The sequence below is a fragment of the Paraburkholderia sp. GW821-FHT02A12 genome, from assembly GCF_059422005.1.
On the sequence record NZ_JBWKWA010000001.1, the window covers coordinates 4082537 to 4139333 of the forward strand.

Genomic DNA, 56797 nt, shown 5'->3' on the forward strand with positions numbered 1-56797 from the left:
CGCCTGGCAGCTTCGCCACCACATCCTCGATTTCGTTCGGATAAACATTGAAGCCGGACACCAGGATCATGTCCTTCTTGCGATCGACGATCTTGACGAAGCCGCCTTCGTTCATCAAGCCGACGTCGCCCGATTTGAAGAAGCCATCCAGCGTCATGACCTTGGCCGTTTCGTCCGGCCGGTTCCAGTATCCCGCCATCACCTGGGGACCGCGGATGCAGATTTCACCCGGCTGGCCGAGCGGCACTTCGTTGCCTTCGTCGTCGCGAATCGAGATTTCGGTCGACGGCAGCGGCAAACCGATCGTGCCGCTGTATTCGGTGACGGTGACCGGATTGCAGGTCACGCATGGCGACGTCTCCGACAAACCGTACCCTTCGATGATCGGCGTATGCGTATGCTCGTACCAGCGCTTGGCGACCGCTTCCTGCACCGCCATACCGCCGCCATTTGCGGCGATCAGCTTCGAAAAGTCGAGCTTGTGAAAGTCCGGACTGTTCAGAAGCGCGTTATACAGCGTGTTGACGGCAGGAATCGTCGTGATCGGATAGCCTTGCAGCGACTTGATCATGCCGGGGATGTCGCGCGGATTCGGAATCAGCACGCCAAGACCGCCGGTGCGAATCGTCAGCAGACCGCAAACCGTCAGCGCGAACACGTGATAGAGCGGCAACGCGACGACGGTGATGAATTGATCGATGTCAGTGCGGTTCGCTCGGACCGGATCGAGCCAGATTTCCGACTGCAGCACGTTGGCAATCAGGTTCCGATGCAGCAGCGTTGCGCCCTTGGCCACGCCGGTCGTGCCGCCCGTGTATTGCAGGAACGCAACATCGTCCGGACCTTGCTTGACCGGCTTGAAGCTCTGACGGCCGCCCTCGGCGATTGCCGCGTTGAATTTGACATGCCCCGGCAGACTCCACGCCGGCACCATCTTCTTCACGCGCCGCACGACGAAGTTCACAACGGCGCCCTTCACGCCCATTAGATCGCCCATCGCGGCGACAACGACGTGCTTGACCGACGTATTGCGGACAATCGCCTCCAGCGTGACGGCGAAGTTTTCGAGCAGGATAATCGCTTCCGCGCCGCTGTCCTTGAGCTGATGCTCGAGTTCGCGCGGGGTATAGAGCGGATTCACGTTCACGACCACGTAGCCCGCGCGCAAGATCGCGGCAATCGCGACCGGATATTGCAGCACGTTCGGCATCATGATCGCGATGCGCGCGCCGCGGGCCATACCCTTCAACTGAAACCACGCACCCAGCTTGCTCGAGAGCGTGTCGAGCTCGCCGTAACTGATCTCTTTGCCCATGCAGACGAACGCCGGTTTGGCGCGATGCTCGCGGAAAGCTTCTTCGAGTAGTTCAGCGACGGACGAATAACGGGTCGGATCGATCTCTGCCGGAATGCCGGGCGGATAAGATTTCAGCCAGATTTTTTCCATGCAGTGTCTCCTCCTTTATTTTCGAATGGTCGTGCTAAAAACGCATCGTAGCATGCGGACCCCTTTGCTATTCGCGAAAAACGGCCGGGTTAGACTCCGGCCTCGAACCGGTTGTGGGCGGCAGCGGCGTGATTCTTCGAGCCTTTTCAGGCACGTTCGACCTCGACGAGGCAATCGTAGAACGTGGCCGACCCGCCGAGATCGGTGAGCGCCTGGCTGGTGACCTGGTTGGCGTTGCGGCCGTCGGGCGCGAGTTTCTTCCACCAGATCGACAGCCCGACGACGAGGCCTTCGCGCGCTTTGTCGGTGACACGGGCGCGCGCCTGCATCGAGCCGCGGTCATTGAAAATGCGCACCTGATCGCCGTCGACTATGTTTCGCTGCTGTGCGTCGGCCGGGTGAATGTCCAGGTGCGGCTCGCCTTCCGTCGAGCGCAGGCTTTCGATGTTCACGAAGGTGCTGTTCAGGAAGTTGCGCGCGGGCGGCGAGATCATCGCCAGCGGATAACGCGCGGCAAGTTCCGGCGCACCGTCAGCGGACTCGTAGGGTGGCAAATAATCGGGCAGCGGATCCAGTCCCTGTTGCGCGAGGCGCTCACTGAAAAACTCGCATTTACCAGACGGCGTTCGAAAGCCGCCTTCGGCAAACGGCGCGTCGGGCAGATTCAGCTTCGCCCAGCCCGTCTTCTTCAGCGAATCCCAGTCGACGCCTTCGAGCGCCGCATCGTCCCAGCGGAACGCCGCCTGCGCGACCGTTTCGTCGCTGTCATACAGCGCCGGCTCGTTCAGGCCCATGTGACGCGCGAAGCCGCGGAAAATCTCCGTGTTCGGGCGTGCGTCGCCGACCGGCGCGATCGCCGGCAGATTGACCATTACGTGTGTGTGCCCGTAGGACTTGTGCACGTCGAGATGCTCGAGTTGCGTCGTCGCAGGCAGGAGCAGATCGGCGTAGTCCGCGGTGTCAGTCTGAAAATGCTCCAGCACGATCGTGAACAGATCTTCGCGCGCGAAGCCTGCCGCGACCCGCTCCGAATCCGGCGCCACCGCCACCGGGTTCGAGTTGTAGACGATGATCGCTTCAATCTTGGGGCCGAACGCGGCGTCGCCGGGATGCAGCAATGCGTCGCCGATCGCGTTCATATTGATGACGCGCGATACTTTGGCGGGCCAGCCTGGCATCAGGTCCGGGCGCTGTAACGCGTGCGAATTGACCGGCGCCCATCCCGCCGACGACAGCAACACACCGCCCGCCCGCTCGCGCCACGCGCCCGTTAGCGACGGCAGGCAAACGATGGCGCGCACCGCGTTACCGCCGCCACGCACCCTTTGCAAGCCATAGTTCATCCGGATCGCGGCCTTCTTCGTGCTGCCGTAGAGGCGCGCAAGCTCGACGATCACCTGCTCGTCGACGCTGCAAATTTCAGCGACGCGAGACGGCGGATAGCTGAGCGCGCGGGCCTTCAGTTCCGAAAAACCCAAGGTGTGATCCGCGATGTAGGCATGATCGAGCAGATCCTCCGTGATGAGCACGTTCATCATGCCGAGCGCGAAAGCGCCGTCGGTGCCCGGCTTTATCGCGATGTGCTGATGGCACTTTTCCGCCGTCGACGAGCGGTACGGATCGATCGCGATCAGACGCGCGCCGCGGCGCTTGGCTTCCTGTGCGCGCGTCCAGAAATGCAGGTTCGACGCGATCGGATTCGAGCCCCAGATAAGGATGAGATCACTCTCCGCGAAAAACTCGGTGAGCATGCCGAGGCTCGCCCCAAAAGTGTATTTCAGCCCCGCCGCGCCGGCGGCCGCGCAAATCGTACGGTCCAACTGCGACGCGCCGAGCTTGTGGAAAAACCGTTGCGCAATGCTGTCACCCTGGACCAGACCCATCGTGCCCGCGTAGCTGTACGGCAGGATAGCTTCGGGTGCGCGGCTAGCGATCCGCGACAGACGCATCGCAGCCAGCTCGAACGCCTGGTCCCAACTGATCGGCTCGAAGCGGCCTTCACCCTTGCGGCCGACGCGCTTCATCGCTGTCGTCAGTCGACGCGGATGATGCACGCGCTCGGCATAGCGGCTGACTTTGGTGCACAGCGCGCCTTGGGTCGGCGGATGATCGGGATCGCCGGTGACCTTGATCGCCCGACCGCCTTCGACGGTCACACGCATCGCGCAAGTATCAGGGCAGTCGTGCGGACACACCGCGCGGGCGAATTCGGTCGGAGCATTCATTGGCGATTGATTCACTAGAGCGGTGTGGAAGTAGTCTCGAATTTTACGGCCGCGGCCGCCTGGCCGGTGCGGTGCCGCCAAAAATGCTTCGGCGTAGAATCGGTTATCACCGTGCCCGGGCGAAGGCGCCCCGAGCGATCCCACGCAAAGCAGAGCACAAGCGCATCATCACTCCATCATGAAACTGATTCCCGAAATCCAGGCCGCTCGCGGCGAAATTCAGACCCTCCGACGAACGATTCATGCCCACCCGGAACTTCGTTACGAAGAGACCGCAACGGCGGATCTGGTTGCCAAAAGCCTTGAATCCTGGGGCATCGAAACTCACCGCGGGCTGGGCAAAACAGGCGTAGTCGGCATATTGAAACGCGGCAATGGTTCGCGCGGAATTGGTCTGCGAGCTGACATGGATGCTCTGCCGATTCAGGAACTGAACAGCTTCGATCACCGCTCGCAGAACGACGGCAAAATGCACGCGTGCGGTCATGACGGACATACGGCAATGCTGCTCGGCGCGGCGCGGTATCTGGCAAAGCACGGCGAATTCGACGGCACGATCGTATTCATTTTCCAACCCGCCGAGGAAGGCGGCGCCGGCGCACAGGCGATGATCGACGATGGCCTGTTCACCAGGTTTCCAGTCGACGCTGTGTTCGGCATTCATAACTGGCCGGGTATGCCGGCGGGCCACTTCGGCGTGACTGAAGGTCCGATCATGGCGTCGAGCAACGAATTTCGCATTGAAATCAAAGGCATAGGGTCACACGCGGCGCTACCGCACAATGGCCGCGACCCGGTATTTACGGCTGTACAGATCGCGAACGGTTTGCAGAGCATCATCACGCGCAACAAGAAGCCGCTCGATACTGCGGTGCTGTCGATCACCCAGATTCACGCCGGCGACGCCGTCAATGTCGTCCCGAACGACGCGTGGATCGCTGGCACTGTGCGAACTTTCACGACTGAAACACTCGATTTGATCGAAGCACGCATGCGCAAGATCGCCGAAAGCACCGCCGATGCCTATGAGTGCTCCGTCGACATCCATTTTCACCGTAACTATCCGCCGACCATCAACAGTAGCGAGGAGGCGCGCTTTGCAGCAGCTGTCATGAAGGAGATTGTCGGACCAGAAAACGTCGACGACGCAGTTGAACCGACGATGGGCGCGGAAGATTTCTCTTTCATGCTGCTGGCGAAACCGGGCTGTTATGCATTTCTGGGCAATGGCGACGGCGGCCATCGAGATTCCGGCCACGGAGCCGGGCCGTGCATGCTGCATAACGCGAGCTACGACTTCAACGATGAGTTGCTACCAATCGGGTCGACGTACTGGGTCAAGCTGGCGCAACGGTTTTTGTCGCAAGAATAGCGACAGTTGGGTTGATATTAGGCGACGATGTATGTATCGCCTCGTGCCGCTCTGCCAATTCGAGTGTTACTGAAACGCGCTGTTTGGCCGGTTGGATAGCAACGGCTGCGATGGTTTCCGGAGCCGTAAACGCAGAAACCCCACCGTTCCGGGTGGGGTTTCTGGTGCTGCTGGGGAGCCTGACGATGACCTACTTTCACACGGGAATCCGCACTATCATCGGCGTGGAGTCGTTTCACGGTCCTGTTCGGGATGGGAAGGGGTGGGACCGACTCGCTATGGTCATCAGGCATGACTTGTTGCCGTACTGCGGGGTTTGGGGCCCTGGGCAATACCGCCAATCGGGAAGAAGTAGTGTCTGGTGAGGCTCACCAGCGGGAGTTGTGTTGTTCGAGGCACAACATCGATCTCTCAACCTGTGTGTTCTGCTACCCCATCTGGGGTTCACACGCATCCCCTTCGGGGATCGGACCAGAGTAAGGGCTTTGCATGGGCCCGGAGTAAGTGCTAAAGCACTAACTCCGGCCGACAGCTAAAGCGCTAACTCTGGTCGAGACACACCTGTTATAGGATCAAGCCTTACGGGCAATTAGTATCAGTTAGCTTAACGCATTACTGCGCTTGCACACCTGACCTATCAACGTCCTGGTCTTGAACGACCCTTCAAGGGGCTCGAAGCCCCGGGGATATCTCATCTTAAGGCGAGTTTCCCGCTTAGATGCTTTCAGCGGTTATCTCTTCCGAACATAGCTACCCGGCGATGCCACTGGCGTGACAACCGGTACACCAGAGGTTCGTCCACTCCGGTCCTCTCGTACTAGGAGCAGCCCCCTTCAAATATCCAGCGCCCACGGCAGATAGGGACCAAACTGTCTCACGACGTTTTAAACCCAGCTCACGTACCTCTTTAAATGGCGAACAGCCATACCCTTGGGACCGGCTACAGCCCCAGGATGAGATGAGCCGACATCGAGGTGCCAAACACCGCCGTCGATATGAACTCTTGGGCGGTATCAGCCTGTTATCCCCAGAGTACCTTTTATCCGTTGAGCGATGGCCCTTCCATACAGAACCACCGGATCACTATGACCTGCTTTCGCACCTGCTCGACTTGTCGGTCTCGCAGTTAAGCACGCTTATGCCATTGCACTATCAGCACGATTTCCGACCGTACCTAGCGTACCTTCGTACTCCTCCGTTACACTTTGGGAGGAGACCGCCCCAGTCAAACTGCCTACCATGCACTGTCCCCAGTCCGGATCACGGACCAAGGTTAGAACCTCAAACAGACCAGGGTGGTATTTCAAGGACGGCTCCACGCAAACTGGCGTTCACGCTTCATAGCCTCCCACCTATCCTACACAGATCGGTTCAAAGTCCAATGCAAAGCTACAGTAAAGGTTCATGGGGTCTTTCCGTCTAGCCGCGGGGAGATTGCATCATCACAAACACTTCAACTTCGCTGAGTCTCGGGAGGAGACAGTGTGGCCATCGTTACGCCATTCGTGCAGGTCGGAACTTACCCGACAAGGAATTTCGCTACCTTAGGACCGTTATAGTTACGGCCGCCGTTTACCGGGACTTCAATCAAGAGCTTGCACCCCATCATTTAATCTTCCGGCACCGGGCAGGCGTCACACCCTATACGTCCACTTTCGTGTTTGCAGAGTGCTGTGTTTTTATTAAACAGTCGCAGCCACCAGTTTATTGCAACCCCTTCACCCTTCTGGCGCAGGCCAGTCAAGCTACAGGGGCGTACCTTATCCCGAAGTTACGGTACCAATTTGCCGAGTTCCTTCTCCCGAGTTCTCTCAAGCGCCTTAGAATACTCATCTCGCCCACCTGTGTCGGTTTGCGGTACGGTCTTGTTAAACTGAAGCTTAGAGGCTTTTCTTGGAACCACTTCCAGTTGCTTCATGGCCTAAGCCACTCGTCCCATGCCCTTGAATTGCGCGCCCGGATTTGCCAAAGCGCCTTCTCCAACACAGGAACCGGGACTTCCAACACCCGGACAACCTTCCGCGATCCGTCCCCCCATCGCATTTAACAATGGTGCAGGAATATTAACCTGCTTCCCATCAGCTACGCATTTCTGCCTCGCCTTAGGGGCCGACTCACCCTACGCCGATGAACGTTGCGTAGGAAACCTTGGGCTTACGGCGAGGGGGCCTTTCACCCCCTTTATCGCTACTCATGTCAGCATTCGCACTTCCGATACCTCCAGCACACTTTCCAGTGCACCTTCGCAGGCTTACGGAACGCTCTCCTACCATGCACATTACTGTGCATCCGCAGCTTCGGTATATGGCTTAGCCCCGTTACATCTTCCGCGCAGGACGACTCGATCAGTGAGCTATTACGCTTTCTTTAAAGGATGGCTGCTTCTAAGCCAACCTCCTGACTGTTTTAGCCTTCCCACTTCGTTTCCCACTTAGCCATATTTCGGGACCTTAGCTGGCGGTCTGGGTTGTTTCCCTCTTGACACCGGACGTTAGCACCCGATGTCTGTCTCCCGTGATTGCACTCTTCGGTATTCGGAGTTTGCTATGGCGTAGTAATCCGCAATGGACCCCACAACCATGACAGTGCTCTACCCCCGAAGGTGATACACGAGGCACTACCTAAATAGTTTTCGGAGAGAACCAGCTATTTCCAGGTTTGTTTAGCCTTTCACCCCTATCCACAGCTCATCCCCTAACTTTTCAACGTTAGTGGGTTCGGACCTCCAGTACGTGTTACCGCACCTTCATCCTGGCCATGGATAGATCACCTGGTTTCGGGTCTACACCCAGCGACTGAACGCCCTGTTCGGACTCGCTTTCGCTACGCCTGCCCTAATCGGTTAAGCTTGCCACTGAATGTAAGTCGCTGACCCATTATACAAAAGGTACGCCGTCACCCTCTTTCAAAGGCTCCGACTGTTTGTATGCATGCGGTTTCAGGATCTGTTTCACTCCCCTCCCGGGGTTCTTTTCGCCTTTCCCTCACGGTACTGGTTCACTATCGGTCGATCACGAGTATTTAGCCTTGGAGGATGGTCCCCCCATCTTCAGACAGGATTTCACGTGTCCCGCCCTACTTGTCGTACACCCAGTTCTTCCTCGCTGTTTTCGTCTACAGGGCTATCACCTGCTATGGCCGCACTTTCCAGAGCGTTCGACTAACAGCAAAGATAAAGAGTACAGGCTGGTCCCATTTCGCTCGCCACTACTCTGGGAATCTCGGTTGATTTCTTTTCCTGCGGTTACTTAGATGTTTCAGTTCACCGCGTTCGCTTCTCATGGCCTATGTATTCAGCCATGGATACCTCAAAAGAGGTGGGTTTCCCCATTCGGACATCTTCGGATCAAAGCTCGTTTGCCAGCTCCCCGAAGCTTTTCGCAGGCTACCGCGTCCTTCATCGCCTGTGATCGCCAAGGCATCCACCACATGCACTTGTTCGCTTGACCCTATAACGGGTGTGTCTCACACCTCACCCACTGGGGATGAAGCGTTGCTCACAATCGCTACAGGTTGAGTATTCGTGTTGCGCCGTATTCCAAAGCGATCTTTCGATCACCTTTTCATACATTGATACAATCACAACCCTGATTCACCTACTCAATCACCCATCTCTAAGTGATCTTTCGTGAATCTCTTTACTACTTCTTCCTGATTGTTAAAGAACGACAGCCGATATAAAGCGCCTTGCTTCATACCACTCTGACTGGCTCAATCGCCAATGCCTGTTTCACTACACCGCCAGCATCTTGCGACGCCTGCTGCAGTAAAACCGGCATTGAGGATTGGTGGAGGATGACGGGATCGAACCGACGACCCCCTGCTTGCAAAGCAGGTGCTCTCCCAGCTGAGCTAATCCCCCAGTCATACAGATAACGCAATCTGATAGTCCCGGGGTCTTCACCGGTTAGCTGCAGCCACCGCAGAAACAGTGGTGGGTCTGGATGGATTCGAACCATCGACCCCCGCCTTATCAAGACGGTGCTCTAACCGACTGAGCTACAGACCCCTGAGTCTGTCTGCGTATCTGTCTTAATTTCACAGCCGATAAGCGTGAGCGCTCAACGCGTTGACACGTTAGCTCGAGAAAGGAGGTGATCCAGCCGCACCTTCCGATACGGCTACCTTGTTACGACTTCACCCCAGTCATGAATCCTACCGTGGTGACCGTCCTCCTTGCGGTTAGACTAGCCACTTCTGGTAAAACCCACTCCCATGGTGTGACGGGCGGTGTGTACAAGACCCGGGAACGTATTCACCGCGGCATGCTGATCCGCGATTACTAGCGATTCCAGCTTCACGCACTCGAGTTGCAGAGTGCGATCCGGACTACGATCGGTTTTCTGGGATTGGCTCCACCTCGCGGCTTGGCAACCCTCTGTTCCGACCATTGTATGACGTGTGAAGCCCTACCCATAAGGGCCATGAGGACTTGACGTCATCCCCACCTTCCTCCGGTTTGTCACCGGCAGTCTCCCTAGAGTGCTCTTGCGTAGCAACTAGGGACAAGGGTTGCGCTCGTTGCGGGACTTAACCCAACATCTCACGACACGAGCTGACGACAGCCATGCAGCACCTGTGTTATGGCTCCCTTTCGGGCACCCCCACCTCTCGGCAGGGTTCCATACATGTCAAGGGTAGGTAAGGTTTTTCGCGTTGCATCGAATTAATCCACATCATCCACCGCTTGTGCGGGTCCCCGTCAATTCCTTTGAGTTTTAATCTTGCGACCGTACTCCCCAGGCGGTCAACTTCACGCGTTAGCTACGTTACCAAGTCAATGAAGACCCGACAACTAGTTGACATCGTTTAGGGCGTGGACTACCAGGGTATCTAATCCTGTTTGCTCCCCACGCTTTCGTGCATGAGCGTCAGTATTGGCCCAGGGGGCTGCCTTCGCCATCGGTATTCCTCCACATCTCTACGCATTTCACTGCTACACGTGGAATTCTACCCCCCTCTGCCATACTCTAGCCCGCCAGTCACCAATGCAGTTCCCAGGTTAAGCCCGGGGATTTCACATCGGTCTTAGCGAACCGCCTGCGCACGCTTTACGCCCAGTAATTCCGATTAACGCTTGCACCCTACGTATTACCGCGGCTGCTGGCACGTAGTTAGCCGGTGCTTATTCTTCCGGTACCGTCATCCCCCCGCCGTATTAGGGCCGAGGCTTTCTTTCCGGACAAAAGTGCTTTACAACCCGAAGGCCTTCTTCACACACGCGGCATTGCTGGATCAGGCTTGCGCCCATTGTCCAAAATTCCCCACTGCTGCCTCCCGTAGGAGTCTGGGCCGTGTCTCAGTCCCAGTGTGGCTGGTCGTCCTCTCAGACCAGCTACAGATCGTCGCCTTGGTAGGCCTTTACCCCACCAACTAGCTAATCTGCCATCGGCCGCCCCTGTAGCGGGAGGTCCGAAGATCCCCCCCTTTCCTCCGTAGAGCGTATGCGGTATTAATCCGGCTTTCGCCGGGCTATCCCCCACTACAGGACACGTTCCGATGTATTACTCACCCGTTCGCCACTCGCCACCAGGATTGCTCCCGTGCTGCCGTTCGACTTGCATGTGTAAGGCATGCCGCCAGCGTTCAATCTGAGCCAGGATCAAACTCTTCAGTTCAAACCTGTTACTGTTTTTCGGTCTCTTTCGAGACCGGTCGCTCACTCAACGTACTGACGATGATTACGCCTGTCTCTCAACAGGCAAACCTTCCTCTAATACTGTGTGAGACTTGATACTTTCGCTTGTCCCGGCAGATCCCGAAGGGCCCACCGGCGCGTCGCGCATCAAGCGCCCACACTTATCGGCTGTTAATTTTTAAAGATCGATTCCGCAGTCACTACCGAACCCGCACCGCGTTGCACACCACACCGCAACCACCCGGCACCGCTTCGTTCTGCGTCGCTGCATCAGCAGCAGAGAAACGAGATTATGAAGAACTTTCGCTACGCCGTCAACAGGTTTTTCCAGCTTTTCCAACCTGCCCGCCTCGCTGAAAGCCTTGCCACTGCTGGCTCTCCCGCCTCCCGCGCCCCGTTGTCCGAAGCACGAAAGAGCGAGATTCTAGCGAGCCGGGCGAAGGCTTGCAAGCGTTATTTTGACAAGCGTATTAACGATGCTTGAAAACCGGCTTGCGCTTCTCCACGAACGCAGCCATTCCCTCCTTCTGATCTTCCGTCGCGAAGAGCGAATGGAACAGCCGACGCTCGAAATACACACCTTCGGCTAGCGTGGTTTCGTACGCGCGATTGACCGACTCCTTCACCATCATTACTGCCGGAAGCGGGAATTCCGCGATCGTCGCAGCCGCAGCTATCGCCTCGTCAATAAGAGAAGCAGCGGGAATCACGCGCGAGACCAGTCCCGCTCGCTCAGCTTCTGCGGAATCCATGAAACGGGCCGTCAAGCAGAGATCCATCGCTTTTGCCTTGGAAACGGCACGCGGCAACCGTTGCGTGCCGCCGGCTCCCGGCATGATGCCCAGCTTGATTTCCGGCTGGCCGAACTTCGCGGTGTCGGCGGCGAAAATGATGTCACACATCATCGCCAGTTCGCAGCCGCCGCCAAGCGCAAAGCCGGCCACCGCAGCAATGATTGGCTTGCGGATAGAGCGCACGGTCTCCCAATTGCGGGTGATGTAGTCCCCCTTGTAGACATCCATATAGGAATAGGTCGCCATCATGCCGATGTCGGCGCCGGCAGCAAACGCTTTCTCGCTGCCCGTCACCACGATTGCACCGATCGCGTCATCGGCGTCGAATTCGCGCAGCGCTGCACCCAATTCGTCCATCAGTGCGTCGTTCAAAGCGTTCAACGCCTTCGGGCGATTCAGAGTGACCAAGCCGACTCGCCCCCGCGTCTCAACCAGAATGTTCTCGTAAGCCATGCCGCCTCCTAGTGTGAATGGCACGCAAAAACGCTTCGCGCGGCCGTCTTAATAATGCTAACATTCACCAACCAACCGGTCGGTCAATTATTAGACAGGCTTTTCCCAACATACAACCAAGCCCCTCTGCCATGACACATCCGCTATTCACCAAGCACGAAGCCACGTTGCAAAAGGCACTCACTGCGGTCGAGACGCGCGGCTACTGGAGCCCGTTCGTCGAGATGCCCAGTCCGAAAGTGTACGGGGAAACAGCTAACGCAGACGGCGAAGCCGCGTTCAAGGCGCACCTGAACAAGACTTTCGAATTGGACCAACCGTCGACCGGCGAAAGCGTCGGCTCCGAAGTCTCCCCATTTGGGTTCCCGCTCGGCATCCGCTATCCAAAGGCCGATGCTGACACGCTGATCGCAGCCGCCGCTGCCGCGCAGCGCGATTGGCGCGCCGCCGGCCCACAGGCGTGGATCGGCGTGTGCCTCGAGATCCTCGCCCGCGTGAATCGCGCCAGCTTCGAAATCGGTTACAGCGTGATGCACACAACCGGCCAGGCATTCATGATGGCCTTCCAGGCCGGCGGCCCGCACGCACAGGACCGAGCGCTCGAAGCCGTCGTGTATGCCTGGGATCAATTGCGCCGTATCCCCGCAGACGCCCACTGGGAAAAGCCGCAGGGGAAAAATCCGCCGCTCGCGATGCACAAGCGCTATACCGTCGTGCCGCGCGGCACCGGCCTTGTGCTCGGCTGCTGTACCTTCCCGACATGGAACGGCTATCCCGGCCTGTTCGCCGATCTGGCCACTGGCAACACGGTCATCGTCAAACCGCACCCGGGCGCAATACTGCCGCTCGCACTGACCGTGCGAATCGCACGTGAGGTCCTGCGCGAAGCAGGCTTCGATCCGAATGTCGTCACGCTGCTGGCGACCGAACCGAACGATGGTCCGCTCGTCCAGGATCTGGCCTTGCGCCCGGAGATCAAGCTCATCGACTTCACCGGCAGCACGCAAAACGGCGCGTGGCTCGAACGCAATGCCCATCAGGCGCAGGTCTACACAGAAAAGGCCGGTGTCAACCAGATCGTGATCGACTCGGTCGATGACATCAAAGCCGCCGCCCGCAATATTGCGTTCTCGCTTGCGCTGTACTCGGGCCAGATGTGCACCGCCCCACAAAACATCTACGTACCGCGCGACGGCATCCGCACGGCCGAAGGCACACTCGGGTTCGACGAAGTCGCTCAAGCTATTGCTAACGCCGTGCAAAAACTGGTTGCCGACCCGGCCCGCGCCGTCGAACTGCTCGGCGCGATTCAGAACGAAGGCGTAACCCAGCGCATGGACGAAGCCAGCAAGCTCGGGCGCGTTCTCGTTGAAAGCCAATCGCTCGAACATCCGGCTTTTGCCGGCGCCCGTGTGCGCACACCGGTCATGCTCCAACTGGATGCCGCCACCGACCATGCACAGTTCACCAAAGAATGGTTCGGCCCGATCTCGTTCGTGATCGCGACGGACTCGACCGCGCAGTCGCTCGACCTGGCCGGCGCAATCGCCGCCGAGCACGGCGCGCTGACTCTATCGGTCTACAGCACGAACGAAGCTGTGCTCGAAGAGGCGCACGAAGCGTCGATTCGCGGCGGCGTGGCGCTGTCGATCAACTTGACGGGCGGCGTGTTCGTCAATCAATCGGCGGCGTTCTCCGACTTCCACGGTACGGGCGCGAATCCGGCCGCAAACGCCGCGCTCGCCGACGCCGCATTCGTCGCGAACCGCTTCCGCGTTGTTCAGAGCCGCGTTCATGTTGAACCGAAAGCGGCGCCGGCGGTAGCTGGCTGAGCCGCCTAAGACAAAAGCACGGCCTGCGTCCTATGCCGTTTGGCCGAATGGACCGAGCCGCGCCCCCCAACTAACATGAGACATCGAATTGGCAATTCACGCCAATCCGTCCCAGCAGGAACCTCACATGAACGACGCCTTCATTTGCGACGCGATTCGCACCCCCATCGGCCGTTACGGCGGCGCCCTGAAGGATGTCCGCGCCGACGACCTCGGCGCGGTACCGATCAAGGCGCTGATCGAGCGCAATCCAGAGGTGGACTGGCTCGCGCTAGACGACGTGATCTATGGCTGCGCCAATCAGGCCGGTGAAGACAACCGCAACGTTGCCCGCATGTCGGCATTGCTGGCCGGGTTGCCGACCAGCGCACCCGGCTCGACCCTCAACCGCCTGTGCGGCTCGGGCATGGACGCGGTCGGCACTGCTGCGCGAGCCATCAAGGCGGGTGACGCGCGTCTGATGATCGCGGGCGGCGTCGAAAACATGACGCGCGCGCCGTTCGTGATGGGCAAGGCCAGCGGCGCGTTTTCGCGGCAAGCCGAAATTCACGACACGACCATCGGCTGGCGCTTCATCAACCCGCTGATGAAACGCCAATACGGCGTCGATTCGATGCCGGATACTGCGGAAAACGTCGCTGTCGAATTCGGCATAAGCCGCGCGGATCAGGATGCGTTTGCACTTTCGAGCCAGCAAAAGGCGGCCCGCGCCCAGCGCGACGGCACGCTGGCTCAGGAAATTGTCGGCGTTGAAATTGCGCAGAAGAAAGGCGATCCCGTGCGCGTGACGCTCGACGAACACCCGCGCGAGACTTCGCTCGAAAGCCTCGGCAAGCTCAAGGGCGTGGTCCGCGCCGACGGCAGCGTGACCGCCGGCAATGCATCGGGCGTGAACGACGGCGCCTGCGCACTGTTGCTCGCGAATCAGGAGGCTGCCGATCAATACGGCCTGCGTCGCCGCGCACGCGTGGTGGGCATGGCAACAGTGGGGGTCGAGCCGCGCATCATGGGCATCGGCCCGGCGCCGGCCACGCAAAAGCTGCTGAAACAACTGAGCATGTCGCTCGATCAATTCGACGTGATCGAGCTTAACGAAGCCTTCGCATCGCAAGGGCTGGCGGTTCTGCGCATGCTTGGGCTGCGCGACGACGATCCGCGTGTGAATCCAAACGGCGGAGCGATTGCGCTCGGCCACCCGCTCGGCGCGTCGGGTGCGCGTTTGGTCACCACGGCGCTCTATCAGCTGGAACGAATCAACGGCCGCTATGCGCTTTGCACGATGTGCATCGGCGTCGGCCAAGGCATCGCATTGGCGATCGAACGCGTCTGAGCGCCATCGTCGCGAGCACCGGTCAATGAGACTTTGAGGAGACACCCAATGTCATATGAAGCGATTCGCGTCGATCTCGACGCCGCGAGCCACGTAGCGACCATCACGCTAAACCGCCCGGACAAGCTCAACAGCTTTACGCGCGCGATGCACCAGGAACTGAGCGCCGCGCTCGACCAGGTTGAAGCATCAGGTGCGCGTGCGCTTGTGCTAACCGGTGCGGGCCGCGGCTTCTGCGCCGGCCAGGATCTCGCGGACCTCGACTTCACGCCGGGCGCGATGACCGACCTCGGCGGACTGATCGACGAGCATTTCAATCCGCTGATTCGCCGGCTGCAAGCGCTGCCGTTGCCGGTGATCGCAGCGGTCAACGGCACCGCCGCCGGCGCCGGCGCCAATCTCGCGCTGGCTTGCGATCTGGTGCTTGCCGCCCGCTCAGCCAGCTTCATCCAGGCGTTCGTGAAGATTGGTCTGGTGCCGGACTCGGGCGGCACCTGGTTTCTACCTCGGCGTATCGGCATGGCGCGCGCGTTGGGCCTCGCCGTCACCGGCGACAAACTGAGCGCGGAGAAAGCCGAAAGCTGGGGGCTGATCTGGCAAGCGGTCGATGACACTGAGCTCACCGCTACCGCAGCCAGGCTGGCGACCCAACTTGCGCAGCAACCCACACGCGCCATCGCCGCGATCAAGCAGGCCATGCGCGCGGGTGCAACGCAAACCCTCGACCAGCAGCTCGATCTCGAACGCGATCTGCAGCGTGAACTCGGCGCGTCTCGCGATTACGCGGAAGGTGTGCGAGCGTTCGTCGAAAAGCGCGCGCCGCGCTTCGAGGGCCGCTGATATGTCCACGCAACCGAACCGCCCGGTCCAAATGACGCCGGACGAACTCGCCCACGCAACCGCCGCCGCCATGTACGAAAACGACGCGTGCAGCCGTGCGCTCGGACTTGAAGTGGAGGAAGTGCGCGCCGGATATGCGCGCTTGCGCATGACTGTGCGCGACGACTTCCTGAACGGCCATCGGATCTGCCACGGCGGCCTGATTTTCACGCTCGCGGATTCCGCGTTCGCTTTCGCCTGCAACACCTACAACATCAACACGGTTGCGGCCGGCTGCTCGATCGAGTTTCTGCGACCGGTCAAAGGCGGCGACGTGCTGACTGCTGAAGCCATCGAGCAAACGCTGAGCGGCCGCACCGGCATCTACGATATCCGCGTGACGAATCGCGCCAGGGAAACCGTGGCGATGTTTCGCGGCAAATCGGCGCAAATCAAAGGCCACCTGATTCCTACGGGTGACGGAAAGGTGCATGGATAGCAGCCCGTCACCCGACTTTCGCGCACGAACGCGCACCGCATATCAGACTCAAGCATTGAGGCAGCAAGGAGACATTCGATGACCACCGCCCTCCCTCTCGATCCCATCGAGACCGCCAGCCGCGACGAACTTGCCGCGCTCCAGCTCGAACGGCTCAAGTGGTCGCTGAACCACGCCTATAAGAACTCGCCGGTTTATCGGCACAAATTCGACGAAGCGGGTGTCCACCCGGGCGATCTGAAGACCCTCGCGGACCTGTCGCGTTTCCCCTTCACCACCAAGAAGGATCTGCGCGACAACTATCCGTTCGGCATGTTCGCCGTACCGCAGGAGCAGATTTCGCGGATCCACGCGTCATCGGGTACGACGGGCAAACCGACCGTCGTCGGCTACACCGCGCGCGATATCGATACATGGGCGAATCTCGTGGCGCGTTCGATCCGCGCCGCCGGTGCGAAGCGCGGCGACAAAGTACACGTGAGCTACGGCTATGGCCTCTTCACCGGCGGCCTCGGTGCACATTACGGCGCCGAACGCGCGGGCCTGACGGTGATCCCGTTCGGCGGCGGCCAGACCGAAAAGCAGGTGCAACTGATCCAGGATTTCCGCCCGGACATCATCATGGTGACGCCGAGCTACATGCTCTCGATCGCCGACGAACTCGAGCGGCAAGGCGTCGATCCGGCCACTTGCTCGCTGCGCATCGGCATCTTCGGCGCGGAGCCGTGGACCAACGACATGCGCCTGGCGATCGAAAAGCGCATGGGCATCGACGCGGTCGATATCTACGGTTTGTCCGAAGTGATGGGGCCCGGTGTGGCGTCGGAGTGTGTCGAAACCAAAGATGGCCCGACCATTTGGGAAGATCATTTCTATCCCGAGATCATCGATCCCGAAACCGGCGAGGTGCTGCCGGACGGCGAACTCGGCGAACTGGTGTTTACGTCGTTGACAAAGGAAGCGCTGCCGATCGTCCGTTACCGGACACGCGATCTGACGCGCCTCTTGCCAGGCAGCGCCCGCACCATGCGTCGGATGGAAAAGATCACTGGCCGTTCAGACGACATGATGATCGTGCGCGGCGTCAACGTGTTCCCGACGCAGATCGAAGAATTGCTGCTCAAGCAGCATGCCCTCGCGCCTCACTACCAGATCGTGCTGACCAAGGAAGGTCCGCTCGACGTGTTGACGCTGAACGTCGAACCCTGCCCGGAAGCGGCGCCGGACAGGGCCGCGCTGAACACGGCAAAGCAGGCGCTGACCTATGACATCAAGGCGCTGATCGGCGTCAGCGCGATAGTCAACGTGCTGGCAGTGAACGGGATCGAGCGTTCGGTGGGCAAGGCGCGTCGAGTGGTCGACAAGCGGACATCCGGACTCTAGGCTTGCGAACGGCGGCTGGTGTCTGCGCGACTGCAAAAATGCACCAGCCGAAGCAGCACGCCGTAGCAGCAGATAAAGCAAGGGCGGCGTCTCCAACCAGGAAATGCCGCCCTCAGGCCGCTACCGCCGAACCATCAGGAATTCGGCAGCAACAACCACATCCGGCCACCCTGCTTCATCTTGCCGGCCAGATCTCCGGCATCGTCGCCGAGACCCCAGAAGTAGTCGGCGCGCACACCGCCTTTGATCGCGGACCCCGTGTCCTGCGCAAAGACGAGGCGATTCATCGGCGAGTTCGTCAACGGACGCGTGGTCTGCAAAAACACCGGCGTACCGAGGGGAATCGAAGTCGGATCAACCGCAATCGACCGCTCCGGCGTCAGCGGCACGCCGAGCGCGCCAACGGGGCCGTCGGCGCCGCCGGTCGGCACGCTCTCGCCGGACGGCATTTCGCGGAAGAACACGAAGCGCGGATTCGTGTCGAGCAGCGTGTCGACCCGTGTCGGATTAGCGCGCGCCCATGCCTTGATGCCCTGCATGGTCGCCTGCGCCGGCGTGAGCTCACCGCGATCGAGCAGCCACCGTCCGATCGACTTGTACGGCTGATTGTTCGTGCCGCCAAAGCCGACCCGCATCACGCTGCCGTCTTCCATCACGACGCGTCCGGACCCTTGCACCTGCAGGAAGAACGCTTCGATCGGATCGTCGACCCACACCAGTTCATTGCCGTTGAGCACGCCCGCGCGCTCGAGTTGCGCACGCGCCGGCAGCGGTGCGCCCGCGCGATAACCGGACGGCCAGCGATACAGCGCAGTCTGGTACACGCCGTGCCGCGTGCGCGATCCGCGCAGCAACGGCTCGTAGTAACCGGTGACGAGACCGTCGAGTGTGCCGTCGTTATTGGCTAGCTGGAAAGGCGTGAAATAGGCCTCGAAAAATGCACGGGCGGTGGTGACGTCGAGATCGTCGATTTGCGAAGCTGCCGCACATGCGCGCGCCCAGTTCGGTTGGCGCGCCAGTCTCACGCAGTTTTGCCGCAGCGCGGCCGTCGCGCCGATCAACGAGTCGTCCTGCCAGCCCGGCACCTGCTGCCAGGCCACTGCTGTGAGCCGCGCCGGGGCGATCTGTCCGGGTATGATCGCGGCGCCTGTGGGCGGCGAAACCGAAGGCCTGACCGCGCCGCCGCCACCGCAGGAAGCAAGCATGACAGCAACCGAAAGCGCCCCGAGCCATGCTCCGGCCGTGCGGACAAAACGCATACAATGTTCGTTCTTGATGGAAACCGCCATGTCTGATCTGTTCGACGAATACCCGATGCTCATCTTCGCGCTGGAATCGCTCCTCGCGCTCTTCCTGCTCGTCTTTATCGTTGTGTGGACGTCATCCGGCAAGAAAAAAGCCGCGCGCGCCAACAACAGTAGCGAACAGCAAAAGCAGCAAAAACCGCAGTGAAGCTGCACAGTAAAGCTTTTTAAAGACCGCTGGACGCGCCCCCGGTTCAATGCAACGTGCGCGGCATGCGCAGGATGAACTCGGGCACGGGCGCGTCGAAGCGCTCGCCGTCCTCCGCCACGCAAAAATACTCGCCGCGCATTGTGCCGACGGGCGTAGCGATCACCGCCCAACTCGTATATTCGAACTGCTCACCGGGTTTGAGCAGCGGCTGATGGCCGACCACGCCAAGGCCTTTCACCTCCTGCACGTTCTTGTCGCTATCGGTGATCACCCAGTGGCGCGCAATCAGTTGCGCAGGCACCTGGCCGTTGTTACGGATAGTCAGCGTGTATGCGAACGCATACTGGCGGCGCTCCGGGTCCGACTCTTCGGGCAGATACTGCACCTGCGCCGAGACGCTGAATTCGTACTGGCTCATCCTGATTCCGGTCTGATGAAACGGCGCTGGAAAATCGCTGGGAAGCCCGAATGCCAATGGTTTGCGGGCACATTGGCGATCCGGCGCTTATGGTTTGGCATTCTGCTTGATGCGCGGCACGCCCGCAACCGGACAAATCCCTTCGGCCAATGGCGGTTAAGGCGTTTTGTCGCTTTTAGCATGCAATCCGGAACCGGCATCGAACCGCCCGCTATCGGGTTCCCAGTCGCACAAACCGGTAAAATGGCGCTTTCCCGCTTGCATCCGCCCCTGCCATGACGCAATTCCGCATCGCTCCCAGCATCCTGTCCGCCGATTTCGCCCGCTTGGGCGAAGAAGTCCGCAACGTCGTCGCCGCCGGCGCCGACTGGATTCACTTCGACGTGATGGACAACCACTATGTGCCGAACCTGACGATCGGCCCGCTCGTCTGCGAAGCGATCCGCCCGCACGTGAACGTGCCGATCGACGTGCATCTGATGGTGCGTCCGGTCGACCGCATCGTGCCGGACTTCGCCAAGGCCGGAGCGAACCTGATCAGCTTTCACCCGGAAGGCTCGGACCATATCGACCGCACGCTGTCGCTGATTCGCGACCACGGCTGCAAGGCCGGCCTCGTGTTCAATCCGGCCACGTCGCTGAATTATCTGGATCACGTGATGGACAAACTCGATCTCGTGCTGATCATGTCGGTGAATCCGGGCTTCGGCGGCCAGTCGTTCATTCCTGAAGCGCTCAACAAGCTGCGCGAGGCACGCAAGCGCATCGACGCGTACAAGGAAAAGACCGGCCGCGAGATTCATCTCGAGGTGGACGGCGGCGTTAAAGTCGACAACATTGCCGGGATCGCGGCGGCCGGCGCGGACACATTCGTGGCCGGCTCGGCGATCTTCGGCGCGCCGGATCACAAGGTTGTGATCGACGAGATGCGCGCCGCACTCGCCAACGTTCAGCACTAAATATGACGACTGCGTTCCCTGCCCCGACTTTCACCGGCCCGCGCCTGCAAGCCGCGATCATCGACCTCGACGGCACGATGATCGATACCGCCGACGACTTCACCGCCGGCCTGAACGGCATGCTCGCGCAACTCGACGCGACGGAAACCTCGCGTGAGGAAGTGGTTGGGTATGTCGGCAAGGGTTCGGAGCACCTGATCCGCAGCGTGCTGGCGCCGCGTTTCGAAGCGGACCATGCGCAAGACCGCTTCGACGAGGCGCTCGCCATCTACCAGGTGGAATACGCGAAGATCAACGGCTTGCACACGCGGCTTTTTCCCGACGTCGAAGCCGGCCTGATCTCGATGCGCGATGCCGGCCTCAAGCTCGCCTGCGTGACCAACAAGCCGCACCGATTCGCCGTGGAACTGCTGCAGCAGTACGGGCTCAGCCAGTATTTCAGCGTCGTGCTCGGCGGCGACAGTCTGCCGAAAAAGAAGCCGGATCCGCTGCCAATGCTCACGGCGGCGGCCCAGCTCGGCGTCGCGCCGCAAGCCACCGTCGCCATCGGCGATTCGGAAAACGATGCGCTGGCGGGCCGCGCCGCGGGCATGGCGACGCTGACGGTGCCGTACGGCTACAACCACGGCCAAGCTATACAAACAATAAAATCCGATGGTATAGTTGCCTCGCTACTCGACGCCGCCAAGGCAATCGCAGTGCACCATTCCACGACTTGAAAAGTCCTTCATCCTCATGTTTCTGAATAAAAAACGGAGTCTGATTAGCATCGACCGGGGAGCCTGGCCCTGGCGTCGCTGGTCGCGCTAACCTCGCCTGAGGTACGCTGAAGCTCGTCTTCGGCAACCGTTTTTTACTTCGCTGCGCTCACGCGTATTTTCCATCCCCTTGTATCGCTGCATCGGTTGATTCGGCCAACGTGTACCCATAAGGTATCGCTATGTGCTGGAACCCCTTGCACGCGTCGATGGGAAACTCGCGCCGGTCGGTATCATCGTGTCTACCAGACGAACCCACGCCTGACCGGCCGCGCAACGCCCCGCTTTGTCCGACGCACGCTGCCGCCGGACCTATGAACAGGATCGGAACATGACCGAACTCGAATTCCAGTCCCTCGCCAATGAGGGCTTCAACCGCATTCCGCTGATCGCCGAAGCGCTCGCCGACCTCGAAACGCCGCTTTCGCTCTACCTGAAGCTCGCGCAAAGCGAACGCAACGGCGCCAACTCGTTCCTGCTGGAATCGGTGGTGGGCGGCGAACGCTTCGGCCGCTATTCGTTTATCGGCCTGCCGGCGCGCACCTTGCTGCGCACCCGCAACGGCGTGTCGGAAGTCGTGCGCGACGGCAAAGTCGTCGAAACGCATGAGGGCGATCCGCTCGAGTTCATCCAGCAATTCCAGAGCCGCTTCAAGGTCGCGCAACGCCCGGGGCTGCCGCGTTTCGCGGGCGGCCTCGCCGGTTACTTCGGCTACGACGCGGTGCGCTACATCGAGAAAAAGCTCGCGCACACCGCGCCGAAAGACGATCTGAACCTGCCCGACATCCAGTTGCTGCTGACCGAAGAAGTCGCGGTGATCGACAACCTGGCGGGCAAGCTCTATCTGGTGATCTACGCCGACCCGACGCAGCCCGAAGCCTACACGCGCGCCAAACAGCGTCTGCGTGAATTGCGCCAGCGCTTGCGCTCGACCGTGCAGCCGCCGGTTACGTCGGCGAGCGTGCGCACCGAGACTTACCGCGAGTTCGCAAAAGACGATTATCTGACCGCAGTGCGCAAGGCGAAGGAATACATCGCCGCCGGCGAACTGATGCAAGTGCAGGTCGGCCAGCGCCTGACCAAGCCGTACCGCGACAACCCGCTGTCGCTGTATCGCGCGCTGCGTTCGCTGAATCCGTCGCCGTATATGTATTACTACAACTTCGGCGACTTCCACGTGGTTGGCGCGTCGCCGGAAATTCTGGTGCGCCAGGAAAAGCGCGGCGAGGATCGCATCGTCACGATCCGGCCGCTCGCCGGCACGCGTCCGCGCGGCAATACGCCGGAACGCGATGCGGAACTCGCCACCGAACTGCTAAACGATCCGAAGGAAATCGCCGAGCACGTGATGCTGATCGACCTCGCGCGTAACGACGTGGGCCGCATCGCGCAGATCGGCTCGGTGATCGTCACCGACAAGATGGTGATCGAAAAGTACTCGCACGTGCAGCACATCGTGAGTTCGGTCGAAGGCAAGCTGAAACCCGGCACCACCAATTTCGACGTGCTGCGCGCCACCTTCCCGGCCGGCACGCTGTCCGGCGCGCCGAAGGTTCGCGCGATGGAACTGATCGACGAGCTGGAACCCGTGAAGCGCGGCCTGTACGGCGGAGCGGTCGGCTATCTGTCGTTCACCGGCGAAATGGATCTGGCGATCACGATCCGCACCGGCGTAATCGCGAACGGCAATCTGTATGTGCAGGCGGCAGCGGGTGTGGTCGCGGATTCGGTGCCGGAATCCGAATGGCAAGAGACCGAGAACAAGGCGCGCGCCGTGTTGCGCGCTGCCGAACAAGTTCAAGACGGCCTCGATAGCGACTTCTGACCGGAGACAGACCATGCTGCTCATGATCGACAATTACGACTCGTTCACCTACAACCTGGTGCAGTACTTCGGCGAACTCGGCGAAGACGTGCGCACCTTCCGGAACGACGAAATCACGCTGGACGAAATCGCCAAGCTCAATCCCGAGCGCATCTGCCTGTCGCCCGGTCCGAGCAATCCGCAACACGCCGGCATCACGCTCGACGTGCTGCGCGAATTCGCCGGCAAGACGCCGATTCTCGGCGTGTGCCTCGGCCACCAGGCGATCGGCGAGGCATTCGGCGGGCGCGTGGTGCGCGCCCAGACCATCATGCACGGCAAGGTGAGCACGATCGAAACCGACTGCAAAGGCGTATTCGCCGACCTGCCGAAGCATTTCGTCGTGACCCGCTACCACTCGCTCGCGATCGAACGCGAATCGCTGCCCGACTGTCTCGAAGTGTCCGCGTGGACCGTGGACGGCGAGATCATGGGCGTGCGTCATAAGGAGCTGGCTGTGGAAGGCGTGCAGTTCCATCCGGAATCGATCCTGTCCGAACACGGCCACGCGCTGCTCGAAAACTTCGTGAAGCAGTCGAAGCTGGCTCATCGCAACGCTTGATGAAGAGAGACGACATCATGACGATTACGCCCCAGGAAGCGTTGCAGCGCACGATCGAGCACCGCGAAATTTTCCACGACGAAATGCTGCATCTGATGCGGCTCATCATGCGCGGTGAACTCTCGCCCGTGATGGCGGCGGCGATCATCACCGGCTTGCGCGTCAAAAAAGAGACCATCGGCGAAATCACCGCCGCCGCCACGGTGATGCGTGAATTTGCCCGGCACGTGGACGTGCAGGACAACTCGAACTTCGTCGATATCGTCGGCACCGGCGGCGACGGCTCGCACACCTTCAACATTTCCACCGCGACGATGTTCGTCTCCGCGGCGGCCGGCGCGAAGGTCGCGAAGCACGGCAACCGCGGCGTGTCGAGCAAGTCGGGCAGCGCGGACGTGCTCGAAGCGCTCGGCGTGAATATCGATCTGCAGCCGGAACAGGTGGCGGCGTCGATTGCGGAAACCGGCATGGGTTTCATGTTCGCGCCGAATCATCATCCGGCGATGAAAAACATCGCGCCGGTGCGCCGCGAACTCGGCGTGCGGACCATCTTCAACATTCTCGGGCCGCTGACCAACCCGGCCGGCGCGCCGAATCAGCTGATGGGCGTGTTCCACGCCGACCTCGTCGGCATTCAGGTGCGCGTGATGCAGCGCCTCGGCGCGAAGCACGTGCTGGTCGTGTACGGTATGGACGGCATGGATGAAGTCTCGCTCGGCGCGACGACGCAAGTCGGCGAGTTGCGCGACGGCGAAGTGCACGAGTACGAGATCCATCCGGAAGACTTCGGCATGCAGATGGTGTCGAACCGCACGCTGAAAGTGGCCGACGCCGCCGAATCCAAAGTGATGCTGCTCGAAGCGCTCGACAACAAGCCGGGCGTCGCGCGTGAAATCGTCACGCTGAACGCAGGCACCGCGCTGTATTCGGCGAATGTGGCCGCATCGATTGCGGACGGCATCCAGTTGGCGCGGGAAGCGATCGCGAGCGGCAAGGCCCGCGCGAAGGTCGACGAACTGATCCGCTTCACCCAGCAATTCAAGCAGTAACTTTCGTAGCGAGACACTCATGAGCGACATCCTGGACCGCATCATCGCGGTCAAACGCGACGAAGTCCGCGCGGCCGAACAGAGCGCGCCGCTCGAAGAACTGCGCCTCGAAGCGTCGTCGCGCGATATCCGCGATTTCGTCGGCGCATTGCGCGCGAAGCACGCGGCCGGTCTGGCTGCCGTGATCGCCGAGGTGAAAAAGGCGAGCCCGTCCAAAGGCGTGCTGCGCGAGCATTTCGTGCCGGCCGAGATCGCCCGTTCGTATGAACAACACGGCGCGGCCTGTCTCTCCGTTCTCACCGACGTGCAGTTCTTCCAGGGCAGCGTCGCGTATCTGAAGGAGGCGCGCGCGGCGTGCAGCTTGCCGGTGCTGCGCAAGGACTTCATCGTCGATCCGTATCAGATCGTCGAAGCCCGCGCGATGGGCGCCGACGCGATCCTGCTGATCGCCGCCGCGCTCGACACCTCGCAGATGCAGGACCTCGAGGCGCTCGCGCATTCGCTGGGTCTCGCGGTGCTGGTGGAAGTGCACGACAACGACGAACTGATGCAAGCGCTCACGCTGAAGACGCCGCTGATCGGCATCAACAACCGCAATCTGCGCACGTTCGAAACGTCGATCGAGACGACCATCGGCATGCTCGAATCGATTCCGGACGACCGTATCGTCGTCACCGAATCGGGTCTCCTGTCGCGCGCCGACGTCGAACGGCTGCGGGCGATGGACGTGCATACGTTCCTCGTCGGCGAGGCGTTCATGCGCGCGGAAGAGCCGGGTGTGGAACTTGCGCGGATGTTTTTCTGAACATCCCGAACGCACGGAGCGAAGCAAGTCATGGGCATGGAACGTGAAATCAAGCTGGCGCTGCCGGTGAGCCAGGTCAAGGCGGCGACCCAGTGGTTCGTCGCGCGCACCGGCGACGAGGGCCGCCCGGTCAAGCTGGCGAATATTTACTTCGATACGCCGAAACTCGCGCTGGCGAGTGCGAAAAGCGCGCTGCGACTGCGGCACACGCCGGACGGCTGGCTGCAAACCTTCAAGACGGTGGGCGAAGCGAAGGATGGTTTGCACAGCCGCCACGAGTGGGAAATGCCGGTGGCCGCCGAGAAACTGGAAATCGACGCGTTGCTGCATGCGTGCGACGATCCCGCCGCCGCCAAAGCCTTGCGTGAGGCGGCGCCGGAGTTGATCGAACTGTTCCGCACGAACTTCACCCGCACGCTATGGCATGTCGAGCTGGACGGCTCGGACGTCGAGGCCGCGATCGACCAGGGTGACGTGCTCGCCGAAGTGAACGGCGAACTTCGCCGCGCGCCGATTTCCGAGGTCGAGCTCGAGCTGAAATCCGGCGACGAAACCGCGCTCAATGCGCTCGCGAGCGAACTCGGCAAACACGTAGCCGGCCTCGCGCCGGACAACATCAGCAAAGCACAGCGCGGCTATCAATTGCGAGCGGCCTGAGCGACGGTGAGCGCGCCGCCGCCGCGCGCCAACCGCATCTTGAGCAACACCGCGTTTGCTGCGACACTTCCCCGCCATGACCTCAGCTTCCCGCAACCGCTCCAATCCGTCGCAAGCCTCGTTGTTCGGCGACGCCGTCACGCCGGCTAGCACCACGACCACTCAGCCTCAGACGCCGCCGGGCACCGACGCCCCGCCGACGCTCGAAGCCCAATTCGCCGCCCTGCCGCCCGTGTGGCGCGCGCATCTCAAGCCGTTCATCGATAGCGAAGCCTACGCGCCGCTGTGCCGCTTCGTCGACGGTGAGCGGGCGGCCGGCAAAACCGTCTATCCCGCCGACGTATTTCGCGCACTGCGCCTGACCAGCCCCGACGATGTGAAAGTCGTGATCCTCGGCCAGGACCCCTATCACGGCGAAGACCGCGGCACGCCGCAAGCTCACGGGCTCGCGTTTTCAGTGCCGCCGGCCGTGCGTCCGCCGCCGTCGCTGCGCAACATCTTCAAGGAGATCGCCGCGAGTCTCGGCTACGAGCCGCCGCATCACGGCTGCCTCGACGCCTGGGCAAGACAAGGCGTGCTGCTGTTGAACACGGTGTTGACCGTCGAGCGCAATTCGGCCGCGAGCCACGCGAAACGCGGCTGGGAGAAGTGCACGGACACCTTGATTCACGAACTGGCGATGCGCCACGACGGCCTCGTGTTCATGCTGTGGGGCGCGCACGCGCAAGCCAAGCGTGTGCTGCTCGGCGGCAAGTCGCATTACGTGCTGGAGGCGCCGCATCCGTCGCCGCTGTCGGCGCATCGCGGCTTTCTCGGTTGCGGGCATTTTGCTTTGGCCAATGAGTATCTGGCGAAACATGGCCGCCAAACGATCGACTGGCGTTTGCCCGACGAGGCGCAAATGCTGGCCTAACGCAATAACGCCGCATTTGTCAGCGCATTGAAGCGGAAGCACAAACAAAAACGCCACGAAACTCCCGTTCCGTGGCGTTTTTTTCTTTTCACCGCGCCGAAGCTGACGCGGCGAAGACAACCTTACGCAGCAGCGATTGCTTCGCGCGCAGCGGCCAGCGCCGCACCCGCTGCGTCCGGGCCCATGTTCAGGCCTTCGGCGTAGATGAAGTTCACGTCGGTCATGCCGAGGAATCCGAGGAAGCTCTTCAGGTACGGGGTTTGGCTGTCGTTCGGGGTGCCCAGATACTTGCCGCCGCGCGCCGACACGACGTAGACCTTCTTCCCCTTCACGAGACCTTCCGGACCGTTCGCCGTGTACTGGAACGTGATGCCGGCGCGTGCGATGAAGTCGAAATACGTCTTCAGTTGCGACGAGATGCCGAAGTTGTACATCGGCGCGCCGATCACGACGATGTCGGCGGCTTGCAGTTCGGCAATCAACGCTTCGCTGCGGGCCGAGATCGCGGCTTGTTCCGGCGTGCGTTGGTCGGCCGGCGTGAAGAACGCGCCGAGGACGGCGTCGTCCAGATGCGGCAGCGGTTCAGCTTGCAGATTCCGAACGACGACTTGCGCGCCCGGATTCGATTGTTGCAGCCTGGCGGTCAGCTCGTTGACGAGCAACGTCGAGTTCGCGCCTTGCGAGCGGGCTGCCGAGTTGATTTGCAGGATCGTGGTCATGGTTGACTCCAGTAGGGGCGCGCAGTGTTGCGCGAGTGGAGCCATTGTGTTTTTTTACCGGCCCGGGAAAAAGCCATCCGACAGCGACGGATTGTTGCATGGATAGAACAATCCGCCGCCTTGAGCCGCCGATTTGCAACGGCTTTGATTACGATCAGCTTGCGAGCCAGCGGTCGCGTGCTTTGCGCGCGGTGGGCCGCTTATCGCTCACGGCGAGCTTGTAACGCGACACCTCAGGCCCGTCCAGCTTGACTTGCGTGGTGCGCAGCTCGTCGCGGCGGAAGGCGTGAACGTCGACTTTCGCGCCCGGCAGATAGCGCGATAACAGCGCGTCAAGATTCGAGCCGGTTACGCGCAGACCGTCGATCGCGATCAGCACGTCGCCCGCCGATAGCCCGGCTTTTTGCGCTGCGCTGCCTTCGTGGACCGCCGTCAGCGTGCACTCCGCGCCGCCGCGCACGCGCGCGCCGAGCGAAGGCTTGCCGTTTTTCTCCAGATCCGGCGCAAGCGTGACGCCGAACGGCGCCAGCAGCGTGTCGAGCGGCAGATCGCGCGTACCGTACACGGCGTCGGCGAACAGTTCGCCGAGGTGCGCGCCGGTCGCTTCCGCGAAAAGCGCCTCGATTTCGCCTTCCTCGACGCCGACTGGCTTGCCGCGATAGAAGTCCCGCCCGAAGCGCTGCCACAGCAGACGCATCACGTCATCGAGCGATTTGCGGTTGTTGGTTTGCGCGCGAATCGTCAGATCGAACGCCAGCGCGACCAGCGAGCCCTTGGTGTAATAGCTGACGATCGCGTTCGGCGCGTTTTCGTCCTGCCGGTAATATTTGACCCAGGCGTCGAACGAGCTTTCCGCGACCGTCTGCTTCTGGCGGCCGCTGCCGCGCAGCACGCCGCCGATCACCTTGCCGACCATGCCGAGATAGTCTTCCTGCGAAATGACGCCGCTGCGCACCAGCATCAGGTCGTCGTAATAAGACGTGAAACCTTCGAACAGCCACAGCAGCGACGTGTAGTTCTCGCGGGTCAGGTCATACGGCGCGAACACCGCCGGCTTGATGCGCTTCACATTCCACGTGTGGAAGTATTCGTGGCTGCACAGGCCGAGGTAGGTCCGGTAGCCTTCCGTGAGCGCGTCGCGGCCTTCCACCGGCAGATCGCCGCGAGTGCAGATCAGCGCCGTCGACGCGCGATGCTCCAGGCCGCCGTAACCGTCGGCGACCGCTTGCGTCATGAACACATAGCGCTCGACCGGCGCCTTCTTCGACTTCGGCTCGAACAACGCGATCTGCGCTTCGCAGATGCGCTTCAGGTCGGCGGACAGCCGCGCCATGTCGAGCCCGACCACGCGCCCGGCGATCGCGATATCGTGCGGCACGCCATGCGCCTTGAAGGTCGCCAACGCGAATTCACCCAGCGTGACCGGATGATCGATCAGCTCGTCGTAGTTCTGCGCGCGATACTCGCCAAAGCCGTAGCGCTTCGTGCCGCGAGCTTGCGGCAACGCGGTCGCGACACGCCAGTCGCGATACGCGGCGCCCTCGGGCTTCTGAATATCGACCACGCACTGCGCTTCCTCATGACCGAGCGGCGACAGAAACACGCTGGTGCCGTTGAAAAAGCCGGTCGTATCGTCCAGATGCGCGGCACGCACCGACAGATCCCATGCATACACCTCGTAGCGCAGCGTCAGCGCGCCTTTGACCGGCGCGGCCTGCCACGTGTGCTTGTCGGTCTTCTCGATGCGCACTTTGCGGCCCGCGTCGTTGAACGCACGCAGCGTGACGATGTTGCGCGCGAATTCGCGCACCATGTAGCTGCCCGGAATCCACACCGGCAGCATGAAACGCTGGCCGGCCGGATCGGGATCGGCGACGGTCACGGTGACTTCGAACAGATGGGCGGCGGGTTGCCTGGGAACGATGGTGTAGCGGATCGGCTTCATCGGCGGCGCTTAGTGGGTCTTAGGTGGTCGCAGGTGCTGTCAGGCGGGGATGTTCGGGGCTTGATGCGAAAGGAGGCGCATGCCGCGCCTCCTCTGTTCGACTCACGCGAGGTGCTCAGTGCACGGCGGACATTTCCTTGTCCAGCCGGTCCGCCGGCACGGCGCCGGGCAGACGGCGGCCGTCGGCGAGGAACACGGTGGGCGTGCCGTCGACGTTCATTGCGTGGCCGAGCGCCAGATTCTTGTCGATCGCGGCGGTGTCGCAGGTGCCGGCGGCCGTCGGCGCCTGATGGTTCTGCATCCACGATTCCCACGCCTTCGCGCGGTCGGTCGAGCACCAGATCGACTTCGACTTGGCGGTCGAATCCGGCGACAGGACCGGATACAGGAAGGTGTAGACCGTCACGTTGTCGAGCGACTTGAGCGAGGTTTCGAGCTGCTTGCAGTACGGGCAGTTCGGATCGGAGAACACGGCGATCTTGCGCGCGCCGTTGCCCTTCACGACCTTCACCGCGTTCGCGAACGGCAGGCTCGCGAAATCGATGCGGTTGGTTTCCGACAGACGCGCTTCCGTCAGATTCTTGCGCGTCCTCGCATCGACCATGTCGCCGAGCAGCAGGTAATCGCCGTTCGCATCGCTATAGACGATCTGCGTGCCGAGGTTCACTTCGTACAGGCCGGCAATCGGCGACTTCGTGATGCTCTTGATGTTCACGTCGGCCAGACGCGCTTGCAGCGTGGCTTTGAGCTTGTCGGTGGCTTGATCGGCCTGCGCGGAGCAGCCGATTGCCACGGCGGAAATCGCGAGCGCGACTGCCGCGATGCGGAACGATTTTTTCATGCTGAATTCCTGGGTTCTATCGCGTGAGGTGCGCGTTCTTGCGACGTGTCTGGTCTGACCAGAACGGCGTCCGTCCGTTCATCATACCTGTCTCACCGATCCGGGCATGCGGGCCGGCGCACGCTTTAGCCCAGCGCGGCCGACACCAGCCAGCGCTTGATCAACGGTTGCGCGCCGACGAAGGCCATGCCGGTATTGCGCAATGCCTTGGCGAATGGACCGGGAACGGAAAAGAGCTTTTGCAGACCGTCGGTGGCGATCATCAGCGCGCGAATGTCTTCGCGGCGGGCACGTTCGTAGCGGCGCAACAGCACCATGTCGCCGAGATCGCGGAACGCTTCCTTGCCGGCGACTGTTTCGGCGAGCGCCGCGACATCGCGCAAACCGAGGTTCATGCCCTGGCCCGCCAGCGGATGAATCAGATGCGCGGCATCGCCGACCAGCGCGACGCGCGGCGCCACCAACCGGTCGACGGTTTGCAGCGCGAGCGGGAAACCTTGCGCGGGCGTCACGCAGTCGAGCGCGCCAAACTGGCCGCCCGTCACGCGTTCGACTTCGGCGGCGAGTTGCGCCGGATCGAGCGCGACCAGTTGCTCGGCGTGCTCGGTGCGCGCCGACCAGACCAATGACACGTGGCCGTCCGGCATCGGCAGCAGCGCGATGATCTCGCCGTCCTTGAACCACTGCCAGGCTGTTTCGCTGTGCGGCTTCTCGGCCTTGAAGTTCGCGACCACACCGGTTTGCCTGTAATCGCGCCGGTTCATCTTCGAGCCGATCTGCGCGCGCACCCACGAATGCGCGCCGTCCGCGCCGACCACCAGATCGGCCTCGAGCACATTGCCGTTGGCCAGACCGACGCTCGCGCCGCCGGCATCGAGATCGAGCGCCTGAGCGCGCGAGTCGATCCAGGTGAGATTCGGCTGGAAACGCAGCGCGGCGTCCAGTGCACGCTCGATCAGCGACGATTCGACGATCCACGCCAGTTGCGGCACGGACGCCTGAAATGCGGAGAAATGGAGCTCGGCGTGCGCGTCGCCGTAGACACGCATGTCGTAGACGGGACCCAGCCGCGACAGATCGAGCGCCTGCCAGACTCGCAACCGCTCCAGCAAAGCCTGCGAACTCGACGACAACGCGTAGACCCGCGAGTCGAATGTGGCGCCGGCGGGCAGCGGCGCGCAGGGCTGCGCGAGCAGCGCCACGCGCAGTCCGCTTTGCGTGAGCGCCAGCGCCGCGGTCTTGCCGACGAGCCCGCCGCCGATCACGGCGACATCCAAGGTCTGGTGGTGTGCGTTCATCCGCGCATTATAGCTGCGGGGGTTGCGGGGGACGGATCGGCGCGTGCGGCATTTCGGCTCGGAAACCGGCGTCCATGCCAATGCCCGTTCCAGCTTTCCCGCTCCCTCGCCCAGAAAGCCCACCCGAAAGAGTTACAATCGCGACTTCCGTGACAAAACTCGCACTAAATCGTTGAGCCAACGCCCCGATTTGGTGTCTTGTCTCGCTCCGCTGCGGCCCATCGCCACGCCATCACGAATGCTTTCGCATCCAGCGCACAGCGTCGAGCGCACCACGCAACTTACTGATTCACTGAAGGATTTCCATGAGCCTCAAATGCGGCATCGTCGGCCTGCCTAATGTCGGCAAGTCCACCCTGTTCAATGCGCTGACCAAGGCGGGCATCGCCGCCGAAAACTATCCGTTCTGCACGATCGAGCCGAACGTCGGCATCGTCGAAGTGCCGGACGCGCGGCTGCAGGCGCTCGCCGAGATCATCAAGCCGGAGCGCATTTTGCCGGCAGTGGTGGAATTCGTCGACATCGCCGGCCTCGTGGCCGGTGCGAGCAAGGGCGAGGGTCTGGGCAATCAGTTCCTCGCGAACATCCGCGAAACCGACGCGATCACCCATGTGGTGCGCTGCTTCGAAGACGAAAACGTGATTCACGTCGCGAACAAGATCGATCCGCTGTCGGATATCGAAGTGATCAACACCGAACTGGCGCTGGCCGACCTCGCCACCGTCGAGAAGGCGCTGACGCGCTATTCGAAGGCCGCCAAGTCGGGCAACGACAAGGAAGCGGGCAAGCTCGCCGCCGTGCTGGAAAAAGTCCGTGCGCAGCTCGATCAGGCGAAGCCGGTCCGTGCGCTCGATCTGTCGGATGAGGAAAAGGCGGTACTCAAGCCGTTCTGCCTGATCACCGCGAAGCCGACCATGTACGTGGCCAACGTGAAGGAAAACGGCTTCGAGAACAACCCGCATCTGGACGCGGTGACGAAGTTCGCGGCAGCGGAAAACGCGCCGGTCGTCGCTGTGTGCGCGGCGATCGAAGCGGAAATCGCCGACCTCGACGAAGCCGACATGGAAGTGTTCCTCGAGGACATGGGCATGGAAGAACCGGGCCTGAACCGCGTGATCCGCGCGGGTTTCAAGCTGCTGGGCCTGCAAACGTATTTCACCGCCGGCGTGAAGGAAGTGCGCGCTTGGACCATCCATGTCGGCGATACCGCGCCGCAGGCGGCGGGCGCGATTCACACCGACTTCGAGCGCGGCTTCATTCGCGCGCAGACGATCGCCTTCAACGATTTCATCACCTACAAGGGTGAGCAAGGCGCGAAGGAAGCCGGCAAGATGCGCGCCGAAGGCAAGGAATATGTCGTGCACGACGGCGACGTGATGAACTTCCTGTTCAACGTCTGAGCCTAGATACATAGTTGCCGATGTCCAGCAACGATCATAAACCCCTTGAGAACAGGCTGTTTCAAGGGGTTTTTTATATCCGAATGATCAACAGCGAACAGCAACATCCAGCGGAAAACCGGGTATAAAACCGGGTATGATGGCGAAAGGCGGCTGCAAAAAACCGGGTACGGCTAAGACCCTTGCCAAATAAGGCTCTGAGTCACCCAACGCAGCCCAAACCTGCGCCGGATAAGGCGCTCCGCGCGGTAATTCGCCCGACATTGGCGCCGTCCTTGGCCTTGCGGGCGATATGGAGGTATCCATGCTCAAAGACGTGCAATGCCGCAACGCTAAGCCAAAGGAACGCCCCTATAAGCTGACGGACGGCGCGGGCCTCTACCTTGAGGTCAAACCAAACGGCGTGAAGTCATGGCGCTATCGCTTCGAACTCACCGGCAAGGAAAGCGTCTTCGCGCTCGGCAACTATGCCGCGGCGCCGGCCGCCGAGACGAAAGAACAGGCGCTCGAGCGGCGCCGGGGCGGCCAACTCACACTCGCCGAGGCCCGCATTGCGCGAGACGAGGCAAAGTCTCTCGTCAGGCAAGGCATCAATCCAGCACATCAGCGGCAACTCGAGCGCATCACGCGAGCGCATGAGAACGCCACAACGTTCGAAGCGGTCGCGGGCGAATGGCTCGCCCTAAAAGATTGGGAAGAGGTCACCAAGGAGCGACGGCGCTCGCTGCTGCGTCGGGTGGTTTATCCGACAATCGGCGCTCTCCCCGTTCGCCAGGTCAAACCGGCTCACATCCTCGCAATCCTGAAAAAGGCGGCTGCGGATCACGGCCCATCTGTGGCGGCCGAGGCGCGCCGCACCATGTCGGGCGTGTTCGAACTGGCAGTGTCGACTCTGCGCGCCGATTCTGATCCAACCTATCCGGTTCGGAAGGCGCTCCCGTCAAACAAGACACAGCACAAGCGCGCCCTCACCATCGATGAGATTGGCGAACTGATGCGAGACGTAGCGAACTATCACGGGCATTTCCAAACGATCGGCGTATTCCGTTTGATGTGGCTGACGCTGTGCCGGCCAAATGAGGCCGTCGAGGCGCAATGGTCGGAGTTCGACCTCGACAAGGCGATTTGGCGGATTCCCCCCGAGCGAATGAAGGGACGAAAGGAGCACATCGTGCCGTTGCCGCGCCAAGCCGTCGACGAACTCAAGGTAATTCACGGACTCACTGGCAGATATGCACATGTATTCCCGAACCGCGACGACCGCAAAAAGCCGATGACGGACGCCACACTTCGGCAAGCTCTGAAGGGGATCGGCTGGGCGGGAAAATACAGCCCGCACGCGACCCGCACGACCGGCAGCACCCGCCTCAATGAAATGGGATTTGCCGCCGACTGGATCGAACGACAGCTCGCACACGAGGAACCGAACGCAGTACGCCGCACATACAACCATGCAAAGCATTTCGAGGACCGCGCCGGGATGATGCAGCAATGGGCGGATCTGCTCGACGCGTGGCGAGATGGTGCCAAGGTCGCAACGCTGCGACAGACTGCGGCATAGCACGTAGCTTCGCTTTCGGCAGCATTGCGGCATGTCGTGATTCGCCACTTCGGTGTGCGCTATCCAACAAACGCAACTTGTGAACTGCGAAGGAGCGGCTATACTCGAGCCGTGCCTGAGACAACAGGCATCAGGTTTGGCGACCTGAACAATCGAAGCGCACGGCCGCGCAGAGCGGCTTTTTTGTGCGTATCGCCTTTGTGCGCCTATTTCAATGGGCGGGCCTTGGTGGGGGCATCTTCGGATGCGCCGGTTCCTTCGGTTGCCGGTTCGCCAACCCCGCCATGCGCCCGCTCACCCCGTTTGGCGACGGGGTGCGGGATTTACACCGCAAACCGAAGAGGCCGCACAATGCGCAATACCCCCGCTCATCCGGAAGAACTCCAATTTCCCGCCCTTCATACGGACGACCGCGTACGCAGCACGTATGCCCTCCGCGTTGGAACGGTGGTCAAAGTCTACGCCGATGGTTCCGCGGCTATCCGCTGGGATGATGGCGATCCGCAGGCGGAAGGGCTAGCGCACGAAAGAATGCCAAGGCATCTGCTTGCATTGCTCGTCCCCGACTCGTCGAAAGAATTCGCGAACGCTAAAGCGGCTGTCGCGTCGACGCTAGAGCGCGCGTACGCCCGCGCTTCCGATCCGACGAGCGGGAGTTCTACAGGTGGCATGACTGGTTTCATCGATGTGGAACTTGACGGCACCGGCGGCGCGATCATGCGCGTCGTGCGAGATTTGTCTCGCTTCGAACTCGCGTTCGTATTGGCCTCTTGCGGCGCTCATTCGTTCGGGCGACGTCCTGACAGCCGCGCCCGCTGGCCTTGGCTGAAAGATGATGTGTGGTACACCGCAATCAACTTCATTATTCAGTTTGCTCCTGGCGTGGAGCGCAAGAAGTATCGCGATACCAATTTAACCCGCTGGCTCACGGAGCGGCATTTCTCCGCCCCGCACAAATGCTCCGGGATCGCGGAAATGGTCGGCGTGCACCGCGATACCGTGGCACGCCATGGTCGCACAATATCCAGGCTACTCGGTGCGGAAGAACATTCGATCTGGTCGCGTCTTGCTGCTCGCCTGCGCGACATCGGCGCACTCGACGGCGCCGCGACCTGATCTTCGGCATGTTCGATGATGAAGATAAATGCTTGACATCCGACATTTGATGTCGGAAAATCGCCTCATTCCTATACCGTAGGAAAGTTGCGTAAAGAGTTTGCAGAACCCGCCCACGTGGCGGGTTTTTGCGTTTACAGCCTCCCCCTTGGACCACGCGGAGGCATCAATTGCCCGGCAGTGCTTAATGCACCGTCGGGCTTTTTTTTGCTCAGGAGATAACCTTGGCTATCCGAATCATTCAATATCCCGAACTCCTCGAAAAGCTCGGATACAAGCAGACTCCGGAACAGCCCAATGCCGGCCGGTCAACCATCGCACTATGGATTAGAACCGAGGGCTTTCCCTCGCCAATTCCGTTGGGAGGGCGGCGCGTTGGATTCGACGAATCCGAAATTGATGCGTGGCTTCTCGGGCGGCGCGAAGCAAAAGCCTTGACGGTATTGGCAAAGTCGGACGCTGGCAAGAAGGCTGTCAATGCGCGCATCGCGAAACGTGTCACCAGCGCCGGCTCCTCGCAATTCTAATGATCATCGATCCCGACTTCGCCGATCACTGGAAGACGCGGTTGCTCGTCGACTTGCTCGGCGGCGATAAGGTCGCGCCGGTCTACATAATCCGTCTGTGGGCGCATTGCCAATTGCGACGGGCCTGGGTGTTCGACAGCATCACCGCGGCGGCGCTTAAGGCGATTTGTCACTACGAGGGCGACGAGCGCGCTTTCGATGCCGCCATGGTTCAAAGCGGATTTATCGAGCGTGGCGCCGGCGGCGCGCTTACCGTCCACGAGTGGGATATGTATAACGCGTCCCTGATAGCGAACTGGAAAAACGGCAAACTCGGCGGCCGTCCTAAGAAGGATAAAAAACCCACGGATAACCCACAGGAAACCGATGGGTTATCCGTGGGTAAGCCATCGGATACCTATGGGGTAACCCACGCAGAACCGATTAGATGTGATGTGATGGGAGGTTTACGTCATAGCAGTCGTCGTCATAGTGCTAGCGATGACGCGCTTGTGGATAACTCCAATGAGACTACGACTGATGATGATCTAGACGATCATCAAAACCCAAACCCGCAAACCAGCGAAAACGACGCTGGCGCCTCTGGCGGCGCGCGGGATGACTCAGTATCAACGCACGATAGAGCCAGCGGCGTGGTGATGCAGGATGACGGCGTATCGATCACTTTCGAATGGCTCAAGTCGGTGGGCGTGAAAGTCGAGCCCGATTCGCCGCTGATCGCCGGATGGAACAAGGCAGGCGTCACGCGCCATCAGATCGAACTCGGCGTCGAGAAGTGCAAACCCTACAAACTCAACGGCGTTCCGGCCGCGTACCTCGCGCCGGCCATTGAGGAAATGCTTAACCCGCCGGAACGCGCAGCGAAGCGCGTACACGTCGGCAATGACCTCGCGAGCGTGCAAGCGGCGGCGCGCTCGATCGGACTGGATGACGGCCGCATAGGTGAGCAGCTACCGGAATACCGGCGGCGCGTTCTGGCTGCGCTGGATAAAGGACAAAGGGAGGCGGTATGAATGAGGCCGCCTGGCATTCTGAATTGCTGATCTTGATCGGCCGCGCCGCGATAGTCGCTCGTCGCGCAGAGCGGCGGCTCTATCAGGCGCGGGAGATCCGCGAGCATCCGGATTCGATTCAGGCTCGTGAGGATATGGCCGCCGAGGCAATCGCGCGCCTGGATGCATTGATCGCTGTATCCGAATTGCAGGGTGCGTCATGACCGCCGATCAGCGCCAACCCGGCATGTGCGCTGCCCGCGGATGTCCGTTGCCGGCGACGCGTGGCGATGCCTGCTTTTGCCATGCCGGGCGCCCTCCTTCCTCGCATGAGGCAATAACGCGCGAGTTGCTCGAGCGACAAGCGCATGTCGTGGATGCATTGCTTGCGATCCGGCGGCGCGGTGGCTCCTTCACGGACTGTTCGGAATCGTATCGCGCGTTGCAACGCGGGCTTGTCGCGGCCGGTCGTCCCGAGTTGTTGCTCGGCTCGCTAGACTGCAGCCCTTATCGGCCCGATCGCCCGCTTATCGCGTCCTGGCTCGCGCGCCTCGAACGCACGCTGATTGATGCGACTGATTCGGCAGCCGGTCAATCACGACAGGTATCGGCCGCCCCGAAAAAGAGTCCTGTCATCGGCCCGACGCGTACGGTGATCGCACGCGCCTATGTCGACTAGAGTCGGTCATGAGTGAATCCCGCCGCGTAATTCAACTCCCTCCATTGCAGGAAGTTAAACGCCGAGTGAAGTTTAATTCACACCTTTTTGAAACCTCCGGGGAGCTGAAAGGCATGTTGCGAGCGCTCGAGCATCGCCGTGATGACGTAGCGCTCGAACTTCTACGCCGGATTGACGCGCAACGAATCGAGGCCGCAGCCCTGGGAAAATTCGGAAGAGAACTCGATACCAAGCGATACGTGGCGGCGCGCGAGATGGTGCCGATGTTGGCGAGCGGCTTCATGGCCGCCAATCGGCTCGAGACGTTGCTATTGGCGATCGAGATTGATTTCATCAAAGCGGCGGCGCGAGCGCAGCGCTCGACGTCTGGAAAACGCTATCTCGTCTTCTGGAATGAATTCGACGCGGTCGCACGTCGGCGCACTTGCCGTACGGCAGAGAGCGTTTATCAGGCCGTGCTGGCGGCGGGCATCCCGGGTCCACATCCGAAACTGAGTGTTGCAAAAAAGCGTTACGGGAAATTGAAGCACGGAACTTCTGAGACTTGCGTATCGCTTTGCCGGTGATGGCGGGGCGAGCAACATACCTATCAATGCAATCGTAACTTTTTGGAGTCTAGACTCATGTCAAATACCACCGGGCAATCAATTCTTTTGGACAACTCCCAGAGCGGCCTGATCAGCGATGCCGATTCGCTGACGAATTTATCCGTCGCCGTTCCGTTTGCCTTGGGCGGCGCGCTGATTTTGACGGACGGCGATGGCGTTGTGCGTCTGTCTCTCATCGCGGGTCAGAGTGGCGCTTTCAGGATTGCAGGAAACGTGCCGCGTCTTAGCTATCAGCTCAGTTCTGCATCCGATCTCGGCTCAATCGCGGTCAGTTTCCGCCCAGTCTAATTCCAACTCTCCAGTGGAAGAAAAATTCATGTCCAAATTCAATTTCAGCCGATCCAGTTTCAGTGACAAGGAAGAGCAGAAGCTAAAAATTCTGCTCTCTTCGCCAGCAACGGAAATCCTGCTAAGCGATCTCGATAAGGAACGAGTCGCCAAGCGCATTGAGCTGGCGCGGCAATTGGACGGCCTTGATAAGCGCCACGATGCTGATATCGAAAAGGCGCTTGCGGCCGATCTTGAAGCGGCCAAAAAGGTCGAGGCGCTTGGCGTGCAACTTCGGAGCGCCGAGGAAGCGCAACAAGAGACGGCGATCGCTCTGTTCAGTGCCAGAGGCATCAAGGATCAGGAATATTTTTCCATCCGAAAGGCGCTTTACGATTCCCGAGATTCGCGGCTTGATGAGTACCTGATCCATATCGGCAGCGCTCTGGACTCGCTCCGACACGCGCCGCGGTTCTGGTTCGAGGTTGAGGGGCGTCGGCATTTTGGGTTTGGCTCCCCGATCCTGGTTCAAAAGTCGAATGCTGACGATGTAACGGCCTGCATGAATCTTCTGAAGGTCGCGCGCGAGAAAGTCGAAGGCATGGCATTGCAGCCGCTGACGCACGCCGAGGTTAGCGAGCGCCTGAACGCCATTTCGGGCGACATCGGCCCGCGTCTGAAGGAATTTTTGATTGCGTGGCCATACCTCGACGCTGAAGGTGAAGTTCGACTTGAGGTGAACTTCACGCGCGAACGCGAAGCGACGGTTCACCGGCCCGGAAGCATCAAGTTTCCGCGAGAAGAGCGGAAGATGGCAAAGGCTAAGAGAACGGCGGAGCTTGACAGGCTGGCGAAGTAGTCACAGGAAGTCAAATAAATTTGTCGTTGAGCCATTCCTGAGCATTGGAGATGTTGCATGAAAAACGCGCACATGATTGCATGGGCAGTGTCCCAACTGTGGGCCTTGATGCCGGAACGCATGGCAGCATATACCGGCTTCTTCGCCTCTCACTGTGCAGGCCAATTGCCGCCAGCCGCCGCGAAAGACAGAACGGCTTCATCGGCACCGGCACGCCAGAGCGCGGGACGCGGCAGCAGCATCGCCGTCATCAGCGTTTTCGGCGCGATGGTCGAATGGCCTGGCGACATTGACGTGTGCGACGGCGGAACAAGTTCGCGCGTAGTGAGCCAGCAGCTCGCAGATGCGGAGAATGATGAGACGGTTTCGCAAGTGCTGATGGTTTTCAATACGCCGGGCGGAAGCGTATATGGCACATCCGAACTGGCTGATGCGATCAATCGCGTAAAGGCATCGAAGCCGGTGATCGGCGTCGCGCAGAGTCTTGCCGCATCCGCGGGCTACTGGGTTCTGTCCCAATGTACGGAGGCCTATTGCTCGCCTGGCGGCGAGGTGGGCAGCATCGGTGTGTACTCCGCCCACCAGAATATTAAGAAGGCATTGGACATGGCCGGCGTCGACATCCAGCTATTCAGTGCCGGCAAGTACAAGACCGAAATGAGCCCCTTTGGAGAAAGCCTGACGCCAGAAGCGATCGCCTTTCAGGAAAAGCGTGCGAACGACTACTACGCCATGTTCACCAAGGCGGTAGCGAAGGGTCGCAGGGTCAGCGTCGAAGCGGTGCGCAGGGGGATGGGCGAAGGCCGCGTTCTTGGTGCTGACGACGCGCTCGCAGCCAATATGATCGATGGAATCATGACCTTCGAGCAGCTCGCGAAGAAAATGCAGAGCAACATGCGCTCTGGCCGTCTCGCCCGCTCGGCGCCTTCCGGCAGCACGTCCCGTCCCGGCCGCTCGGCGCAAGCGCGTCGCAACGAGATCGAGTTGTTGTCCATCTGAGGCGACCCATGAATATCAAGATTTTTAATGTATCTCTCTTGCTCGGATGGGCCATGGTCCTCGCTGGCGGCGTGGTCATCAATCCCGGCTGGGGCATTGCCATTGCCGGCGGCCTCCTGGTCGTTCTGACGATGGCCGGCGCGTACGTCGCTGGTTGGGACCAACCGACCAAACCGAAAACTGACGGTAGCGAGCCGGCCTAATGTTCATCTCACGCATTCGCGCCGACTCTGGCGCGCCAGTCGACAAATCGCCTTGGTCAAATTTCTGGTTTGCGCCGGTCGGTCTTCGCACGGCTTCCGGCGCGCGCGTCACGCCTACATCGGCCATGACGCTCCCGGATGTGCTGGCTTGCGTGCGTGTGCTGGCCGAGTCGTTCGCCATCATGCCGTTCGAACTGTATAAGCCGAAAGTCAGCGGCGGTCGCACGAAAGAGCGGAATCACTGGCTCTACAGGCTTATCGAGAAGGCACCTAACCGCTTTCAGACGCCATTTGAATGGCGAATGATGCTGGCGGGTCATCTGGCGCTTCGCGGAAACGCTTTCAGCCAGATCACGGCCAGGAGCAACGGTGAAATTACCGAATTGCTTCCGCTGCACCCGGATCGCATGTCGATTGAGCCGCTAGACAATGGCGACTACCGGTATCGATATGTCGATCAGAACGGTCAGACCATCTACTACAGCCGACATGAAATCTGGCATCTGCGTGGCCTGAGCGACGACGGCTATATGGGCTTGAGTCTCATCACGCTGGCACGCGAGGCCATCGGCGAGGGGCTGTCGATGCAGTCCTATTCGACGAGGTTTTTCGCCAACGATGCGAAGCCCGGCGGTGGATGGATCGAATATCCAGGCTCGTTCGCCACGACTGAAGCGAAGCAGAAATTTCGCGATTCGTGGCAGGACATGCAAGGCGGTTCCAACCGCGGCAAGGTCGGCGTGCTCGAGCGCGGCATGAAGTTCCACGAGCTCGGCCTTACGAACAAGGATAGCCAGTTCATCGAGGGGCGCGCGGCCAAGACGAGGGAGATTGCTCGCATCTTCCGTATTCCGCCGCACAAGATCGGCGACCTGAGCGAGGCGACGTTCAGCAACATCGAGCAGCAGTCCATCGAATTCTGGACGGACACGATGCTGCCGTGGGCGCGGCTGTGGGAATACTCGCTTTGCTTCAATCTGCTCGGTCCCGATTCGGATCTCGAGCCTGACTTCGATCACAAATCCATGATGCGCGGCGACGGCGCGGCGCGTGCAACACGTATCAACCAGTTGGTCCAGATCGGCGTCATGACCCGCAACGAAGGGCGTGAGGAAGAAGGCTACGATCCGATCGAAGGGCTGGACGAGCCACTTCAACCGCTCAACATGGCTGCAGTCAGCAGCGACGGCAACGCGGCGCCCGCAGTGGCAGGCGGTCGAGCGAAAGGTTTATAGGCCCGGCAAGCCGCCGGCAATCAGGGTATCGCAGGGCGTTGCCGGTATCGCGAAAGCGGCTTGCAGATGCCGTCAAACTCGTGCGAAGGGCACAGACGGGGTAGGGGTATCGAATCTCTAGCGTTTCGCATGCCGGGACACCGAGCGTTCCCGCACGCAGAGAAAAAATCGTTGTTTGAACATCTCTCGGTGAGGAGGAATTCAGCAAATGGCAGGTGCAAAAGGACGCAGCGGAGGCGCGCGCGCCAATACTGGCGGCGCTCGGCAGGGCGCCGGACGGAAATCAAAGGCCGAGCCGGCGAAATCATCAAATGGCGCTCAGAAGACGTCGAAAACGGGCGGCGCCCGCAAGCCGGCAGCAAAGCCGGGACAGGTTGAGGGGGCGCACCGGCCAGCAAAAAAGGAGAGCCTTGAACAGCAGGCACACGGTGGCGCGCTCAAGCGCACGAAAGCGGTTCCCGTGCCGATGGGAGATCGTGACGTGCTGACGATGCTGCAGGATGTCGCGCTCGGCCGCGTTGAGGCTACGGCGGTCCAGATCCGCGCGGCCTGCGGAGCGTTGCCGTTCCTCTACGCCAAGAAGGGCGAATGCGGAAAGAAGGAAGAGCAAGCTGATAAGGCGAAGCGTGCGGCCAGCAAGTTCGGGGCGCTCTCGCCTCCGGCACGGCTCGTCGTCAACAACAAGGACAAATAGGAGCCCGAGGATGGTCGAGTCCGCTGATGAGTGGAATCCATACTGAGGTATTTATTAGTAATACTAATTTATTAAGGAGCAGTAATGTTTGGCGAACTCGCACCACGCCTTAAGGGCGGCTTGAATCAATTGCTAACGTTTTTTTCCGGCACGACAACGACGGTTAAAACGCTCCCCGGTCAGGATTTGCAGATCCAACCGGGCGATGTGGAATTCAACGGCACTACTACGCAGACCGGGCGCGCGCTGACCCTGATAGCTGGCGCAGTAGCGGGCGCAAATCTGGCGAGCGGGGGAGCGGTCATCGTTCAGGGGGGTGCGGGGGGTTCTACTGGTGGCACTCCGGGGACTGCCACTCTGATAGGCGGAACGGGATATTCGGGCGGCGGGAATGCCGTCGTACAGGGCGGCGCTTCGGGCACGACCGGCGGCGATGTCAACATAAAGGGTGGGCTTGGCAACTCGCAAGGAGGGAACGTCAACATCACGGCGACGGCGACCAATGTATCGGGAAATATCGCCATATCCACCAGCAGCACCCAGAACAGCACGGGAAATATCACTCTTACCGTTGGCAACACCACAGGTAGCGGTGGTTCTCCAGGTAGCGTGACAATCACTGCAGGAAGCGGTGCCACCTCCGGCCCCGCCTACAATACGACCGGGGGCGCAGTATCACTCACAACCGGCAATGGCGGCGTCTCGAACGGGAACGGTGGCGCGCTCAGTCTCACGACCGGCACGGGCGCGGGCACGGGTAACGGAGGTGACGTTAAGCTGACTCCAGGCGCGGGCGGCGCATCTGGATCGCGCGGCAATATCGTGCTCAACGGAGGCGGCGGGGCAGCGCTCGCAACGACGGCGACGGGCGGCTTCGTTGAAATCCCGACATGTGCCGGCACTCCGACTGGCACGCCTGCATCCATCCCGACAGGGACCGTCCCTCTCGTGTTCGATACCACGAATTCTAAGCTCTGGATTTATACGGGCGGCGCGTGGAAGGGTTCGGTCTTCAGCTAACGCAATATCAACATTTCATGCCGCCTTCGGGCGGTTTTTCATAAACGAGTCACGATCCGGCCCGCAACGCCGTATAGTGTTTGAAACAACGTGCGCGGGGGTTCCTCCAGGGGATCAAGATGGGCGAACTCTTTTACTACTTGAGCGCCGCGATGGTCGGCGGCGGCTTCGGAACAAGCGGAATCTTCGGTCAGATGTTTCTCTGGAGCGCCCTCCTTCTGATCGCCGCGTCATTCGCGTTCAAGGAAGATGACTGACAGATGCTCCGGAATCAGCGTTACATCCTGATCGCCGCCGGCCAGAGGGGATGAATGTTTCGTTCACCCCTTTGCAATGCTGAGAGATGGCGGCGGCGCGGCGGTACATTTAGTCCCGGTCCGGCTGCAATGCCATGTCCACCTGTTCGATGGGGATGAGCCCGCACCTGTTGAGCTTGAACTGCCCGCATCGGACCATCTTGCTCACGGTGTGACGGCTCAGCCCAAGCATCTCCGCAGCCTGCACCATCGTCACTTGGCATGGCCGCGGATGTCGCTCGGCGTAAAGCTGTACCGCCAGAATCGCTATCCGAAGCTCGTTGTCCATGCTTTATCCTCTATCACCCCACCAGTCTCAACCCATTATCCGCCCGCCAAATCCTCGAGTTGACCGGAAAGAAGCCCCCTCATCGAGGCATGGCCGGCGCGCGCGGCGCCCTAGAGTAGGCCATACAGCGCATTTGCGCTGCAACCGGTCCCAACGGGGGCATCGTGAGCAAACCAAAGAAGCGAATCCACTTGCGCGTCGTCAGGAACGATGCATCGCCGCAGCCCCCATTGGCACCGGAAAACGCTTCGTCCATCGTCGTGGAGGTCGCACACGGCATGCTTGTTTCGTGCGGCGTGGACGCATGCATTGATGATTGCGGCGCGCTGCTTAGGGGCATACTGGTGGCTCAAGCGACGATTCTCCGCAAGATGCGCGACGCATAGAGCGCGATGGGTATTCATCGGCCGCCGAATATCGGCCGAGTCACCTGAAAATGATGCACTTTGACGCGCTATAGTTCGCGGGAGATCCAACCGGACGGCAGAGTGTCGGCATAAATCCAAGTGGTATAGGCTGCGCCATTGACGCCTAGCCCTAGCGAAAAGATGGGGGCGTAGCCGAACGGTTCGAGTGTAAGACCCTATGTCAAGGACATTTTTTTAGGCTACAGTGAGAGCAAGCGAAAACGAGGAGCAGGAAAGCGCCTGTTGACTTCTACCTAAAAGCAATGTAGTTTCGCCGGTTCTGCAAGCGGGAGTTGCGCCGTGGCTGCGCAGCGCAGCGCTAAAGTCTTTTCCGGCTCGCGTCGATAAAGCAGGGGGAAGTTGATGTAGGTGGAACTTCTTCGCCATTTCGCCACTAACTTGATATCAGTCTAGCGTTGCGTCGTGCAAAACAGAGTCAAGCCAAACCCAAGGAGAGACAATATGAAAAGTTACCTCGCTGATCGCCTTCCAAAGCCGGATCGTCTACCGAAACCGTAATACGAAAACAAGTTGGATATGAAAAGCCCGCATTCAGCGGGCTTTTTTCTTCGTTGATCCCTACACGGTAGATGACTGAGAGGCAGGTAAGACGACAGTTTTTGGGGCGCTCAATGACTTCACGAGCGCAACGAATTCCTGCTTCTGGTTATGGCGGAACCAGTCGAAGTCTGGATCTGAATCCGCAATCAACGCGCCATCATTATCGAGATCGATGGAGCGACGAAGCGCCATGATCGCCTTGGCCTCCCACCGAGACGCGTCTGCCGGCTTTCCTCCATTCGCAGCCTCCTTCGCCAGCATGCAGGCATAGCACGCAAGATTGTAGTAAAGCGTTTCATCATCGTCGCAGTCCCTAATTGCATCTTCGAGTACCTCCACCGCTGCTTCGAGCTTCCCCAAGCGACGGTAGACATTGCTCATGGTAGAGATGCCGCGCACTAGCACAGTCGACTCTACGCCATCCGGTGTTTTCGTTGCCATTTTGAGATAACGGAGCGACTCCGACAGGGCTTCCTGATATTCATGCTTGCTCAATGGATCAGCATCCTTCTCGACTATCTTCAGGATGTCCTTATATACATCGGCAATATGACGAAGAACCACACCAGTCGTAACATTTAATTCTGCCCGATTGTTGCGTGGATATTCGACCTCAAGGAACGTCTGCAATCTCGCGCATGCCGCGTCGGCTTTGGTTTGCGCGTCGGTTGCTCTAGCGAGAATCTCGTCGGCCTTGTTGCGCGCAGTGACGAAAGAATCGACGCCTTTGAAGCCGAGAAACGCAATAAGTGCAGCTATAGCCGCAATCAGCGAAAAAAGCTTATCGTAAGTGTCTTTGATCGAATCGTACTTTTCTTTCGAATCCTGAAGTGCGAGTCGTGCGACCTCCCCGATACTGCTGTCACCGACTCCCTTGGCTAGCTCTGCTGACGCAGCGCGAGCCACCGGGTTAATGCCCGCACCTTCGGGCGATTGCTGCGGCGCCGGTTTAGCTGCCGCCGTTCCCATCCCCACGCTCTGAATCACATCAGATATACGTCCCTGGATTGGCCTCGGCAGGGCAATCAGAACAAGGCATCCAACGATCATATAAAGCGGAATATGGTAAACAAATATCCGCGCTATCGATCCCCACACGCTTGGACGGGGGAAGTTTGGGAGGTCCGGCTTTTTCGATCGGGTAGCCGGATGCGGCTTTGCTGATGATGTGCAGGCCGGCGAACCGCCGGTAGCGGATTGGTCTGTCATTTGGCGTTATCTCTCTGTCGTAGACTCTGGTTGGCGTCGCTCCGGCCATCTCAAAGGGGCGGATTCGCGCCATTGTATTCTCCAAGAGGCATATTCATATGAATTTCACAGCGGGGAAAACACTACAGCCGGTTGGACCGATATGTAAAAACTTCTTATGGGAGTTTCGTAGAGCCAAAGGGCGCCCCATTTCCACGCAGCGCATTAGGCTCAATGGCTAGCAAGGCAACATCAAATGCAGGCTGTTAAGGATATGGACGAACAGATCATGAACCGGGTATGAAACCGGGTACAGAATAGCTACAGATCATGGTCCCACCAGAAAGCACGGGCGTTTTCAAGGACAGTTGCGGTTCAACGTCTGACGCCTCGTATCAGTATCAGGTGGCAATCAGCAAAACACTGAATGCCGCGGCATCATCTCCGCGAAAACAGAAAGCCCGCTCGATGCGGGCTTTCTGTTTACTGCTTGCAGGCTACGTTGGGCTTCGCGCACTGGAGCGGCATGGCGATTCCCTCCTTGATGAGCGCCATTTTCTGCGGTGAATCCGCCAGCACCGCATCGATCCCGAGACACGCCGCCGTCCGATAATCGTCCGCATTGTTCACCGCGATCGCGACGATCCGCACGTCGGGCCTCCGCCGGAAGCAGGCGACCGTCGCGGGCGTCCACAGCGTTGCCTGGACGTCGGAGCGGCCTTCGCCGAGCGTGAATTTTTCCACCGCCGTCATCGCCCGATGCATCTCGAACGCTGCCGACGTATGTTCGGCAGGCGCATCCACGCAGCCTTGATTGAGCAGCACCCGCACGAGCCGCCCCCGCGTTGCGTCGCGCGACTCGAACAGCTTTGCCTGTGGATAGACCGCGAAGCTCTGCTGGTAATCCGCTTCAGTCGAATAGATCGTCACGCGCGGCCACGCGTTCTCCTCGTCCAATACGCGCGCCACAGCCTTCGCCTGCGGCGCGGCGGGCAGCGCTTTCATATCGAGGATGATCGGCATGGCGGCCGGGATCGCATGCAACGCGTCGCGCAGCGTCGGAACGCCGACCGGATGATCGCGATAAGGATACGCATCGCCTCGGCGGAAACTCCAACCGGCGTTCACACGCGCCAGCTCCGCCGCAGTGAAGGCGGACACCGGCCCCTTCGCGTCGCTCAACGCCGCCAGATCGGCCGGCCGGTACAGCACGGGCACGCCGTCCTTGCTCAACTGAACGGTGAGCCACATCGCGTCGGCATGATGCGCGACCGACTGGCGAATCGCTTCAAGCGTGTTCTCGGGCGCGTCGCCCGTACCGCCGCGATGCGCGACGATCTGCGGCAGCGAGGTCACCGGCGCTGCCCGATCGTCCGCCGTCAAAGGCGTCAGCGTACAACCCGCCAGCATGAGACCCGCTATCGAACCGCAAACCAAACCACGAACCGCCAATCGCATTGAACCTGGCATCTGAAATCCTGATTAATGAGCAGCATGACGACAAATCCCGTTGGACCGGGCGAAGCACGGCACCCACGCCACCGTCCAATGCCTGGGCGCCGGCAACGGCATCCCGCCCGCGACGTGGGCGCCTTGGCCTCGCTCAAGCCTTCACCGTCAAACGTCCAACTTTCCGTTTCCCAACAGCCGGTGTTAAATTGCGGCATCCGGCGCCTGGCAAAAAGCGGGACGCCGCTTGGCCAACGTCGCCAGACTGTCATCGAACACAACTAGAATCCCGCGATCCGCATCCGCGCCCCGTTCCGATCAGCAACCATGTTGCATGGGACCGGAGTAAGCGCTAAAGCGCTAACTCCGGTCGACAGCCTTGCATGGGACCGGAGTAAGCGCTAAAGCGCTAACTCCGGTCGACACAGGAGATAAATCAATGAGTTGCAAACCGCTGTTCCGTTCGCTGTCCGTAGCTGCCGTCTTGAGTTTCGGCGTTAGCCAGGCGGCCCACGCCGCGACTGAAATCCAGTTCTGGCACGCCATGGAAGCCGCCCTCGGCGAACGTCTGAACGACATCGCCAACGCGTTCAACGCGTCGCAGAGCGATTACAAAATCGTACCGGTGTTCAAAGGCGCCTACGACCAGACGCTCGCCGCCGGCATCGCCGCTTACCGCAGCGGCAACGCGCCCGCCATTTTGCAGGTCTATGAAGTCGGCACTGCGACAATGATGCAGGCGAAGAAAGCCGTGATCCCGGTCTCGGACGTGTTCAAGCAAGCGGGCGTGCCGCTCGACGAAAAGGCCTTCGTGCCGACCATTGCGAGTTATTACAGCGACTCCAAAACCGGCCAGCTGATCTCGATGCCGTTCAACAGCTCCACGCCGGTGCTGTACTACAACAAGGACGCGTTCAAGAAAGCCGGGCTCGATCCGAATCAGCCGCCCAAAACCTGGGCCGAAGTGGAGGCGGACGCGCAGAAACTGAAGGCCTCGGGCATGGCGTGCGGCTATTCCTCCGGCTGGCAAAGCTGGATTCAGCTCGAAAACTACAGCGCGTGGCACGGCGCGCCGTTCTCTTCGGAGAACAACGGTTTCGACGGCGCGGATGCGCAACTCGAATTCAACAAGCCGCTGCAGGTCGCGCATATCCAGTTCCTGCAGAACATGCAGAAAGAAGGCACCTTCACCTACGTCGGCCGCAAGGACGAACCGGTGTCGAAGTTCTATAGCGGCGACTGCGGGATCATCACGAACTCGTCGGGTTCGCTCGCCACCATCAAGAAGTACGCGAAGTTCAACTTCGGCACCGGCATGATGCCGTACGACGCGAACGTGAAGGGTGCGCCGCAGAACGCGATCATCGGTGGCGCGAGCCTGTGGGTGCTGGCGGGTAAGGATCCGGCCGTCTACAAGGGCGTGGCGAAGTTCCTCTCCTATCTGTCGTCGGCGCCGGTTGCCGCGAAGTGGCATCAGGACACCGGTTATCTGCCGGTCACGACCGCCGCCTATCAACTGACCCAGCAGCAAGGCTTCTACGAGAAGAACCCGGGCAGCGACACCGCGATCAAGCAGATGCTCAACAAACCGCCGCTGCCGTACACGAAGGGGCTGCGCCTGGGCAACATGCCGCAGATCCGCACCATCATCGACGAAGAACTCGAACAGGTGTGGGCGCAGAAGAAGACGCCGAAAGAAGCGCTCGATTCGTCCGTGTCGCGTGGCGACGAGCTGCTGCGCCGCTTTGAGAAAGCCGGTAGTTAAGCATCTGGCGTGACGGATATCGGTGCGCTCGCACCGATATCCGCCTTTGCAGCCCTTTGGGAATTCTCGATGGAAAAGCGCTCAAGCTTCGGCACCAGCGTACTGCCCTACCTGCTGGTTGCGCCGCAACTCCTGATCACACTGCTGTTCTTTCTGTGGCCCGCCGGCGAGGCGCTCTGGCAATCCACGCAGACTCAGGACGCGTTCGGCACGTCGAGCGAGTTCGTCGGGCTGGCCAATTTCAGGCAGCTGTTCGCCGATCCGCTTTACCTCTCGTCGTTCAACACGACGCTGATTTTCTGTGCGTTGGTCACGGTGTCCGGCCTCGTGATCTCACTGCTGCTGGCGGTCTGCGCCGATCGCGTGACGCGCGGCGCGAAGGCCTATCAGACGCTGCTGATCTGGCCGTATGCGGTCGCGCCCGCGATCGCCGCCGTGCTGTGGTCGTTCCTGTTCAACCCGAGCATCGGCCTCGTCACCTATAGGCTCGCGAAGTACGGCATCGTGTGGAATCACGCGTTGAACGCGAGCCAGGCGATGTTTCTGGTCGTGCTGGCTTCGGTGTGGAAACAGGTCAGCTATAACTTCCTGTTCTTCTATGCCGGTTTGCAGGCGATTCCGCGCTCGCTGATCGAAGCGGCGGCAATCGACGGCGCCGGTCCGGTGCGGCGCTTTTTCGGCATCGCGCTGCCTTTGCTCTCGCCGACCAGCTTCTTCCTGCTGGTCATCAACATCACCTACGCCTTCTTCGACACCTTCCCGGTGATCGACGCCGCGACCGGCGGCGGCCCCGCGCAATCGACCCGCACGCTGATCTACAAGATCTTCGCCGAAGGTTTTCAGGGGCTCGACATCGGCAGTTCGGGCGCGCAATCGGTCGTGCTGATGGTGATCGTCGTCGCGCTGACGGTCGTGCAATTCCGCTTCATCGAACGCAGGGTTCAATACTCATGATCGAGAACCGCCGCGGTTTCGACCTGTTCTGCCACGCGGTGCTGATTCTCGGCGTCGCGCTGGTGGTGTTTCCCGTGTACGTCGCGTTTTGCGCGGCGACGATGAGCGAGCACGAAGTGTTCAGCGTGCCGCTGTCGCTGGTGCCGAGCACGCATCTGTTCGAGAACATCGCCACCGTCTGGACGCAAGGCAGCGGCAACGCGGCCGCGCCGTTCGGCCGCATGCTGTTCAACAGCCTCGTGATGGCGCTGGTGATCTCGATCGGCAAGATCGCCGTGTCGATGATCTCCGCGTACGCGATCGTGTTCTTCCGCTTTCCGTTTCGCAATCTGGCGTTCTGGCTGATCTTCGTCACGCTGATGCTGCCGGTCGAAGTGCGCATCTTTCCGACCGTGCAAGTCGTGTCATCGATGCATCTGAGCAACACGTACAGCGGTTTGACCTTGCCGCTGATCGCGTCGGCGACCGCGACGTTTCTGTTCCGGCAGTTCTTCATGACGCTGCCCGACGAACTGATGGAAGCCGCGCGCATCGACGGCGCCGGCGCAATGCGTTTCTTCTGGGACGTGGTGCTGCCGCTGTCCAAAACGAACATGGCGGCGCTCTTCGTCATCACCTTCATCTACGGCTGGAATCAGTATCTGTGGCCGATCCTGATTACGAGCCAGCAATCGCTGACGACTGCCGTGGTCGGAATCAAGAGCATGATCGCGTCCGGCGACACCGCGACCGAATGGCATCTGGTGATGACCGCGACCCTGCTCGCCATGTTGCCGCCGCTCGCCGTCGTGTTGACGATGCAGCGCTGGTTCGTGCGCGGGCTGGTGGATTCGGAAAAGTAGACGCCGCCGCAATGCGCGCTCCGGCATGGAATTAAAAACACCGCGCAATCCGCGGATGCAACGAAAGGCTAAAACGGCATGGCTGCACTGACTCTGCAAAGCGTTAAAAAAACCTACGACGGCAAACAGTTCGTGCTGCACGGCATCGATGTGGATGTCGCCGACGGTGAATTCGTCGTGATGGTCGGCCCGTCCGGTTGCGGCAAATCGACGTTGCTGCGGATGGTGGCCGGGCTCGAACGCATCTCCGACGGAACGATCTCGATCGCCGGCAAGGTGGTCAATCAACTGGAACCGAAGGATCGCAACATCGCGATGGTGTTTCAGAACTACGCGCTGTATCCGCATATGAGCGTGGCCGAGAACATGGGTTACGCGCTGAAGATCGCGGGCGTGGACCGTGCGCAGATCGCGAAGCGCGTGCAGGTCGCCGCGCAGATTCTCGAGCTTGAAGCACTCTTGCAACGTAAGCCGCGTGAGTTGTCCGGCGGTCAAAGGCAACGCGTCGCGATGGGCCGCGCGATCGTACGCGAACCGGCGGTGTTTCTGTTCGACGAACCGCTGTCGAATCTCGACGCCCGTTTGCGCGTGCAGATGCGCCTCGAAATCCAGCGCCTGCATGCACGGCTTGCCACCACGAGCCTCTACGTCACGCACGATCAGATCGAAGCGATGACATTGGCGCAGCGCGTGATCGTGATGAACAAAGGCCACGCCGAACAGATCGGCGCGCCGACCGAGGTCTACGAGCGGCCGGCGACGGTATTCGTCGCGAGCTTCATCGGCTCGCCGGGGATGAATCTGCTGGAAGGCCGCCTATCCGACGACGGTTCGACGTTCGAAGTGGCCGGCAATGGTCCGAAGCTGCCCTTGGCAGGCGTCGCCGCGATGGGCCGCGAAGTCGCAAAGGGACGCGAATGGACGCTGGGTATTCGCCCGGAGCACATGACACCGGGACAAGTCGGCGCCACGCAGGCCACGCTCGTCGTCGATTCCTGCGAACTGCTCGGTGCGGACAATCTCGCGCACGGCCGTTGGGGCAAACACGACGTGACGGTGCGCTTGCCGCACGCGCACCGGCCCACGGCGGGGGAAGCGCTGCAAGTGGCGCTGCCCGCGCAGCATCTGCACTTCTTCGATGCGTCGACGGGACGGCGCGCGAGCTGACGCCCCGGCCGCCTCACGCTCGCCCCGAAGTACAATGCCATCTGCACAACCCGCCCGCGTGCGCCGCATCGTCGAACCCGACGCCGTGCTGGCCGGAACCGGGCGCACCGTCCGGCCCTGACACCGATTACCCATCCACCCACGACCGCCGCCCTCACGCGGCTGGCGGCGTCAACGTCTATTGCAAGCAAATGGCCCAATACGTCTTCACCATGAACCGGGTCGGCAAAATCGTGCCGCCCAAGCGTCAAATCCTGAAAGACATCTCGCTGTCGTTTTTCCCCGGCGCGAAAATCGGTTTGCTCGGCCTGAACGGCTCGGGCAAGTCGACGCTGATCCGCATCATGGCCGGTGTGGACAAGGACATCGAAGGCGAAGCCACGCCGATGCCGAACCTGAACATCGGCTATCTGCCGCAGGAGCCGCAACTCGATCCGAACAAGACGGTGCGTGAAGCGGTCGAAGAAGGTCTCGGCGACGTCTTCAACGCGCAAAAGAAGCTCGACGAAATCTACGCCGCCTACGCGGAGCCGGACGCCGACTTCGACGCGCTCGCGGCCGAACAGGCGAAGTATGAAGCGATCCTCGCCACCAGCGAGGGCGGCAACGCGGAACAGCAGATCGAAATCGCCGCCGACGCGCTGCGTCTGCCGGCATGGGACGCGAAGATCGAGCATCTGTCGGGCGGCGAAAAGCGCCGCGTCGCGCTGTGCAAGCTGCTGCTCGAAAAGCCGGACATGCTGCTGCTCGACGAGCCGACCAACCACCTGGACGCGGAATCGGTCGACTGGCTCGAACAGTTCCTGACGCGCTTTCCGGGCACCGTCGTCGCCGTCACTCATGATCGCTACTTCCTCGATAACGCGGCCGAGTGGATTCTCGAACTCGACCGCGGCTACGGCATTCCGTGGAAGGGCAATTACAGCAGCTGGCTCGACCAGAAAGAAGAGCGGCTGAAGCAGGAAGAGTCGTCGGAATCGGCGCGCCAGAAGGCGATCAAGAAGGAACTGGAGTGGGTGCGCCAGAACCCGAAGGGCCGTCAGGCGAAGTCGAAGGCGCGTATCGCGCGCTTCGAGGAACTGAACAGCCAGGACTACCAGAAGCGCAACGAAACCCAGGAAATCTTCATTCCGGTCGGCGACCGTCTCGGCAATGAAGTGATCGAATTCAAGAACGTCAGCAAGTCGTATGGCGACCGTTTGCTGCTCGACAACGTCAGCTTCAAGATTCCGGCGGGCGCGATCGTCGGCATCATCGGGCCGAACGGTGCGGGTAAGTCGACGCTGTTCCGCATGCTGACCGGCCGCGAACAGCCGGATTCGGGCGAGATCGTGCAAGGACCGACGGTCAAGCTCGCGTACGTGGACCAAAGCCGCGACGCTTTGGACGGTTCGAAGACCGTGTTCGAAGAGATCTCCGGCGGTGCTGACGTGCTGACGGTCGGCAAGTACGAAACGCCGTCGCGTGCGTATATCGGCCGCTTCAACTTCAAGGGCGGCGATCAGCAGAAGGTCGTCGGCAATCTGTCGGGTGGCGAGCGCGGCCGGCTGCATCTGGCCAAGACGCTGATCGCCGGCGGCAACGTGCTGCTGCTGGATGAACCGTCGAACGACCTCGACGTCGAAACGCTGCGCGCGCTCGAAGACGCGTTGCTGGAATTCGCCGGCTCCGTGCTGGTGATCTCGCACGATCGCTGGTTCCTCGACCGGATCGCGACGCACATCATCGCGTTCGAAGGCGATTCGCAAGTCACGCTCTTCGACGGCAATTACCAGGAATACGAAGCGGACAAGCGTGCGCGTCTGGGCGAAGAAGGCGCGCGTCCGAAGCGCCTGCGTTACAAGCCGATCACACGGTAAATCCCGGAAGCGACGGCCTGCTCGCCGGCTAATGAGCGGGCCGCGCTGCAAACCCCGCTTTGCAGGCCATTTCACGGGGTGTTTGCAAACCTCCGCAGTTCATCGGCTCGCGTTATTTCCAGACGCCGCACGGCCAGGCGGCGACCGGTGCTTGCCGAGATGGGAATTTGCGCGATCCGAAGTTCTCGGTGCAAGAAAGTCTGCTGACGCGTCTCGCCACCGGTTCAAACCTTAAACCGGCAGACCCAGCTCGCGCAGTTTCGCTTCGGTTTGCACGGCGCTGGTGTGATGCACGCCGTACCAGCCGAGTGCCGTTGCGGCCTCGGCGTTTTTCAGATTGTCGTCGATGAAAATCAGTTCGGCTGGCTGGATGCCCGGCAATTGCAGCTCGATGCGCCGACGCATTTCCGCGAAGATCGCCGGATCGGGCTTCACCAGCTTCACCCGCCCCGACACGACGATATCGCGAAACCGCTGCAGCACCGGGTAATGCTCCCACGCATACGGAAAGGTTTCCGCCGACCAGTTCGTCAGCCCGAACAAAGGCACGCCGACGGCCTCGAGTTTTTCCATCGTCGCCACGCCCTCTTCCAGCACGCCCGCCAGCATCTCGTGCCAACGCTCGTAGAACGCGCGGATCAACGGCTCGTGATCGGGAAACTTCGCGATCAGCTCGTCCGTCGCCTCGACGATCGGCTGGCCGCCGTCCTGACGGACCACCCAGTCCATCGAACAGACGTGGGTCAGAAACCAGCGGCGCTCAGTTTCGTCCGGAATCAAATGGCGATACAGATACTCGGGGCTCCAGTCGATCAGCACGCCGCCGAAATCGAACACCACTGCCTTGATGGCCATGCACTCTCCGTCTGTACGTCAGTGAATAGCGCCGCTGCGGTCAGACCGGTTGCGTGCGCAGTTCCAGCCACGCCTTCGCGTCGCCCGACACATGCGGCGACAGGCGCGTGCGCACCGTCTCATGATAGGCGTTCAGCCACGCGCGTTCGTCGTCGCGCAGCAGCGACAGATCGAGGCAACGCGTGTCGATCGGGCACAGCGTCAGCGTCTCGAACCTGAGGAAATCGCCGAACCCGGTTTTCTCAGCGGGTACGTTCAGCACCAGGTTTTCGATCCGCACACCCCACTTGCCCGGCCGGTAAATGCCCGGCTCGACCGAGGTGATCATGCCCTCTTCCATCGCGGTCCACGGTTCGGCCGGCGCGTAGTGCGAGATCACCTGCGGGCCCTCGTGCACGTTCAGGAAGTAGCCCACGCCGTGACCCGTGCCGTGACCGTAATCGGCGCCGGCTTCCCAGATCGGCGCGCGGGCGATCGCGTCGAGCATCGGCGAACGGATGCCGCGCGGGAATTGCGCGCGCGACAGCGCCATCGTGCCTTTCAGCACGATCGTGAAATCGCGCCGTTGCTCATCGCTGACGGTGCCGACCGGCACGACGCGGGTGATATCGGTCGTGCCGCTCAGATATTGCGCACCGGAATCGATCAGCAAAAGGCCGTTGCCTTCGATGACCGAATGCGATTCTTCGGTGGCGCGATAGTGCGGCATCGCACCGTTCGCGTTGAAGCCGGCGATGGTCGCAAAGCTCAGCGACACAAAGCCAGGACGGCGCGCACGCGCAGCCGTCAGGCGTTCGTCGATGGTCAGTTCAGTGACCGTTTCACGGCCGAGCGCGCTTTCGAACCACGCGAAAAACTCCGCGAGCGCCGCGCCGTCCTGCTCCATCGTTTCGCGCACATGTTCCGCTTCGGCTTCGGTCTTGCGCGATTTGAAGAACGTGGACGGATTGACTGCCTCGACGACCTTTAC

50 protein-coding genes, 2 tRNA genes and 3 rRNA genes (2 of these 55 cut by a window edge) are annotated in these 56797 nt (G+C 60.7%); 36 read left to right on the plus strand and 19 right to left on the minus strand.

Features of this window, described 5'->3' with window-relative positions; genetic code table 11:
* Positions 1-1447: the 5' portion of a long-chain fatty acid--CoA ligase gene (locus AC07WT_RS18750; RefSeq protein ID WP_494948069.1), read on the minus strand. 227 nt of this gene lie to the left of the window's left edge; the window shows 1447 of its 1674 coding nt (coding positions 1-1447); the start codon lies at positions 1445-1447; the stop codon falls past the left edge of the window.
* A gap of 146 nt (positions 1448-1593) precedes the next feature.
* Positions 1594-3672, minus strand: a complete 2079-nt coding sequence (locus AC07WT_RS18755) for a molybdopterin-containing oxidoreductase family protein (protein WP_494948070.1) — start codon at positions 3670-3672, stop codon at positions 1594-1596.
* Between the two features lie 178 nt (positions 3673-3850).
* On the opposite strand from AC07WT_RS18755, the gene AC07WT_RS18760 reads away from it, so the two are divergent.
* The gene (locus tag AC07WT_RS18760; protein ID WP_494948071.1) at positions 3851-5044 is read left to right on the plus strand and encodes a M20 aminoacylase family protein; all 1194 of its coding nucleotides are present in this window, start codon (positions 3851-3853) and stop codon (positions 5042-5044) included.
* Between the two features lie 177 nt (positions 5045-5221).
* Here AC07WT_RS18760 and rrf read toward each other — a convergent pair.
* The 6 genes from rrf to AC07WT_RS18790 form a co-directional block, all read right to left on the minus strand.
* Positions 5222-5334, minus strand: a 5S ribosomal RNA gene (rrf, locus tag AC07WT_RS18765).
* Positions 5335-5612: 278 nt separating this feature from the next.
* Positions 5613-8493 (minus strand): 23S ribosomal RNA (locus tag AC07WT_RS18770).
* A 337-nt stretch (positions 8494-8830) separates the two neighbouring features.
* A tRNA-Ala gene (locus AC07WT_RS18775) sits at positions 8831-8906 on the minus strand.
* A gap of 70 nt (positions 8907-8976) precedes the next feature.
* Positions 8977-9053 (minus strand) — tRNA-Ile (locus AC07WT_RS18780).
* A gap of 78 nt (positions 9054-9131) precedes the next feature.
* Positions 9132-10662: ribosomal RNA gene (locus tag AC07WT_RS18785) — 16S ribosomal RNA — on the minus strand.
* Together the 16S, 23S and 5S rRNA genes with 2 tRNA genes alongside form the textbook arrangement of a ribosomal RNA operon.
* 490 nt (positions 10663-11152) lie before the next feature.
* A complete protein-coding gene (locus tag AC07WT_RS18790) occupies positions 11153-11929 on the minus strand; it encodes an enoyl-CoA hydratase (RefSeq protein WP_494948072.1) in 777 nt (258 codons plus the stop codon).
* Positions 11930-12060: 131 nt separating this feature from the next.
* Between AC07WT_RS18790 and paaN the strand changes: the two genes are divergently transcribed.
* The 5 genes from paaN (at position 12061) to paaK (ending at position 17792) form a co-directional block, all read left to right on the plus strand.
* Positions 12061-13761: a phenylacetic acid degradation protein PaaN gene (gene paaN, locus AC07WT_RS18795; RefSeq protein WP_492592259.1), complete on the plus strand. Its 1701-nt coding sequence runs from the start codon at positions 12061-12063 to the stop codon at positions 13759-13761.
* Positions 13762-13888: 127 nt separating this feature from the next.
* Entirely contained in the window at positions 13889-15091 is a 1203-nt protein-coding gene (gene pcaF / locus AC07WT_RS18800) for a 3-oxoadipyl-CoA thiolase (RefSeq protein ID WP_494948073.1), read from the plus strand.
* A 48-nt stretch (positions 15092-15139) separates the two neighbouring features.
* Positions 15140-15931 carry a 2-(1,2-epoxy-1,2-dihydrophenyl)acetyl-CoA isomerase PaaG gene (gene paaG / locus AC07WT_RS18805; RefSeq protein ID WP_494948074.1) on the plus strand — a complete coding sequence of 264 codons (792 nt, stop codon included), beginning with the start codon at positions 15140-15142 and terminating at the stop codon, positions 15929-15931.
* A 1-nt stretch (position 15932) separates the two neighbouring features.
* Positions 15933-16409, plus strand: a complete 477-nt coding sequence (gene paaI / locus AC07WT_RS18810) for a hydroxyphenylacetyl-CoA thioesterase PaaI (RefSeq protein WP_494948075.1) — start codon at positions 15933-15935, stop codon at positions 16407-16409.
* Between the two features lie 78 nt (positions 16410-16487).
* The gene (gene paaK / locus AC07WT_RS18815) at positions 16488-17792 is read left to right on the plus strand and encodes a phenylacetate--CoA ligase PaaK (protein ID WP_494948076.1); all 1305 of its coding nucleotides are present in this window, start codon (positions 16488-16490) and stop codon (positions 17790-17792) included.
* 134 nt (positions 17793-17926) lie between these two features.
* Here paaK and mltA read toward each other — a convergent pair whose 3' ends face one another.
* Positions 17927-19051 carry a murein transglycosylase A gene (mltA, locus tag AC07WT_RS18820; protein ID WP_494948077.1) on the minus strand — a complete coding sequence of 375 codons (1125 nt, stop codon included), beginning with the start codon at positions 19049-19051 and terminating at the stop codon, positions 17927-17929.
* Between mltA and AC07WT_RS18825 the strand changes: the two genes are divergently transcribed.
* Positions 18996-19244: a hypothetical protein gene (locus AC07WT_RS18825; protein WP_494948470.1), complete on the plus strand. Its 249-nt coding sequence runs from the start codon at positions 18996-18998 to the stop codon at positions 19242-19244. The genes mltA and AC07WT_RS18825 overlap by 56 nt on opposite strands.
* Positions 19245-19290: 46 nt before the next feature.
* Here AC07WT_RS18825 and apaG read toward each other — a convergent pair whose 3' ends face one another.
* Positions 19291-19665 (minus strand): Co2+/Mg2+ efflux facilitator ApaG/CorD, encoded by a 375-nt coding sequence (apaG, locus tag AC07WT_RS18830; protein ID WP_492592252.1) that lies wholly within the window; start codon positions 19663-19665, stop codon positions 19291-19293.
* Between the two features lie 275 nt (positions 19666-19940).
* Between apaG and rpe the strand changes: the two genes are divergently transcribed.
* The 8 genes from rpe (at position 19941) to AC07WT_RS18870 (ending at position 27232) form a co-directional block, all read left to right on the plus strand.
* On the plus strand, positions 19941-20624 hold the full coding sequence (gene rpe, locus AC07WT_RS18835; RefSeq protein WP_492592251.1) for a ribulose-phosphate 3-epimerase: 684 nt from the start codon (positions 19941-19943) through the stop codon (positions 20622-20624).
* A 2-nt stretch (positions 20625-20626) separates the two neighbouring features.
* On the plus strand, positions 20627-21343 hold the full coding sequence (locus tag AC07WT_RS18840; RefSeq protein WP_494948078.1) for a phosphoglycolate phosphatase: 717 nt from the start codon (positions 20627-20629) through the stop codon (positions 21341-21343).
* Positions 21344-21713: 370 nt separating this feature from the next.
* On the plus strand, positions 21714-23207 hold the full coding sequence (trpE, locus tag AC07WT_RS18845) for an anthranilate synthase component I (RefSeq protein WP_492592249.1): 1494 nt from the start codon (positions 21714-21716) through the stop codon (positions 23205-23207).
* Between the two features lie 13 nt (positions 23208-23220).
* On the plus strand, positions 23221-23808 hold the full coding sequence (locus tag AC07WT_RS18850; RefSeq protein WP_492592248.1) for an aminodeoxychorismate/anthranilate synthase component II: 588 nt from the start codon (positions 23221-23223) through the stop codon (positions 23806-23808).
* 17 nt (positions 23809-23825) lie between these two features.
* On the plus strand, positions 23826-24857 hold the full coding sequence (gene trpD, locus AC07WT_RS18855) for an anthranilate phosphoribosyltransferase (protein ID WP_494948079.1): 1032 nt from the start codon (positions 23826-23828) through the stop codon (positions 24855-24857).
* Between the two features lie 19 nt (positions 24858-24876).
* Positions 24877-25662, plus strand: a complete 786-nt coding sequence (trpC, locus tag AC07WT_RS18860) for an indole-3-glycerol phosphate synthase TrpC (RefSeq protein ID WP_494948080.1) — start codon at positions 24877-24879, stop codon at positions 25660-25662.
* A gap of 30 nt (positions 25663-25692) precedes the next feature.
* A complete protein-coding gene (locus tag AC07WT_RS18865) occupies positions 25693-26319 on the plus strand; it encodes a CYTH domain-containing protein (protein ID WP_494948081.1) in 627 nt (208 codons plus the stop codon).
* 76 nt (positions 26320-26395) lie between these two features.
* Positions 26396-27232, plus strand: coding sequence for a uracil-DNA glycosylase (locus AC07WT_RS18870; RefSeq protein WP_494948082.1), 837 nt, complete (start codon positions 26396-26398; stop codon positions 27230-27232).
* Between the two features lie 122 nt (positions 27233-27354).
* Here AC07WT_RS18870 and AC07WT_RS18875 read toward each other — a convergent pair whose 3' ends face one another.
* The 4 genes from AC07WT_RS18875 to AC07WT_RS18890 form a co-directional block, all read right to left on the minus strand.
* Positions 27355-27951: an FMN-dependent NADH-azoreductase gene (locus tag AC07WT_RS18875; RefSeq protein ID WP_492592244.1), complete on the minus strand. Its 597-nt coding sequence runs from the start codon at positions 27949-27951 to the stop codon at positions 27355-27357.
* A gap of 154 nt (positions 27952-28105) precedes the next feature.
* Positions 28106-29896, minus strand: a complete 1791-nt coding sequence (locus tag AC07WT_RS18880; protein WP_494948083.1) for a M61 family metallopeptidase — start codon at positions 29894-29896, stop codon at positions 28106-28108.
* 115 nt (positions 29897-30011) lie between these two features.
* Positions 30012-30737 carry a DsbC family protein gene (locus AC07WT_RS18885; protein WP_494948084.1) on the minus strand — a complete coding sequence of 242 codons (726 nt, stop codon included), beginning with the start codon at positions 30735-30737 and terminating at the stop codon, positions 30012-30014.
* A 125-nt stretch (positions 30738-30862) separates the two neighbouring features.
* Positions 30863-32035: a UbiH/UbiF family hydroxylase gene (locus tag AC07WT_RS18890; RefSeq protein ID WP_492592241.1), complete on the minus strand. Its 1173-nt coding sequence runs from the start codon at positions 32033-32035 to the stop codon at positions 30863-30865.
* Positions 32036-32340: 305 nt separating this feature from the next.
* Between AC07WT_RS18890 and ychF the strand changes: the two genes are divergently transcribed.
* The 15 genes from ychF to AC07WT_RS18965 all read left to right on the plus strand — a co-directional run bounded on the left by ychF (position 32341) and on the right by AC07WT_RS18965 (position 44452).
* On the plus strand, positions 32341-33435 hold the full coding sequence (gene ychF, locus AC07WT_RS18895; RefSeq protein WP_494948085.1) for a redox-regulated ATPase YchF: 1095 nt from the start codon (positions 32341-32343) through the stop codon (positions 33433-33435).
* A gap of 304 nt (positions 33436-33739) precedes the next feature.
* A complete protein-coding gene (locus tag AC07WT_RS18900) occupies positions 33740-34996 on the plus strand; it encodes a tyrosine-type recombinase/integrase (protein WP_494948086.1) in 1257 nt (418 codons plus the stop codon).
* Between the two features lie 351 nt (positions 34997-35347).
* A complete protein-coding gene (locus tag AC07WT_RS18905) occupies positions 35348-36112 on the plus strand; it encodes a hypothetical protein (RefSeq protein WP_494948087.1) in 765 nt (254 codons plus the stop codon).
* Between the two features lie 224 nt (positions 36113-36336).
* Entirely contained in the window at positions 36337-36639 is a 303-nt protein-coding gene (locus AC07WT_RS18910; RefSeq protein ID WP_494948088.1) for a helix-turn-helix transcriptional regulator, read from the plus strand.
* Positions 36639-37652 carry a hypothetical protein gene (locus tag AC07WT_RS18915; RefSeq protein WP_494948089.1) on the plus strand — a complete coding sequence of 338 codons (1014 nt, stop codon included), beginning with the start codon at positions 36639-36641 and terminating at the stop codon, positions 37650-37652. Before AC07WT_RS18910 ends, AC07WT_RS18915 begins: the two co-directional genes overlap by 1 nt.
* Positions 37649-37855 (plus strand): hypothetical protein, encoded by a 207-nt coding sequence (locus AC07WT_RS18920; protein ID WP_494948090.1) that lies wholly within the window; start codon positions 37649-37651, stop codon positions 37853-37855. The genes AC07WT_RS18915 and AC07WT_RS18920 overlap by 4 nt, the downstream gene beginning before the upstream one ends.
* A 463-nt stretch (positions 37856-38318) precedes the next feature.
* On the plus strand, positions 38319-38876 hold the full coding sequence (locus AC07WT_RS18925; RefSeq protein WP_494948091.1) for a hypothetical protein: 558 nt from the start codon (positions 38319-38321) through the stop codon (positions 38874-38876).
* A gap of 57 nt (positions 38877-38933) precedes the next feature.
* Positions 38934-39206, plus strand: a complete 273-nt coding sequence (locus AC07WT_RS18930) for a hypothetical protein (protein WP_494948092.1) — start codon at positions 38934-38936, stop codon at positions 39204-39206.
* A gap of 28 nt (positions 39207-39234) precedes the next feature.
* Entirely contained in the window at positions 39235-40044 is an 810-nt protein-coding gene (locus AC07WT_RS18935; RefSeq protein ID WP_494948093.1) for a hypothetical protein, read from the plus strand.
* 324 nt (positions 40045-40368) lie between these two features.
* Positions 40369-41043, plus strand: a complete 675-nt coding sequence (locus AC07WT_RS18940) for a S49 family peptidase (protein ID WP_494948094.1) — start codon at positions 40369-40371, stop codon at positions 41041-41043.
* 8 nt (positions 41044-41051) lie between these two features.
* Positions 41052-41246: a hypothetical protein gene (locus tag AC07WT_RS18945; protein WP_494948095.1), complete on the plus strand. Its 195-nt coding sequence runs from the start codon at positions 41052-41054 to the stop codon at positions 41244-41246.
* Complete coding sequence (locus tag AC07WT_RS18950) at positions 41246-42481, plus strand: phage portal protein (RefSeq protein ID WP_494948096.1); 1236 nt, start codon at positions 41246-41248, stop codon at positions 42479-42481. Before AC07WT_RS18945 ends, AC07WT_RS18950 begins: the two co-directional genes overlap by 1 nt.
* Positions 42482-42689: 208 nt before the next feature.
* Entirely contained in the window at positions 42690-43175 is a 486-nt protein-coding gene (locus AC07WT_RS18955; RefSeq protein ID WP_494948097.1) for a hypothetical protein, read from the plus strand.
* 84 nt (positions 43176-43259) lie between these two features.
* On the plus strand, positions 43260-44195 hold the full coding sequence (locus AC07WT_RS18960; protein ID WP_494948098.1) for a hypothetical protein: 936 nt from the start codon (positions 43260-43262) through the stop codon (positions 44193-44195).
* Positions 44196-44314: 119 nt separating this feature from the next.
* Positions 44315-44452 carry a hypothetical protein gene (locus AC07WT_RS18965; RefSeq protein ID WP_494948099.1) on the plus strand — a complete coding sequence of 46 codons (138 nt, stop codon included), beginning with the start codon at positions 44315-44317 and terminating at the stop codon, positions 44450-44452.
* A gap of 109 nt (positions 44453-44561) precedes the next feature.
* Here AC07WT_RS18965 and AC07WT_RS18970 read toward each other — a convergent pair whose 3' ends face one another.
* Positions 44562-44780 carry a DNA-binding protein gene (locus AC07WT_RS18970; RefSeq protein ID WP_494948100.1) on the minus strand — a complete coding sequence of 73 codons (219 nt, stop codon included), beginning with the start codon at positions 44778-44780 and terminating at the stop codon, positions 44562-44564.
* Between the two features lie 164 nt (positions 44781-44944).
* On the opposite strand from AC07WT_RS18970, the gene AC07WT_RS18975 reads away from it, so the two are divergent.
* Positions 44945-45166 (plus strand): hypothetical protein, encoded by a 222-nt coding sequence (locus tag AC07WT_RS18975; protein ID WP_494948101.1) that lies wholly within the window; start codon positions 44945-44947, stop codon positions 45164-45166.
* Positions 45167-45766: 600 nt separating this feature from the next.
* Here AC07WT_RS18975 and AC07WT_RS18980 read toward each other — a convergent pair.
* Positions 45767-46957, minus strand: a complete 1191-nt coding sequence (locus tag AC07WT_RS18980; RefSeq protein ID WP_494948102.1) for a tetratricopeptide repeat protein — start codon at positions 46955-46957, stop codon at positions 45767-45769.
* Between the two features lie 462 nt (positions 46958-47419).
* Complete coding sequence (locus AC07WT_RS18985) at positions 47420-48346, minus strand: glycerophosphodiester phosphodiesterase family protein (protein WP_494948103.1); 927 nt, start codon at positions 48344-48346, stop codon at positions 47420-47422.
* 478 nt (positions 48347-48824) lie between these two features.
* Between AC07WT_RS18985 and ugpB the strand changes: the two genes are divergently transcribed.
* From ugpB to ettA, 5 genes are all read left to right on the plus strand, one after another.
* Positions 48825-50150 (plus strand): sn-glycerol-3-phosphate ABC transporter substrate-binding protein UgpB, encoded by a 1326-nt coding sequence (ugpB, locus tag AC07WT_RS18990; protein ID WP_494948104.1) that lies wholly within the window; start codon positions 48825-48827, stop codon positions 50148-50150.
* A gap of 69 nt (positions 50151-50219) precedes the next feature.
* The gene (ugpA, locus tag AC07WT_RS18995; protein ID WP_494948105.1) at positions 50220-51104 is read left to right on the plus strand and encodes a sn-glycerol-3-phosphate ABC transporter permease UgpA; all 885 of its coding nucleotides are present in this window, start codon (positions 50220-50222) and stop codon (positions 51102-51104) included.
* Positions 51101-51946 (plus strand): sn-glycerol-3-phosphate ABC transporter permease UgpE, encoded by an 846-nt coding sequence (gene ugpE, locus AC07WT_RS19000; RefSeq protein ID WP_494948106.1) that lies wholly within the window; start codon positions 51101-51103, stop codon positions 51944-51946. The genes ugpA and ugpE overlap by 4 nt, the downstream gene beginning before the upstream one ends.
* Before the next feature lie 78 nt (positions 51947-52024).
* Positions 52025-53113, plus strand: coding sequence for a sn-glycerol-3-phosphate import ATP-binding protein UgpC (locus AC07WT_RS19005; protein WP_494948107.1), 1089 nt, complete (start codon positions 52025-52027; stop codon positions 53111-53113).
* 191 nt (positions 53114-53304) lie between these two features.
* Positions 53305-54972 carry an energy-dependent translational throttle protein EttA gene (gene ettA / locus AC07WT_RS19010; protein WP_492592235.1) on the plus strand — a complete coding sequence of 556 codons (1668 nt, stop codon included), beginning with the start codon at positions 53305-53307 and terminating at the stop codon, positions 54970-54972.
* Between the two features lie 231 nt (positions 54973-55203).
* On the opposite strand, the gene AC07WT_RS19015 is transcribed toward ettA, so the two are convergent.
* Both AC07WT_RS19015 and AC07WT_RS19020 read right to left on the minus strand, forming a co-directional pair.
* Positions 55204-55827, minus strand: a complete 624-nt coding sequence (locus AC07WT_RS19015; protein ID WP_494948108.1) for an HAD family hydrolase — start codon at positions 55825-55827, stop codon at positions 55204-55206.
* 40 nt (positions 55828-55867) lie between these two features.
* Positions 55868-56797: the 3' portion of an aminopeptidase P family protein gene (locus AC07WT_RS19020; protein WP_494948109.1), read on the minus strand. 885 nt of this gene lie beyond the right edge of the window; the window shows 930 of its 1815 coding nt (coding positions 886-1815); its start codon lies beyond the right edge, outside the window; its stop codon occupies positions 55868-55870.

What these genes read in the sequence shown, in the direction of transcription:
- AC07WT_RS18760 (WP_494948071.1), top strand. Translation starts at nt 3,851, where the DNA reads ATGAAACTGATTCCCGAAATCCAGGCCGCTCGCGGCGAAATTCAGACC.
- AC07WT_RS18875 (WP_492592244.1), bottom strand. Translation starts at nt 27,951, where the DNA reads ATGACCACGATCCTGCAAATCAACTCGGCAGCCCGCTCGCAAGGCGCG.
- paaK (WP_494948076.1), top strand. Translation starts at nt 16,488, where the DNA reads ATGACCACCGCCCTCCCTCTCGATCCCATCGAGACCGCCAGCCGCGAC.
- ugpB (WP_494948104.1), top strand. Translation starts at nt 48,825, where the DNA reads ATGAGTTGCAAACCGCTGTTCCGTTCGCTGTCCGTAGCTGCCGTCTTG.
- AC07WT_RS18980 (WP_494948102.1), bottom strand. Translation starts at nt 46,957, where the DNA reads ATGACAGACCAATCCGCTACCGGCGGTTCGCCGGCCTGCACATCATCA.
- trpE (WP_492592249.1), top strand. Translation starts at nt 21,714, where the DNA reads ATGACCGAACTCGAATTCCAGTCCCTCGCCAATGAGGGCTTCAACCGC.
- ettA (WP_492592235.1), top strand. Translation starts at nt 53,305, where the DNA reads ATGGCCCAATACGTCTTCACCATGAACCGGGTCGGCAAAATCGTGCCG.
- AC07WT_RS18925 (WP_494948091.1), top strand. Translation starts at nt 38,319, where the DNA reads ATGAGTGAATCCCGCCGCGTAATTCAACTCCCTCCATTGCAGGAAGTT.
- apaG (WP_492592252.1), bottom strand. Translation starts at nt 19,665, where the DNA reads ATGAGCCAGTACGAATTCAGCGTCTCGGCGCAGGTGCAGTATCTGCCC.
- ugpA (WP_494948105.1), top strand. Translation starts at nt 50,220, where the DNA reads ATGGAAAAGCGCTCAAGCTTCGGCACCAGCGTACTGCCCTACCTGCTG.
- trpC (WP_494948080.1), top strand. Translation starts at nt 24,877, where the DNA reads ATGAGCGACATCCTGGACCGCATCATCGCGGTCAAACGCGACGAAGTC.
- AC07WT_RS18915 (WP_494948089.1), top strand. Translation starts at nt 36,639, where the DNA reads ATGATCATCGATCCCGACTTCGCCGATCACTGGAAGACGCGGTTGCTC.
- AC07WT_RS18970 (WP_494948100.1), bottom strand. Translation starts at nt 44,780, where the DNA reads ATGGACAACGAGCTTCGGATAGCGATTCTGGCGGTACAGCTTTACGCC.
- AC07WT_RS18905 (WP_494948087.1), top strand. Translation starts at nt 35,348, where the DNA reads ATGCGCAATACCCCCGCTCATCCGGAAGAACTCCAATTTCCCGCCCTT.
- AC07WT_RS18935 (WP_494948093.1), top strand. Translation starts at nt 39,235, where the DNA reads ATGTCCAAATTCAATTTCAGCCGATCCAGTTTCAGTGACAAGGAAGAG.
- ugpE (WP_494948106.1), top strand. Translation starts at nt 51,101, where the DNA reads ATGATCGAGAACCGCCGCGGTTTCGACCTGTTCTGCCACGCGGTGCTG.
- paaN (WP_492592259.1), top strand. Translation starts at nt 12,061, where the DNA reads ATGACACATCCGCTATTCACCAAGCACGAAGCCACGTTGCAAAAGGCA.
- AC07WT_RS18930 (WP_494948092.1), top strand. Translation starts at nt 38,934, where the DNA reads ATGTCAAATACCACCGGGCAATCAATTCTTTTGGACAACTCCCAGAGC.
- AC07WT_RS18880 (WP_494948083.1), bottom strand. Translation starts at nt 29,896, where the DNA reads ATGAAGCCGATCCGCTACACCATCGTTCCCAGGCAACCCGCCGCCCAT.
- AC07WT_RS18865 (WP_494948081.1), top strand. Translation starts at nt 25,693, where the DNA reads ATGGGCATGGAACGTGAAATCAAGCTGGCGCTGCCGGTGAGCCAGGTC.
- AC07WT_RS18950 (WP_494948096.1), top strand. Translation starts at nt 41,246, where the DNA reads ATGTTCATCTCACGCATTCGCGCCGACTCTGGCGCGCCAGTCGACAAA.
- AC07WT_RS18870 (WP_494948082.1), top strand. Translation starts at nt 26,396, where the DNA reads ATGACCTCAGCTTCCCGCAACCGCTCCAATCCGTCGCAAGCCTCGTTG.
- AC07WT_RS19015 (WP_494948108.1), bottom strand. Translation starts at nt 55,827, where the DNA reads ATGGCCATCAAGGCAGTGGTGTTCGATTTCGGCGGCGTGCTGATCGAC.
- AC07WT_RS18945 (WP_494948095.1), top strand. Translation starts at nt 41,052, where the DNA reads ATGAATATCAAGATTTTTAATGTATCTCTCTTGCTCGGATGGGCCATG.
- AC07WT_RS18985 (WP_494948103.1), bottom strand. Translation starts at nt 48,346, where the DNA reads ATGCTGGCGGGTTGTACGCTGACGCCTTTGACGGCGGACGATCGGGCA.
- AC07WT_RS19005 (WP_494948107.1), top strand. Translation starts at nt 52,025, where the DNA reads ATGGCTGCACTGACTCTGCAAAGCGTTAAAAAAACCTACGACGGCAAA.
- AC07WT_RS18840 (WP_494948078.1), top strand. Translation starts at nt 20,627, where the DNA reads ATGACGACTGCGTTCCCTGCCCCGACTTTCACCGGCCCGCGCCTGCAA.
- pcaF (WP_494948073.1), top strand. Translation starts at nt 13,889, where the DNA reads ATGAACGACGCCTTCATTTGCGACGCGATTCGCACCCCCATCGGCCGT.
- AC07WT_RS18890 (WP_492592241.1), bottom strand. Translation starts at nt 32,035, where the DNA reads ATGAACGCACACCACCAGACCTTGGATGTCGCCGTGATCGGCGGCGGG.
- ychF (WP_494948085.1), top strand. Translation starts at nt 32,341, where the DNA reads ATGAGCCTCAAATGCGGCATCGTCGGCCTGCCTAATGTCGGCAAGTCC.
- AC07WT_RS18965 (WP_494948099.1), top strand. Translation starts at nt 44,315, where the DNA reads ATGGGCGAACTCTTTTACTACTTGAGCGCCGCGATGGTCGGCGGCGGC.
- AC07WT_RS18920 (WP_494948090.1), top strand. Translation starts at nt 37,649, where the DNA reads ATGAATGAGGCCGCCTGGCATTCTGAATTGCTGATCTTGATCGGCCGC.
- paaG (WP_494948074.1), top strand. Translation starts at nt 15,140, where the DNA reads ATGTCATATGAAGCGATTCGCGTCGATCTCGACGCCGCGAGCCACGTA.
- AC07WT_RS18955 (WP_494948097.1), top strand. Translation starts at nt 42,690, where the DNA reads ATGGCAGGTGCAAAAGGACGCAGCGGAGGCGCGCGCGCCAATACTGGC.
- AC07WT_RS18885 (WP_494948084.1), bottom strand. Translation starts at nt 30,737, where the DNA reads ATGAAAAAATCGTTCCGCATCGCGGCAGTCGCGCTCGCGATTTCCGCC.
- AC07WT_RS18790 (WP_494948072.1), bottom strand. Translation starts at nt 11,929, where the DNA reads ATGGCTTACGAGAACATTCTGGTTGAGACGCGGGGGCGAGTCGGCTTG.
- AC07WT_RS18900 (WP_494948086.1), top strand. Translation starts at nt 33,740, where the DNA reads ATGCTCAAAGACGTGCAATGCCGCAACGCTAAGCCAAAGGAACGCCCC.
- AC07WT_RS18755 (WP_494948070.1), bottom strand. Translation starts at nt 3,672, where the DNA reads ATGAATGCTCCGACCGAATTCGCCCGCGCGGTGTGTCCGCACGACTGC.
- rpe (WP_492592251.1), top strand. Translation starts at nt 19,941, where the DNA reads ATGACGCAATTCCGCATCGCTCCCAGCATCCTGTCCGCCGATTTCGCC.
- mltA (WP_494948077.1), bottom strand. Translation starts at nt 19,051, where the DNA reads ATGCGTTTTGTCCGCACGGCCGGAGCATGGCTCGGGGCGCTTTCGGTT.
- AC07WT_RS18850 (WP_492592248.1), top strand. Translation starts at nt 23,221, where the DNA reads ATGCTGCTCATGATCGACAATTACGACTCGTTCACCTACAACCTGGTG.
- trpD (WP_494948079.1), top strand. Translation starts at nt 23,826, where the DNA reads ATGACGATTACGCCCCAGGAAGCGTTGCAGCGCACGATCGAGCACCGC.
- AC07WT_RS18825 (WP_494948470.1), top strand. Translation starts at nt 18,996, where the DNA reads ATGACAGCAACCGAAAGCGCCCCGAGCCATGCTCCGGCCGTGCGGACA.
- paaI (WP_494948075.1), top strand. Translation starts at nt 15,933, where the DNA reads ATGTCCACGCAACCGAACCGCCCGGTCCAAATGACGCCGGACGAACTC.
- AC07WT_RS18960 (WP_494948098.1), top strand. Translation starts at nt 43,260, where the DNA reads ATGTTTGGCGAACTCGCACCACGCCTTAAGGGCGGCTTGAATCAATTG.